General features: G+C 67.2%; 44 protein-coding genes and 1 tRNA gene (1 of these 45 running past the window's edge). 23 read left to right on the top strand and 22 right to left on the bottom strand.

The features are described 5' to 3' along the window. The first annotated feature begins 286 nt into the window (after positions 1 to 286). The gene (locus V6D91_RS04380) at positions 287 to 1,684 is read left to right on the top strand and encodes an MBL fold metallo-hydrolase (RefSeq protein WP_347318076.1); all 1,398 of its coding nucleotides are present in this window, start codon (positions 287 to 289) and stop codon (positions 1,682 to 1,684) included. Then, positions 1,681 to 2,322 carry an endonuclease III domain-containing protein gene (locus V6D91_RS04375; protein WP_347318074.1) on the top strand — a complete coding sequence of 214 codons (642 nt, stop codon included), beginning with the start codon at positions 1,681 to 1,683 and terminating at the stop codon, positions 2,320 to 2,322. Before V6D91_RS04380 ends, V6D91_RS04375 begins: the two co-directional genes overlap by 4 nt. 70 nt (positions 2,323 to 2,392) lie before the next feature. Here V6D91_RS04375 and V6D91_RS04370 read toward each other — a convergent pair whose 3' ends face one another. Both V6D91_RS04370 and V6D91_RS04365 read right to left on the bottom strand, forming a co-directional pair. Then, positions 2,393 to 3,061, bottom strand: a complete 669-nt coding sequence (locus V6D91_RS04370; RefSeq protein WP_347318073.1) for an SDR family NAD(P)-dependent oxidoreductase — start codon at positions 3,059 to 3,061, stop codon at positions 2,393 to 2,395. Beyond that, positions 3,061 to 3,909, bottom strand: coding sequence for a squalene/phytoene synthase family protein (locus V6D91_RS04365; protein WP_347318071.1), 849 nt, complete (start codon positions 3,907 to 3,909; stop codon positions 3,061 to 3,063). The genes V6D91_RS04370 and V6D91_RS04365 overlap by 1 nt, the downstream gene beginning before the upstream one ends. 111 nt (positions 3,910 to 4,020) lie before the next feature. On the opposite strand from V6D91_RS04365, the gene V6D91_RS04360 reads away from it, so the two are divergent. After that, positions 4,021 to 5,565 (top strand): methyl-accepting chemotaxis protein, encoded by a 1,545-nt coding sequence (locus V6D91_RS04360; RefSeq protein ID WP_347318069.1) that lies wholly within the window; start codon positions 4,021 to 4,023, stop codon positions 5,563 to 5,565. A gap of 85 nt (positions 5,566 to 5,650) precedes the next feature. Further along, positions 5,651 to 7,099, top strand: a complete 1,449-nt coding sequence (locus V6D91_RS04355; protein ID WP_347318067.1) for an HDOD domain-containing protein — start codon at positions 5,651 to 5,653, stop codon at positions 7,097 to 7,099. Between the two features lie 4 nt (positions 7,100 to 7,103). Here V6D91_RS04355 and V6D91_RS04350 read toward each other — a convergent pair whose 3' ends face one another. From V6D91_RS04350 to V6D91_RS04320, 7 genes are all read right to left on the bottom strand, one after another. After that, entirely contained in the window at positions 7,104 to 7,778 is a 675-nt protein-coding gene (locus V6D91_RS04350; protein WP_347318066.1) for a squalene/phytoene synthase family protein, read from the bottom strand. After that, positions 7,775 to 9,328, bottom strand: a complete 1,554-nt coding sequence (gene rmuC, locus V6D91_RS04345; RefSeq protein ID WP_347318065.1) for a DNA recombination protein RmuC — start codon at positions 9,326 to 9,328, stop codon at positions 7,775 to 7,777. The genes V6D91_RS04350 and rmuC overlap by 4 nt, the downstream gene beginning before the upstream one ends. A 13-nt stretch (positions 9,329 to 9,341) precedes the next feature. Further along, on the bottom strand, positions 9,342 to 9,998 hold the full coding sequence (gph, locus tag V6D91_RS04340) for a phosphoglycolate phosphatase (protein ID WP_347318063.1): 657 nt from the start codon (positions 9,996 to 9,998) through the stop codon (positions 9,342 to 9,344). A gap of 21 nt (positions 9,999 to 10,019) precedes the next feature. Continuing rightward, on the bottom strand, positions 10,020 to 10,730 hold the full coding sequence (ubiG, locus tag V6D91_RS04335; RefSeq protein WP_347318107.1) for a bifunctional 2-polyprenyl-6-hydroxyphenol methylase/3-demethylubiquinol 3-O-methyltransferase UbiG: 711 nt from the start codon (positions 10,728 to 10,730) through the stop codon (positions 10,020 to 10,022). Beyond that, on the bottom strand, positions 10,712 to 10,975 hold the full coding sequence (locus V6D91_RS04330) for a Txe/YoeB family addiction module toxin (protein WP_347318062.1): 264 nt from the start codon (positions 10,973 to 10,975) through the stop codon (positions 10,712 to 10,714). The genes ubiG and V6D91_RS04330 overlap by 19 nt, the downstream gene beginning before the upstream one ends. Continuing rightward, positions 10,972 to 11,214, bottom strand: coding sequence for a type II toxin-antitoxin system Phd/YefM family antitoxin (locus tag V6D91_RS04325; protein ID WP_347318060.1), 243 nt, complete (start codon positions 11,212 to 11,214; stop codon positions 10,972 to 10,974). The genes V6D91_RS04330 and V6D91_RS04325 overlap by 4 nt, the downstream gene beginning before the upstream one ends. A gap of 72 nt (positions 11,215 to 11,286) precedes the next feature. After that, complete coding sequence (locus V6D91_RS04320) at positions 11,287 to 12,600, bottom strand: TRZ/ATZ family hydrolase (protein ID WP_347318058.1); 1,314 nt, start codon at positions 12,598 to 12,600, stop codon at positions 11,287 to 11,289. Positions 12,601 to 12,686: 86 nt separating this feature from the next. Here V6D91_RS04320 and V6D91_RS04315 point away from each other — a divergent pair, with 86 nt between their 5' ends. From V6D91_RS04315 to V6D91_RS04295, 5 genes are all read left to right on the top strand, one after another. Beyond that, a complete protein-coding gene (locus tag V6D91_RS04315; RefSeq protein WP_347318057.1) occupies positions 12,687 to 13,286 on the top strand; it encodes a 2OG-Fe(II) oxygenase in 600 nt (199 codons plus the stop codon). 118 nt (positions 13,287 to 13,404) lie between these two features. Then, positions 13,405 to 14,448, top strand: a complete 1,044-nt coding sequence (locus tag V6D91_RS04310; protein ID WP_347318055.1) for a hypothetical protein — start codon at positions 13,405 to 13,407, stop codon at positions 14,446 to 14,448. A 42-nt stretch (positions 14,449 to 14,490) separates the two neighbouring features. Then, positions 14,491 to 17,208 (top strand): PD-(D/E)XK nuclease family protein, encoded by a 2,718-nt coding sequence (locus tag V6D91_RS04305; RefSeq protein ID WP_347318054.1) that lies wholly within the window; start codon positions 14,491 to 14,493, stop codon positions 17,206 to 17,208. Then, positions 17,201 to 20,740, top strand: coding sequence for a UvrD-helicase domain-containing protein (locus tag V6D91_RS04300; protein ID WP_347318052.1), 3,540 nt, complete (start codon positions 17,201 to 17,203; stop codon positions 20,738 to 20,740). The genes V6D91_RS04305 and V6D91_RS04300 overlap by 8 nt, the downstream gene beginning before the upstream one ends. 189 nt (positions 20,741 to 20,929) lie before the next feature. Then, entirely contained in the window at positions 20,930 to 22,276 is a 1,347-nt protein-coding gene (locus tag V6D91_RS04295; RefSeq protein ID WP_347318050.1) for a GGDEF domain-containing protein, read from the top strand. 86 nt (positions 22,277 to 22,362) lie between these two features. Here the strand turns inward: V6D91_RS04295 and V6D91_RS04290 are convergent, their stop codons facing one another. The 3 genes from V6D91_RS04290 to V6D91_RS04280 form a co-directional block, all read right to left on the bottom strand. After that, positions 22,363 to 25,503, bottom strand: a complete 3,141-nt coding sequence (locus V6D91_RS04290) for a multidrug efflux RND transporter permease subunit (protein WP_347318048.1) — start codon at positions 25,501 to 25,503, stop codon at positions 22,363 to 22,365. Positions 25,504 to 25,526: 23 nt separating this feature from the next. Continuing rightward, positions 25,527 to 26,729 carry an efflux RND transporter periplasmic adaptor subunit gene (locus V6D91_RS04285; protein WP_347318046.1) on the bottom strand — a complete coding sequence of 401 codons (1,203 nt, stop codon included), beginning with the start codon at positions 26,727 to 26,729 and terminating at the stop codon, positions 25,527 to 25,529. A gap of 98 nt (positions 26,730 to 26,827) precedes the next feature. Continuing rightward, entirely contained in the window at positions 26,828 to 27,229 is a 402-nt protein-coding gene (locus V6D91_RS04280) for an RNA-binding S4 domain-containing protein (protein ID WP_347318045.1), read from the bottom strand. Positions 27,230 to 27,268: 39 nt separating this feature from the next. Between V6D91_RS04280 and V6D91_RS04275 the strand changes: the two genes are divergently transcribed. Next, complete coding sequence (locus tag V6D91_RS04275) at positions 27,269 to 27,931, top strand: glutathione S-transferase family protein (protein ID WP_347318043.1); 663 nt, start codon at positions 27,269 to 27,271, stop codon at positions 27,929 to 27,931. Here the strand turns inward: V6D91_RS04275 and V6D91_RS04270 are convergent. The 6 genes from V6D91_RS04270 to zapD form a co-directional block, all read right to left on the bottom strand. Beyond that, positions 27,919 to 28,341, bottom strand: a complete 423-nt coding sequence (locus V6D91_RS04270; RefSeq protein WP_347318042.1) for a DUF6691 family protein — start codon at positions 28,339 to 28,341, stop codon at positions 27,919 to 27,921. The two genes, V6D91_RS04275 and V6D91_RS04270, sit on opposite strands and share 13 nt — an antisense overlap. Position 28,342: 1 nt before the next feature. Then, positions 28,343 to 28,843 carry a YeeE/YedE thiosulfate transporter family protein gene (locus V6D91_RS04265; RefSeq protein ID WP_347318041.1) on the bottom strand — a complete coding sequence of 167 codons (501 nt, stop codon included), beginning with the start codon at positions 28,841 to 28,843 and terminating at the stop codon, positions 28,343 to 28,345. Between the two features lie 208 nt (positions 28,844 to 29,051). Next, positions 29,052 to 29,318, bottom strand: coding sequence for a cell division topological specificity factor MinE (gene minE / locus V6D91_RS04260; protein WP_347318039.1), 267 nt, complete (start codon positions 29,316 to 29,318; stop codon positions 29,052 to 29,054). A 3-nt stretch (positions 29,319 to 29,321) separates the two neighbouring features. Then, positions 29,322 to 30,134, bottom strand: a complete 813-nt coding sequence (gene minD / locus V6D91_RS04255; RefSeq protein WP_347318037.1) for a septum site-determining protein MinD — start codon at positions 30,132 to 30,134, stop codon at positions 29,322 to 29,324. Positions 30,135 to 30,167: 33 nt separating this feature from the next. Next, complete coding sequence (minC, locus tag V6D91_RS04250) at positions 30,168 to 30,905, bottom strand: septum site-determining protein MinC (RefSeq protein ID WP_347318035.1); 738 nt, start codon at positions 30,903 to 30,905, stop codon at positions 30,168 to 30,170. 13 nt (positions 30,906 to 30,918) lie between these two features. Further along, positions 30,919 to 31,689, bottom strand: coding sequence for a cell division protein ZapD (gene zapD, locus V6D91_RS04245; RefSeq protein WP_347318033.1), 771 nt, complete (start codon positions 31,687 to 31,689; stop codon positions 30,919 to 30,921). A 211-nt stretch (positions 31,690 to 31,900) separates the two neighbouring features. Between zapD and V6D91_RS04240 the strand changes: the two genes are divergently transcribed. From V6D91_RS04240 to hemG, 10 genes are all read left to right on the top strand, one after another. Continuing rightward, positions 31,901 to 31,976 (top strand) — tRNA-Glu (locus V6D91_RS04240). A 198-nt stretch (positions 31,977 to 32,174) separates the two neighbouring features. After that, positions 32,175 to 33,605 (top strand): DEAD/DEAH box helicase, encoded by a 1,431-nt coding sequence (locus tag V6D91_RS04235; RefSeq protein WP_347318031.1) that lies wholly within the window; start codon positions 32,175 to 32,177, stop codon positions 33,603 to 33,605. 222 nt (positions 33,606 to 33,827) lie between these two features. Then, on the top strand, positions 33,828 to 33,980 hold the full coding sequence (locus V6D91_RS04230; protein WP_347318029.1) for a DUF1902 domain-containing protein: 153 nt from the start codon (positions 33,828 to 33,830) through the stop codon (positions 33,978 to 33,980). 2 nt (positions 33,981 to 33,982) lie between these two features. Continuing rightward, positions 33,983 to 34,180 (top strand): type II toxin-antitoxin system HicA family toxin, encoded by a 198-nt coding sequence (locus V6D91_RS04225; protein ID WP_347318028.1) that lies wholly within the window; start codon positions 33,983 to 33,985, stop codon positions 34,178 to 34,180. A gap of 316 nt (positions 34,181 to 34,496) precedes the next feature. After that, positions 34,497 to 35,561 (top strand): porin, encoded by a 1,065-nt coding sequence (locus V6D91_RS04220; RefSeq protein ID WP_347318026.1) that lies wholly within the window; start codon positions 34,497 to 34,499, stop codon positions 35,559 to 35,561. A 323-nt stretch (positions 35,562 to 35,884) separates the two neighbouring features. After that, positions 35,885 to 36,157: a coiled-coil domain-containing protein gene (locus V6D91_RS04215; protein WP_347318024.1), complete on the top strand. Its 273-nt coding sequence runs from the start codon at positions 35,885 to 35,887 to the stop codon at positions 36,155 to 36,157. A 404-nt stretch (positions 36,158 to 36,561) separates the two neighbouring features. After that, positions 36,562 to 37,038 (top strand): host attachment protein, encoded by a 477-nt coding sequence (locus V6D91_RS04210; RefSeq protein ID WP_347318022.1) that lies wholly within the window; start codon positions 36,562 to 36,564, stop codon positions 37,036 to 37,038. Between the two features lie 130 nt (positions 37,039 to 37,168). Further along, positions 37,169 to 38,533, top strand: coding sequence for an NAD-dependent succinate-semialdehyde dehydrogenase (locus V6D91_RS04205; RefSeq protein WP_347318020.1), 1,365 nt, complete (start codon positions 37,169 to 37,171; stop codon positions 38,531 to 38,533). Between the two features lie 186 nt (positions 38,534 to 38,719). Beyond that, complete coding sequence (locus tag V6D91_RS04200) at positions 38,720 to 39,613, top strand: DMT family transporter (RefSeq protein ID WP_347318018.1); 894 nt, start codon at positions 38,720 to 38,722, stop codon at positions 39,611 to 39,613. Further along, the gene (gene hemG, locus V6D91_RS04195; protein WP_347318016.1) at positions 39,586 to 40,938 is read left to right on the top strand and encodes a protoporphyrinogen oxidase; all 1,353 of its coding nucleotides are present in this window, start codon (positions 39,586 to 39,588) and stop codon (positions 40,936 to 40,938) included. The genes V6D91_RS04200 and hemG overlap by 28 nt, the downstream gene beginning before the upstream one ends. A gap of 107 nt (positions 40,939 to 41,045) precedes the next feature. On the opposite strand, the gene moaA is transcribed toward hemG, so the two are convergent. The 4 genes from moaA to moaE all read right to left on the bottom strand — a co-directional run bounded on the left by moaA (position 41,046) and on the right by moaE (position 44,460). Continuing rightward, positions 41,046 to 42,068, bottom strand: coding sequence for a GTP 3',8-cyclase MoaA (gene moaA, locus V6D91_RS04190; protein ID WP_347318015.1), 1,023 nt, complete (start codon positions 42,066 to 42,068; stop codon positions 41,046 to 41,048). A gap of 224 nt (positions 42,069 to 42,292) precedes the next feature. Beyond that, positions 42,293 to 42,814, bottom strand: a complete 522-nt coding sequence (gene moaC / locus V6D91_RS04185; protein WP_347318013.1) for a cyclic pyranopterin monophosphate synthase MoaC — start codon at positions 42,812 to 42,814, stop codon at positions 42,293 to 42,295. After that, positions 42,811 to 44,007 (bottom strand): gephyrin-like molybdotransferase Glp, encoded by a 1,197-nt coding sequence (glp, locus tag V6D91_RS04180; protein ID WP_347318012.1) that lies wholly within the window; start codon positions 44,005 to 44,007, stop codon positions 42,811 to 42,813. The genes moaC and glp overlap by 4 nt, the downstream gene beginning before the upstream one ends. After that, entirely contained in the window at positions 44,008 to 44,460 is a 453-nt protein-coding gene (gene moaE / locus V6D91_RS04175) for a molybdopterin synthase catalytic subunit MoaE (RefSeq protein WP_347318011.1), read from the bottom strand. 352 nt (positions 44,461 to 44,812) lie between these two features. On the opposite strand from moaE, the gene soxC reads away from it, so the two are divergent. The 3 genes from soxC to V6D91_RS04160 all read left to right on the top strand — a co-directional run. Next, positions 44,813 to 46,171, top strand: a complete 1,359-nt coding sequence (gene soxC / locus V6D91_RS04170; RefSeq protein WP_347318009.1) for a sulfite dehydrogenase — start codon at positions 44,813 to 44,815, stop codon at positions 46,169 to 46,171. After that, positions 46,149 to 46,820 carry a c-type cytochrome gene (locus V6D91_RS04165; RefSeq protein ID WP_347318007.1) on the top strand — a complete coding sequence of 224 codons (672 nt, stop codon included), beginning with the start codon at positions 46,149 to 46,151 and terminating at the stop codon, positions 46,818 to 46,820. Before soxC ends, V6D91_RS04165 begins: the two co-directional genes overlap by 23 nt. 166 nt (positions 46,821 to 46,986) lie before the next feature. Then, on the top strand, positions 46,987 to 48,002 hold the 5' portion of the coding sequence (locus V6D91_RS04160; protein ID WP_347318005.1) for a 4Fe-4S dicluster domain-containing protein. 88 nt of this gene lie beyond the right edge of the window; only the first 1,016 of its 1,104 coding nucleotides appear in the window; its start codon is at positions 46,987 to 46,989; the stop codon falls past the right edge of the window.

Genomic DNA, 48,002 nt, shown 5'->3' with positions numbered 1-48,002 from the left:
GCCGGCCCTTCGGGCAAACCCTGGCCTGACCTGCTCCAGCCGGGCCGCCCTGACGCGACCTCCTGTCGCGGCAGGGCTGAATGGGCCTTCCTTGGCCCATTCACCCGGCTTCCACAGGCCAGCCCAGGGCGGCCCCGAGGGGGATTTGCCCTCACCCCCTGCCCCCTCTCCCGCCTGCGGGAGAGGGGTGTTAGGAAAACCTTGGTTTTCCGATCCCTCTCCTTCACCCCGCCAGATGCTAACTTTGTAAAAAGTCCCTGAAACCGTCCGCAACGGAGAGACCGTCATGAACCTCACCTTCCTCGGCGCCGCGCGCGAAGTCACCGGTTCTTGCTACCTGGTCGAGACCGACGGCGTCCGCTTCCTCGTCGACTGTGGCATGTTCCAGGGCGGACGCACGGCGGACTCCAGCAACCGCGAGGCGCCGGGATTCGACCCCGAGGACATCGACTTCATCCTTCTCACCCATGCGCACATCGACCATTCCGGTCTGCTGCCCCGGCTGGTGGCGATGGGCTTCAAAGGGCCGGTCTACTGCACCGAGCCGACGCGCGATCTCTTGGGGGTGATGCTACCGGACTCGGCCCACCTGCAAGAGAAAGAGGCCGAATGGGAGACGCGACACCGGCGCCGGGCGAAGACCGGCCGCAGGCAGGACGTCGCCCCCCTCTACACCGTGGCCCAGGCCCATGCGAGTCTGAAGCGCCTGTACGGTTATGCCTACGATACGCCCCTGCATCCCCATCCGCAGGTAAGGGTCCAGTTCCGCGACGCCGGTCACATCCTCGGCTCGGCCATCCTCGAAGTGTGGGTGAATGAGGCGGGGGCGACCACCAAGCTGGTGTTCTCGGGCGACCTCGGCCAGCCCGGTCGCCCGCTGATGCACGACCCGACCCCGATCGAGGAGGCCGACATCCTGCTGGTCGAGTCCACCTATGGCAACCGGCTGCACAAGCCGCTCGATTCCACCCGCGAAGAACTCGCGCACGCGATCAACGACACCCTGTTCAAGAAGCGCGGCAATGTGGTCATGCCAGCCTTTGCCGTCGGCCGCACCCAGGAGGTGATCTACATGCTGCACGAGCTGGCCGAGGATGGCCGCATTCCGCAGGATCTTGAGGTGTACGTCGATTCGCCGATGGCGACGGAGGCCACGCGCCTCACCCTCAAGTATCACCAATGGCTGGATGAGGATGCGCAGAAGGCCCTGCGGACCCGGGGTCAGGGCATCCGCGTGCGCTTCACCGAGAGCGTCGAGGAGTCGATGGCGCTCAACCGGGTCAAGCACGGCGCGATCATCATCGCGGCCTCGGGCATGTGCGAGGGGGGGCGCATCCGTCACCACCTGCGCCACAACCTCACCTCCCACGCCAACACCATCCTCATCACCGGCTTCCAGGCGGCGGGCACGCTCGGCCGCCGGCTGGTGGATGGCGCGAAGGAGGTCACCCTGTTCGGTGAGCGTATCCCGGTGCATGCCGAGCTCTACACCGTGGGCGGCCTGTCCGCCCATGCGGACCGCGATGCCCTGCTGGGCTGGCTGGGTCATTTCCGCAAGCCGCCGCGCCAGACCTTTATCGTGCATGGCGAGTCCGAGACCGCGCAGGGATTTGGTCTGCTGGTGCACAAACAGCTCGGCTGGAGGGTGGAGGTACCCAAGAAGGGGGCCAGTTACGCCCTATGACCTTGCTGGAGGCCTACCGCAGGCTGGATGACGCCTGGGGCCCCCAGCATTGGTGGCCGGGGGAGTCGAGGCTTGAGATCATGGTCGGCGCGGTGCTGACCCAGAACACCGCCTGGAGCAACGTCGAGCGGGCGATCGCCAACCTCAAGGCCGCGGGGGCGCTATCCATCGAGGCGCTGCTGGCCCTGTCCTTGGACGAGCTGGCCGCGCTGATCCGCCCGGCGGGCTATTTCAATGTCAAGGCGCGGCGCCTGCGGGCCCTGCTGGAGTGGGTATCGGCGGCGGGCGGTGAGGAGGCCCTGGCTCAATGGTCGGACGATGCGCTGCGGGCGGGCCTGCTCGGCGTGCGCGGCGTCGGGCCGGAAACGGCGGACGACATCCTGCTCTATGCCTTCGGGCGCCCGGTGTTTGTCATCGACGCCTACACCCGCCGTATTTTGGGGCGGCTTGGGCTGGTCGATCCCGGTACGGGTTACGAGCACCTGCGCGCGGTGATCGAGGCTGAGCTTCCGCCCGATGTGCCCCTGTACAACCAGTTCCATGCCCTCCTCGTCGCGCATGGCAAGGAGATATGCCGCTCGCGCCCGCGCTGCGCGGCCTGCGTGCTGCGGGATGGCTGCCCTGCCGCAACGTTGTAGGAGGCCCGCCCTCGGGCCGATAAGGCAAGAGCCACTCGGCCCGAGGGCGGGCCTCCTACACATGGTTGTGCTACACGCCTGCCCCTTCCTGCATGAGGCGGTCGACCAAGGCGCGCGCCACATCCATCACCGGCGTCAGCCCTGCCGCCGGACCTTCACCCGGGAACAGCCGCGCGCGCAGGGGGGTGGGCATGGGCGGTGCAGTGAACAGCTCCACGTGGATGCCGGGTTGCTCCTCCGCCCATTGCGCCGCCTGGCGTGCAAGGCCCGCCTTGGCCACACCGTAGGCGCCAAGATACGCCGCCTCACAGGCATCGCCGATGAATACGACCTTGCCCGCGGAGGACTTGAGTAGCCCCAGGCAGGCGCGGGTGAGCAGGAAGGGGGCGGTCAGGTTGACGCGCAGCAGGCGGTTCCACACCGTGGGATCGACGTGCGCCAGCGGAGCCGGGGCGCCGGCATCCGCCGCGAGGTGGAGCAGGCCGTCCAGCCGGCCGGCGTGGGCCGCGATCAGCTCGGCGAGCTGGGCGTAGTCTTCGGCCTGGGCGCCGGAGAGGTCGATGGCGTGCAGCAGCGGCTCGTGGTGGCCGGCGGCGGCCACCTCGTCGGCGAGCTGCATCAGTGTTTCGGGCTTGCGGCCGAGCAGGATCAGGCGAGCACCGCGTCGCGCGGCCTCCAGACTCGTTGCGCGGCCGAGGCCGCCGGTGGCGCCGGTGAGCAGGAGGGTGGTCGTCGTCATCAGGCTTTCCTCGAGCGAGCCTTGCGGGCGGTGCGCCAGCTGAGCCACAGCAGGCGCAGGGGAGTGAGTTCCGGGCGCGCATCAAGCAGCCGCCAGCCGTCCTGGGCCATCGCCTCAAGCAGGGCGTCGGCTTGGGCCAGGCTGACCAGGGCCATCACCTGTTGCGGCTGCGCCTCGGAGGGGAGCATGGTCCGGGCGTGGCGCAGTTGCCCGCGCACCTGTGCGCCCAGCTTCTCCAGCATCGCGCGGACGGCCTCGGAGGTGCGCGGTTGGAGCAGGTCGGGCACGTCCAGACCGTGCCGGGCGAGGGTTTCGCGCGGGATCAGCACCTGGCCGCGTGCCGCATCCCGCCCCAGCTGGTGCAGCACGCGCACCCAGGCCAGCGCCTGCCCGATAGCGTGGGCGAAGTCGCGCTCCGCACGGCCGGCGCCCCCCTCGGGGTCGGTCAGGATCAGCCAGGGGGCGACTTCATGGCGGAAAGCATGCAGGCCGAAGTCGCGCTCCTGCTCCAGGTAGCCATGGCGCAGGCGGTCCTGCGCGCCGGCCACCATCTCCTCCAGCAGTTCCAGCCGTCCTGGCAGGTGCAGCACATGCTGCATCAGGGCTTGGGCGATGGGGTGCTGGGCGGTGCCGGCAGCGGCGGCCGAAAGTTCCGCGAGCCACCAGTCGAGGCGCGCCTGGGCGACACTAGGCTCGGGGATGCGGGTGCTCGCATCCAAAAGCTCGGCGCGCAGGGCAAGCACCGCCAAGGCGGCGGGTTTTTGCTGCTCGGGCAGGAAGCGGCAGGCATAGTAGGGGGCCGAGCCCGGTGGGGCGGCCTGGTCGCGGCAATAGCTGAGGATGTCCATGCGCGCATGGTACCACTGGCCCCGTCATGGGGGCTGGCCTGCCTCTTGCATGGATCAAGAAAAGTCCGTTTTTTCCGATACAGCGTCAACGACCTTTCAGGAATAGTTGCCATGTGGTCCGAACCCAGTCTGCTGCGTCGCCTCCGGTTCGCCTTCCTCGGCTTTGGGGTGGCGATGGGGGTGATTTTCCCTCTCTATGCCACGTTCTTCGTCGAATACCGGCCGGGCATGAAGTGGTGGTTCGTCGCCGGCTGCCTGGTGGCGGGGGGGATGGTCGGCATCTTCAATTACGTGGTCACGCATGTCGTGCTGCTGCGTAAGCTGGGCCGGATCGCCGAGGTGGCGGGGAGCATCCGCGAGGGCAACCTGACCCACGAGTGCAGCATGCGCAGCGCAGACATGATTGGTCAGATTATTGACGCCTTCAACGGCATGGTGGGTCAGCTGGCCGGCTACATGCGTCAGATTACCCGCCAGAGTGACCGGGTGCGGGCGGGGGCGCGGCAGATGAGCACCATCTCCGAGGAGATCGTGCGCCATGGCGAACTCGAGCGCAGCCGCCAGAGCGAGGTCGCGGCGGTGGCTGCGCTCGTCGGCGATTTGGCGGTGGAAGTGCAGGATTCCGCGGCACGCGCCCAGCTGGCGGCCCAGATGGCGATGGAGCATGTGCGCGCCGGACAGGCGACCCTGCAGGCCAGCCGCCATGCCGTGGAGGAGAGCGTGCGCGAGGTGGAGCTGGCCGCGAGCGGCATCCAGGCCCTGCAGGAGGCCGTGCAGGGCATCCAGCGCATCACCGGGGTCATCAGCGCGATCGCCGAGCAGACCAACCTGCTGGCTCTGAATGCCGCCATCGAGGCCGCGCGGGCGGGGGAGCACGGCCGCGGCTTTGCCGTGGTGGCGGACGAAGTGCGAGGGCTCGCGAGCAAGACCCAGGAGTCGACGCTGGAGATCCGCCGACTGATCGAGCATCTCACCGAGCGGGCCGACGAGGGCGTGACGGTGATGGGCCGGGTGGTGGAGCGGGTGCGCGAGAGCGGGCGCCTGGCCGAAGACATCACCCTGGCGATGAGCGGCATCGACGAGCAGGTGCGCGTGACCGAGGCTGCGAACCAGAACATCGCCGGCCAGACCCAGGAACAGTCCAGCCGTGTCGAGGGGCTGCGGCGCGAGCTCGAACACCTGTTCCAGGTGCTCGATGACAACGCCGAGCGGATGCGGGCCACCCAGGTGGTGGTCGGCACGCTGGACGAGGCCGCCGACCGTCTCAACGAGATCCTCGGCCATTTCACCTTCGGCGAGGGAGAACGGGAAACCCGGCTCTTCGAGCAGCGCCAGGGGGCGCGCCACACCTGCTTCCTGCGGGCCAAGGCCAAGGATGGCGCGGGGCGCGAGCTTCCGGGGGTGGCGATGGATCTGAGCAGCACGGGTGCGCTGCTGCACGTCGGTGAGGACGTCAGTATGGGGAGCGACATCCAGCTGGAGATCCGGCCGCTGCACGCCTCCACCTGGACGGGGCGCGTCCTGCTGCCGGGACGCATCGTCCGCAAGGAGAAGGTCGAGGGAGGCTACGATATCGGTGTCCGCTTCGATGCCCTGGACAGCCTCGGCCAGGCGGCACTGGAGGCCCTGATCAGCGAGGCAAGGCAGCGCTCATGAGGCGCCCTCCCCAGGCGGAGACCCATGGATACGCCCTGGGGCGGCCGCTACAATCGCGCGTTTGCCTCGCCTACCGGGTTCGCTGATGCTGGAAATCCTGCTCAACAAGATTCAAGCGGCGCCGGACTTCCCAGCCTTCTCGCGCACTGTCCAAGAGGTCGGCGCCCTCATCGCCGACGAGGATCAGCGCTCGATCAACGAGCTGTGCTCCCTCATCCTGCGCGATGTGGCCCTGACCAGGAAAGTCCTCGCGGTGGCGAACACCTTCAGCGTGCGCGAGGCGCGGGGCACGGTGCACACCGTCTCAAGGGCTGTGATGCTGCTCGGTTTCGAGGAGGTGAAGGAGATCGCCCTCACCCTCATGCTGTTCGAGCATCTCCAGGGGCAGGACCATGCCGGCCGGCTACGGGGCAGGATGCTGCAGGCCCTGTTCGGCGCCCTGCTGGCCCAGGCCTTGTCCCGCCCGATGGTGGGGCGGGGTGGGGAGCCGGTCTTTCTCGCAGCCCTGTTCCAGAACCTGGGTCCCATGCTGGTCTATCGTCACCTTCCCGAGGCGCCGCCGGAGATTGAGCGGCTGTGCCAGGAGGAAGGGTTGGACGAGCGGGCCGCCATCCTGCGTGCGACCGGGATCGTCGCCGATCATCTCGGGCGCGAGGTGGCGGCGCGCTGGGGCCTGCCCGACAGTCTGCGGGCGGACATGCGTCCCGTGCCGCTCACGGCCCGCCTGGGTACCGTACCGCCCGTGCAGCAGGCCGCGTGGGTGGCCTCGTTCGCCAATGCCGGTACGGCCATCCTGCTGACCGCGACTTCGTCCGCGAAGGCCGACGCCGCCTTGGAGGAGTTGGCGCGGCGGGGAGGCATCGAGCCGGAGGCCGTGCACCAGGCGCTGGCGGAGGCGCGTGAGCGCATGGGGATCTACGTCGGCCTGTTCGAGGCGACGGATGGCACCCACGGCCTGCTCGCCCGCTTGGGCGGGCAGCTGCCGGAGGCGGTGGTCTTGCCCGAGGCGCCGGCGGCCTCCGCACCGACGAGTGGGTCGGAGCGCCTGCTGCGCGGCATCGAGGACGTCACCGCATCGCTGCTCGAGGACTATGCCCTGCCGGAACTGCTGTCGAGCATCCTGGAAACCTTGTACCAGGGGCTGGACCTCGCCCTCGCCGTTTTCTTCGTGCACGACGCGCGCAGCCGGGCACTGCGTCCCAGCATGGCCTTTGGCGAACACAGCGCGCAGATCCTCAAGGCGGGGATGCTTTCGCTGGATTCGGGCAACCCGATCGTCACCAGCCTGCAGGGCGGCGAGGACCGTCTGATCCACAGGCGGGATGTCCCGGCAGCACGCATGGAGCCCTGGCAGTGGGGGGCTGCCGAGTCGGACACGGCCCTGATCTATCCCGTCTACGTCAACCGCCGCCCGGTGGCACTGTTCTACGCCGAGGGGCGCGGTGCCAACATGCCTCCCGAGGCGCTCAAGGTGGTCAAAACCCTGCGCAACCAGGCTGCCCTGGCGGTGATGAACAAGTCCGCCCGGGCCTGAGGGGTCAGCCGCTGCAGCCGCCGCCCTTGTTCTTCCCTCGTGAATCGGGGGACAGGGCGCGGCCAAGCAGGCGCAGGAACTCGCGCGGCGGCAGCCTCGGGTGGATGAAGGGCGCGTCCGGATCGCGGCGCATGGCCTCTAGCAGGAAGCCGGTGTAGAGCATGGCCCAGCGCAGGCGCAGGCGCAGCAGGAGGGGGGCGGAGAGCCCGAGCGGCGCGCTGCCCTGCAGGATCTTGATCGCCTGCTCCGCCAGGTGGCCGGCCAGGCGGCGCAGGGCGAAATCGTGGCGCCCCTCATGGATCTGGCTCTCTTCGACCATGAAACGCCGCATCGCATCGCGGGGGGGAAGGATGCGTCCGCCGGCGGCATCCTCACGCAGGAACAGAAGCATTTCCGCAAGCCACAGCGCCACCCCGAGGCCCTTCGCCAGCGCGAGGTCATGCGCCCCGGCCTCCGGCCATAGGTGCTGAAGTTGCTGCTGCGCCAGCTCCCCGCCCAGGCTGCGCGCCGAGTGCATCAGCGCGGCGATGTCCTCATGACCTGCGGTCAGTGCGGCTTCGGCCGCGTTCCAGTTGGCATCCAGACCACGCGCCGCGCGCTCGAGGGGCGAGCCGGACGGCAGCGGCAGGGCGAGGGTCAACAGGGGGTGGCGCTTGCGGAAGGCGGATAGTGGGCTCATGCGGGATCATCCTCCTCGTCGCTCTCCTGCGCACCTTGCACCAGGGCTTCCGGCAGCGTCTTGGTGGGCTGCACGCCGAGTTTGTGCAGGCGCTGGGCGCGGCCGATGAGGTTGCCGCGCCCGCTCTGGAGCTTGTTGAACGCGGCATCGTAGCTCTTGTGGGCCTGGTCTAGGCGCTCGCCGAGCTTCTGCATGTCGTCCACGAAGCCGACCAGCTTGTCGTACAGGTCGCCGGCCTGGCGGGCGATCTCCTGCGCATTGCGGTTCTGCTGTTCCTGCCGCCAGAGGTGGGCGATGGTGCGCAGTACGGCCAGCAGGGTGGTGGGTGAGACCAGGACGATGTTGCGCTTGAGGGCGTCCTGGAACAGCGCCGGTTCGTGCTCCATCGCCAGCATCAGGGCGGGCTCGATCGGCACGAACAACAGGACGAAGTCCAGCGTGCGCAGGTCGGGCAGGTTCTCGTAGGCCTTGGCCGACAGCCCGGCCACGTGGTTGCGCAGGGCGGCGATGTGCTCCTTCAGGTGGCGCGCGCGCTCGGTCGCATCCATGCTGTTGACGTGGCGCTCGTAGGCGGACAGGGACACCTTGGCGTCGACGATCACCACCCGGTTCTCCGGCAGATGGATCAATGCATCGGGGAGGACGCGGCCGTGGGCGCCCGCAAGGCTCACCTGGGTCTCGTACTCATGCCCCTTGCGCAGGCCGGAACTCTCCAGCACGGTCTCGAGGATCATCTCACCCCACAGGCCCTGGGTCTTACGCTCCCCCTTGAGCGCGCGGGTCAGGTTGTGGGCCTCCTCGCCCAGGCGGGTGTTCATCTCCGCCAGGCGCTTGAGCTCCTCGCGTAGCAGCAGGCGCTCGCGCGCCTCCTGGCCGTAACTGTCCTCGACCTTCTTCTGGAACTCGCCCAGCCGCTCGCGCAGGGGGTCGAGCAACTGGCCGAGCTGGGACTGATTCTGCTCGGTGAAGCGGCGGCTCTTCTCCTCGAGGATCTCGGCGGCCAGGAGCTTGAACTGCTCGGCGAGCTGCTCCTTGGCCGCAAGCAAGAGGGCGAGCTTCTCCTGCGCCTGCTGGCGCTCGGCGGCAAGCTGGGTCTGAGTCTGGGCGAGGGTGGCGCGCAGCTGCTCGCGCTCCTGGGTGGTCTCATGCAGGGTCTGCTCGAGGGCCGCCAGGCGGGCGCGCAGCGGCCCCAGCTCCGCGGCCAGGCTGGCCGCACGCTCGCCCAGTCCCCGGCGCTCCTCTTCCAGACGCTCCAGCTGGATGCGCAGCCCGCCAGCCTCCTGCTCGAGGAGGGGGACGCGGCTGGCGCGCTCGTGCAGGGCGGCGCGCTCCTCGCCCGCGCGTTGCAGGCCCTCGCGCAACTGCTGGTTCTCGCTCTCGACCTGTTGGCGAGCCAGCTGCTGTTCCTGCGCATGGGCCTCGGCGGCATGCAGGCGCTCGCTCAAGGTGGCCTCGAGGGCCTTGCGGCTGGCGCGCAGGATGAGCCAGGTCAGCAGCGCGCCGAACAGCAGGCCGCCGAGGGCGGTCAGGAGGGGCAGTTGTCCGGGCATGGGCAATCCCAGGTCAAATCCAGGTCAGGAGTTCGGAGGCCGCATCCACCACCGCATCCGCGCCCCAGGTATGTGGGTCGTCATCCTCCAGCACATAGCCGAAGGCGGCGGCGATGGACGGGCAGCCGGCGGAACGGGCGGCGGCGATGTCGCGCTCGGCATCGCCCACCATCACGCAGCCCGCCTCCGGCAGGCCGAGCAGGGCGCAGGCGTGGCGTACGGGGGCAGGGTCAGGCTTGCGGGTCGGCAGGGTGTCACCGCTGACGATGCAGCCGGCGCGGCGGGTCAGCCCCAGCCCATCGAGCAGCGGTTCGGTCAGGAAGGCCGGCTTGTTGGTCACCACGCCCCAGGCACGCCCCTTGGCCTCGAGTCGGGCCAGCACCTCCGCCATGCCGGGGAAGAGGGTGCTCTCGACGCACAGGGCCGCGGCGTAGAGTTCAAGGTAACGCAGGCGCAGGGCCTCCATGCGCTCGGCCTCAAGCTCCTGGCCAAAGCCGAGCCGCACCAGTGCCCCCGCGCCGTGCGACACCCAAGGGCGGATGGTGGCATAGGGCAGGGCCGGCAGGTCGTACTCGGCACGCAGCCGGTTCAGCGCCCCGGCCATGTCGGGGGCGGTGTCGATCAGGGTGCCGTCGAGGTCGAAGAGGAAGGCGCGGGGGGTCGGAGGCATGGACATCGGGGAAGGCATGGCTCAGGAGGGCTTGCGGGCGGCCACGAGGTAGTTCACCTCCACCCCGGGGCTGAGGTGGAACTGGCGGGTGAGCGGGTTGTAGTGCAACCCCTGCTGGTGGGTGATCTCCATCCCGGCCGCACGCAGCCAGCGGGCAAGCTCCGCCGGGCGGATGAACTTGCGGAAGTCGTGCGTGCCGCGCGGGATCATGCGGGTGAGGTATTCCGCGCCGACGATGGCAAGCGCGAAGGCCTTGGGCGTGCGGTTGAGGGTGGAGAGGAACATCCAGCCGCCGGGCTTCACCAGGGCGGCACAGGCCTGCACCACGGCGGCGGGGTCGGGCACGTGTTCCAGCATCTCCATGCAGGTGACCACGTCGAAGCTCGCAGGCTCTGCCGCGGCCAGGTCCTCCACCGGCGTCAGGCGGTACTGGATGTCCAGCCCTTGGGCCTCGGCATGCAGGCGTGCGGTGGCCAGGCTTCCGGCGGCAAGATCGATGCCGGTGACCGCGGCCCCCTCGCGCGCCAGGGCCTCGGTCAGGATGCCGCCGCCGCAGCCCACGTCCAGCACCTTGAGGCCCGCGAGCGGGGTATGGGTACGGATGAACTCCATCCGCAGCGGATTGATGGCGTGCAGGGTCCACAGCGGGCCATGGGGGTCCCACCACTGGTTGGCGAGGGCGTCGAACTGGGCGATCTCGGCGGCGTCCTGGTTCATTCGTAATGTGTCCAGAGTCGGAGGACCTTGATGATGCGCTCGTCTTCGATGACCTGATAGACGAGGCGATGCTGGATATTGATGCGGCGGGAGTAGGCGCCCTTCAGGTCGCCCACCAGTTTTTCATACGGAGGAGGGTTCTTCCAGGGATCCGTCCGCAAGAGTTCGAGCAGGGCCAGAGCCTTCGGCTTCAGGCCTGCGGCGGCGAGCTTTTTCGCATCAATCTGGGCTTGTTTGGTAAAGACGAGGAGCCATGTCACCAGTGAAGCTCCGTCGAGCAGGCATCCAGCGGGGTTTGCATGCCTTCCCGGATGGACTCGCGCATGCCAGGCACGGACAAGAGGAACAGGGTTTCCTGGATGGATGCCCAGTCCTGCTCGGAGAGCAGGACGGCATTGTTGCGCTTTCCGGTGATGAGGATGGGCTCGTGGGCTTCGGCGGCGGCATCCAGCAGTCGGTACAGCTGGGCGCGCGCCTCACTTGCGGTGATGGTGGTCATGGAAAAATCTCCCCAAGGCTGAGACTGAGCGTACTGTAATGCGTACGATCAGCAAAGCCAGTCTTGGGTTCCTCATGCCGCCGGCGTGGTGAGGTGTTGCTGCCACATCGCCGCATTCCCCAGCAACTCGTCCTCGTCCAGCGTGAGCAGGCGGCGCTCGTTCATCAGCATGCGCCCGGCCACCCAGCTGTGGGTGACCTGGTGGCGGCCGGCGGCGTAGACGATCTGGGCGATGGGGTCGTACAGCGGCTGGGTCTCGAGCAGGCCGAGGTCGATGGCGATCAGGTCGGCGGCCTTGCCCACCTCCAGCGAGCCGATGCGCTCCTCCAGTCCCAGGGCGCGCGCCCCGCCGAGGGTGGCCATGTACAGTGCCTCGGCCGCGGGCACGGCGGCGGCGTCGCCGGAGATCCCCTTGGCCAGCAGTGCGGCGGTGCGGGTCTCACCCAGAAGGTCGAGGTCGTTGTTGCTGGCCGCGCCGTCGGTGCCGATGGCGACGTTCACGCCGAACTCTTTGAGGCGGGCGATGGGGGCGATGCCGGAGGCAAGCTTGAGGTTGGACTCCGGGCAGTGGGCGATGTGCACACCGCGCTCGGCGATGAGCGCCATCTCCAGCTCGGTGAGCTGGGTCATGTGCACGGCGAGGAACTGCTCATTCAAAAGGCCCAGGCGGTCGAGCCGTGCCAGCGGGCGCTCGCCGGTGAGCCGCTCGGCCTCGTTGACCTCGAAGGCGGTCTCGTGCACGTGCATGTGCACGCCGAGGCCGAGCTGATCGGCCAGCACGCGGATGCGGCCGAGCGGCTCGTCGCCCACGGTGTAGGGCGCGTGCGGGGCGAGCATGAAGCTGACCGTGGGCGTATCGCGCCACTCGTCGCGCAGGCGGATGCCTTTGCTCAGGTATTCGTCCGGGCCGGCGCCCCAGGGAGTGGGGAAATCGATCACCGGCAGGCCGATGGAGGCGCGCAGTCCGGCGTCCTGCGCGGCGCGGATCGTCGCCTCCGGGAAGAAGTACATGTCGTTGAAGCAGGTGACCCCGCCGCGGATCAGCTCGGCCATCGCAAGACGTGAGCCGTCGTGCACGAAGTCGTCGGCCAGGAAGCGACCTTCGAGCGGCCAGATGTGCTCGGACAGCCAGGTCATCAGCGGCAGGTCGTCCGCCACACCGCGCAGGAGGTTCATGGCCACGTGGGTGTGGGCGTTGATGAGGCCGGGTAGGAGGGCGTGCCGGGGCAGCTCGATGCCGCGTGCATCCAGGCCGCGGGCCTGTGCGGTGGGCAGGATGGCCTGGATCAGACCGTCGCGGATGACCAGGCTGTGGCCTTCGAGCACCTGGGCATGGGGCTTGATGGGGATGATCCAGCGGGGATGGAGGACGGTGTCGGCGTGCATGGCATGGCGGTTCCGAAAGATCGCGTCAATATACCCGCTTGGGCGTGCGCGTTGCACAATGACCGTGCTGCAAGAGGAGGTGATGAATGGACAGCGAGGCACTCTGGAATACCGTGATCGAGGGCTTGGCCGGGCCAGGCTACGCCGTGGTGCCCAAGGCCTTCCCGCCCGACGTGGTCGAGGCGGTGCGCGCCGAGGCCCTGGCGCGGCGCGAACGCTTCCGCCCGGCGGGCATCGGCAATCAGGCCATGCGTGTTTCGGCGGTGCGCGGCGATGCCATCGACTGGCTGGAGTGGGGGGAAGGCGGCGTGGCGATGCAGCCCTTCTGGCAGGCCATGGAGGCGATGCGCGAGGCGCTCAATCGCGCGCTTTATCTCGGCCTGCGCGAGCTGGAGTGCCATTTCGCCCTCTACCCGCCGGGGGGCGGCTACCAGCGCCACTACGACAACCCGCAGGGGCGCTCCGCGCGCACCGTCACCGTGCTGCTCTACCTCAACCCCGGCTGGCGTCCCGAGCATGGCGGGATGCTGCGCATCTTCGACCCGCAGGATGAGAGCCGCGTGCTGTGCGAGGTGCCACCTGAGGCCGGCACCTTCGTCGCCTTCCTCTCCGAACGCTTCCCGCACGAGGTCCTGCCCGCACATCGCGAGCGCCTGAGCCTGACCGGCTGGTGGCGGCGGGGGTGAGCAGATGGTCGCACAACCCTGTGAAGTCACCTGTGATCGCAGGTAACTGGCTGTAGGCTCAAGATTTTTCTCCTCCGGCCGATAGCCTGGGGCCACTCCACCTCCACGGAGCTTCCCCATGCGCATCCAGTCCGCCGCCCTCGATATGAGGGCCCAGCATCAGTTCGCCAGCGCGCGCCACGACGAGGTGCGGGAGAGGGTCACCCCTCTGCCGCGGTCCACCGTGGCCCCCCTCCCAACCGCGCCGACCGCCCAGCCCACGGTCATGGCGACGACGCAGTCACCCGCACCTTCCGACCCGCCCAAAGCCGAGCCCGATGACCCACTGGCCCATGTCGAGGGACGTCTGCGGGTGCTCGCCGCCCTCATCGAGCGCATCACCGGTCAGGCGCTGCGCCTCGCAAAAGCGCCGGTCAGCCCCGAGGAGAGTGTGGGGGGCGAGGCGCCGCCCGCAGCCTCCACGCCGCCCACCCGCCCGGGTGAGGCCGCCCAGGATGGCCCGGTGCGGATCGACCGCTCGGCGCTGAGCCTGCGTATGGAATACGAGGCGGTCACCTTCCAGGCCCAAGGCATGGTGCAGACGGCGGACGGGCGCTCCATCCGCTTTGAGCTTGGCTTCACCCTCGAGCGCAGCTTCTTCGAGATGACCGCGGTGAGTAGCAGCGAGGTGCGCGAGCGGCTCAAGGACCCGCTGGTGATCAGCCTGAACGGCCCGGCCGCCTTCGGGGAGGGGCGCTTTGCCTTCGACCTGGATGCCGATGGTCAGGCCGAAAATCTCCCCCGTCTGGCGGCGGGTCAGGGCTTTCTGGCCTTCGATCGCAATGGCAACGGGCGCATCGACGATGGCCGCGAATTGTTTGGTGCACTCAGCGGTGATGGCTTTGCCGAGCTCTCCAGCCTGGATGGCGATGGCAATGGCTGGATCGACGAGGGCGATGCCATTTTCAACCGCCTGAAGGTCTGGCTGGATGCGGGAGCGGGCGGCCGGCTCGTGAGCCTGCGGGAGCTGGGGATTGGAGCGCTGTCGCTGACCGCCCTGTCCACCCCCTTCGAGCAGCGCGACGCCGACCAGACCCTGCAGGCCAAGCTCCGCCAGAGCGGGGTGTGGCTTGGGGAGGATGGCCGGGCGGGGGTGATTCAGCAGCTCGATCTCGCCGTCTGACCGGTTGATATGGGATCATGCCCGTCCGTTCTCCAGACGGGCATGAACATGCAAACCACGGACGATGCCTTGCAGCCCCTCCTAGGCGCCCTGCGTGAGGGCGCCACCCTCGTCACCGTCAACAACCGCCTGGCGCGCCATTGGCGCACGACGTTCACCCGGCACGCCGCAGCGTCCCGGAGCGTCTGGCCCGCACCGGACATCCTGCCCTGGGGCGGCTGGCTGCGTCGCCTGTGGGCGGAGGCGAGCTGGCTGGATGGGGACGCCCCGCTGCTGCTCGACGCGCAGCAGGCCGCGCAGGTCTGGCAGGACATCATTCAGGAGGATGCGCCTGCCCTGTTGCAGGTCGCGGGCTCGGCAAGGCTGGCCCAGGAGGCCTGGGGACTGGTGCAGGGCTGGCGCTTGTCGCTGCCCTTCGACCCGCTCGAATGCAACGACGACGTGCTCCATTTCCAGCGCTGGGCGGAGCGGTTCGCGCGCGAATGCGACAAGCAGGGCTGGCTGGATGAGGCCAGTCTGCCCGCCCGCCTCATCGAAGCGCTCGACGCGGGTCGCATCACCCCGCCCGCGCACATCCTGCTGCTCGGTTTCGAGGACTGGACGCCGGTGCAGGAGGCCCTGCTGGAGGCTCTGGTGCAGCGTGGCACGCGGGTGGAGCGCCTCGCAGGGCTCTCCATGGAAGGGGGGGTAAACCCCAGCCCCAAGGCTGCGGCAGCCGCCCAGCTCCCGCTCATGCTGGAGGAGACCCCGCGCCAGGGCCGCATCAGCTTCCCCGATGCCGCCCGCGAGGATGAGGCCGCCGCCCGCTGGGCGCGGGCGTGGCTGGAGCGAAACCCTTCCGCCCGCCTGGCCATCATCGCCCCCGACCTGGGTGAACGCCGGGCGCGTCTCTCGCGCCTGCTCGACGCCCAGCTCGCCCCTCAGGCCCTGCTGCCGGGCATGAGTGACACGCCCCGGCCATGGAACATCTCGCTCGGCACGCCGCTGATCGAACATGGCATGGTGCGTGCCGCCTTCCTGGTCTTCGCCCTCGGCGATGCCCGCCTTGAGCTCGACACCCTCGGCCAGGCCCTGCGCAGCCCGTTCCTGGGCGGCTTTGAGCAGGAGCGCGACGCCCGCGCCCTGCTGGACGCCCGCCTGCGCCAACAGGGCGAGCGAAGGGTGTCGCGCGAGCATGTGCGCCGGCAGGCTGCGGAGGGCGGTTGCCCGCTGTTTGGGCGGGTGCTCGCCCGTCTGCATGAGCATCAGCAGGGGCAGCCGCGGCAGCAGTCCCCCGCGGCCTGGGCGACGACCCTGCGTGAGGCGCTGAGGCTGGCCGGCTGGCCCGGCGATGCGGCGCTCGACAGCCCGTCCTTCCAGCTCCGTCAGGCCTGGTTCGAGGCGCTGGCCAAGCTGGCGCGGCTGGAGATCGTGCGGCCGCGCATGACGCGCGGCGAGGCCCTGGCCCAGCTGCGCACACTGGCCGTCGAGACCCTGTTCCAGCCAGAGGCCGCACAGGATGCGAGGGTGCAGGTGCTCGGCCCGCTGGAGGCCGTGGGCCTTGCCTTCGATGCCGTCTGGCTGCTCGGCATGCACCACGAGCAATGGCCGCCGGATGCACGCCCCAACCCCTTCCTGCCCATGCGCCTGCAGGCCCGCCTCGGTCTGCCGCATGCCTCTCCCAAGCGTGAGCTCGACTACCTGCGCCGCATCAGCGCGCGCCTGCTCATGCTCGCGCCCGAGGTGATCGTCAGCCATCCGCAGCAGGACGGAGGGCGCGAACTGGAGCCGAGCCCGCTGTTCGACCACCTGCCGGAGATGGATGGGTTGCCCGAGCCGTCGGGTCTGCCCCTGCCCGAACAGTGGGGGGAGGGCGTGGCGCTCGAAAGCCTGACCGATCCCCAGGCGCCCCCCTTGGCCCAGGGGGAGGTGGCGCCCGGTGGGGCGCGCATGCTGGAGCTGCAGTCCGCCTGCCCGTTCCGCGCCTTCGCCGAGCTGCGTCTTCGCGCCCAGCCGCTGGAGGAGCCCGACCTCGGCCCGGATGCCCGGGTGCGCGGCGTGCTGCTGCACGCCCTGCTCGAACGGGTGTGGGGCGAGCTTCATGATCAGGCCACGCTGCTCGCGTTGGAGGAGGCGGCCCTGACCGCGCGGGTGCAGCGCCACGCCGGCGAGGTGGTGGCCGAGGAGGCCCGCAAACGGCGCAACCTGTGGCCGGAGCGGCTGCAGCGCCTGGAGATCGAGCGCCTGACTGCCCTTGCGCTCGAGTGGCTGGCCCTCGAGCGGGAGCGTTCGCCCTTTACCGTCGAGGACCGCGAGGCGGTGCGCGGCATCGAGATCGCCGGCCTTCGGCTCAAGGTCAAGCTCGATCGGGTGGATCGCCTGGCGGACGGCGGGCGGATGATCATCGACTACAAGACTGGCCGCGCCGCGCTGGCGGACTGGGCCGGCGAGCGCCCGGCCGCGCCCCAGCTGCCGCTCTATGCGGTGAGTCAGGAGAACATCCGTGCCATGGCCTTCGCCCAGGTGCGTCCGGGGGAGATGCGGCTTTTGGGGCAGGGCGATGGCGTCGAGGGGCTGAAGCCCGCCGAGCCCGACTGGACGGCCCAGCTGGCCGCCTGGCAGGAGGTGCTCACCCGGCTGGCGGGGGACTTCCGCGCCGGGCAGGCGGTGGTCGATCCGCGCGCCCCGAACGTCTGCACCACCTGCCCGCTCGGTATGCTCTGCCGCATCCACGAGCTGGCGGGGGGGGGCCATGCGCTGCAGGAGGAAGGCGATGACTAAGGCCGCCCCGCCGGATGCCACCCTCCGCGAGCAGGCGCTGGATGCGCGCCTGTGCTGCATCGTCCAGGCCCCGGCCGGTTCGGGCAAGACCGAGCTTCTGATCCAGCGCATGCTGGTGCTGCTGGCCGAGGTCGAGCGGCCGGAGGAGATCCTCGCCATTACCTTCACCCGCAAGGCGGCGGGGGAGATGCAGAGCCGCATCCTGCACGCCCTGCGCGAGGCGGATTCGCCCCTGCCTCTGGATGCCCCCGAACACCTGGTGCGCCAGCGCGAGCGGGCCCGGGCCGCGCTCGCGCGCGACCGCCTGCTCGGCTGGAACCTGCTCCAACAGCCGGCGCGCCTGCGTATCCAGACCATCGACGCCTTCAGTCACGGCCTGGCCGCCCGCCTGCCGCTGACCGCCCGCTTCGGTGCTGCGGCGGTGATCAGCGACGATGCGCAGGCGCTCTACCGCGAGGCCGCGGACCGGGTCGTCGAGCGCATCGAGGCGCGCATGGACACGGAGGGGCAGGAGGATGCCGACGTCGCCGCGCTGGAAACCCTGCTGCGCCATCTCGGCAACGACCTCGCCCGGGTGCGTGACCTTCTGGCCGCCATGCTCGGCAAACGCGACCAGTGGGGGCGCCATGTCTTTGGCGCCGAGGCCACGTCCCAGGCACGGCGCGCGGCGCTGGAGGCGGCCATCCGGCGCATGGTCGAGGACGAGCTGGACAGCCTGCATGCCCTGTTTCCCGCCGCCCTGCGTGAGGAGACCGCCTGTGTGGCGGCCTTGCTGTGCGCCCATCTGGCCGCGGCGGGGGTGGCGGACGACGACCGTCGCCTGCAGTGGGATGTCCCCGGTTGGCCGCAGGCGGGGGTGGATGGGCTGTCGCGCTGGCAGGGGCTGGCCGACCTGCTCCTGACCAAAGAGGGGGAATGGCGCAAGACCCTCAGGGCCAACGACGGGGTGCCCGCGCCGAGCGAGAAAGGCATCGACAAGGATACCAAGGCCGAACGTACAGCCTTCAAGGAGCGCGTGGTGGCCCTGCTCGACGCCCTGCGTGAGCACCCCGACCTCGCGCCGGCCCTGCATGCCACCCGTGCCATGCCAAGGCCCGCCTATGCCGATGCCGACTGGGCGGTGCTCGAGGCCCTGCTGCAGCTGCTCCGGCTGGCCTTGGGCGAGCTGTGGCTGATCTTCGCCGCGCGCGGCGAGGTCGATTTCGTCGAGACCGCGCAGGGTGCGTTGCGTGCCCTGGGTGAGGCGGACGCGCCGAGCGACCTCCTGCTGGCCTTCGACTACCGCCTGCGTCACATCCTGCTGGATGAGTTCCAGGACACCTCGCACAGCCAGTTCGCCCTGCTCGAACGGCTGCTCAGCGGCTGGCAGCCGGGGGCGGCGCCGTTCACCGAACAGGAGGGGCGCAGCCTGTTCCTGGTCGGCGACCCGATGCAGTCGATCTACCGCTTCCGCGAGGCCGAGGTCGGCCTGTTCCTGCGCGCCCAGCGCGAGGGGATCCGCTGCGGGGATGGCGTGCTGCGCTTGGCCCCCCTGACCCTCACCACCAACTTCCGCTCGCAGGCGGGGGTGGTCGACTGGGTGAACGCCGTCTTCCCCCGCGTGCTGGCTGAGCGCGAGAACATTGCCGAGGGTGCGGTGCCCTACACCCCCTCCAGCGCGCACCATCCCAAGGCCGAAGGGGAGGCGGTGCGCCTTTGTCTGTTCCCCAAGCCCGGCAAGGACGATGGCCAGCCCGGGAGGCTTGAGGCCGACGAGGTGGTGCGCCTCACCCGCGAGGCCCTGGCCCGGCTTGAGCGGGATGGCGAGGTGAAGCCCGCTGACCGGAGCATCGCCATCCTGGTCCGTTCGCGCGGGCATCTCGCCCGCATCCTACCCGCCCTGCGCGCGGCCGGCATTCCCTTCCAGGCGGTGGAAATCGAGCAGCTGGCCGACCAGCCGATGGTGCAGGACCTGCTGGCCCTGACCCGTGCCCTGCTGCACCCGGCTGATCGCATCGCCTGGCTTGCCGTGCTGCGCGCGCCGTGGTGCGGCCTTCCGCTTGCCGACCTGCACGCGCTGGCCGGGGAGAGCGAGCCGACCACCCTCTGGCAGGCCATGCACGATGAGGCCCGGCTTGCCGCGCTCAGCGAGGAGGGCCGCGCTCGCCTGCTGCGCCTGCGTAAGGTTTTGGCAACCAGCCTGCACGACACCGGGCGTGTGCCCTTGCGCCGCCAGGTCGAAGGGGCCTGGCTGGCCCTGGGGGGGCCGGCCTGCGCCAGGAGCGCGCGGGAGCTCGAGGAGGCGCGCATCGTCCTCGACCTGCTCGATACCCTGGGAGATGAGCTTGGCGTGGATACGCTCGAGCGCGAGCTGAAGGAGCTGTTCGCTCCGCCCGAGAGTGGCGCGAGCGTCCAGGTCATGACCATCCACAAATCCAAGGGACTGCAATTCCACACCGTGATCGTTCCGGGGCTGGCCCGGGTGCCGCGGGGGAGCGACAGCCAACTCCTGCTGTGGCTCGAGCGCGAGGCCAATCACCTCGGCCGCAGCGAGGCCGACCTGCTGCTCGCCCCCATCAAGGGCGTGGGCGAGCAGGACAGTCCGCTCTACACCTGGCTTGGGCGCATCCAGGAGGCCCGCGGCAGCTACGAGGATGGCCGGCTCCTGTACGTCGCCGCGACCCGTGCGATCCAGCGCCTGCATCTTGTGGCCGAGGTGCCGCTCGACAGGGATGGCGGCTGGAGGCCTCCGGCCCGTTCTCTGCTCGCACGCCTCTGGCCGGGGATCGAGCATGCGGTGGAGCCGCCGTCGGTACCTGCCGCGACCAGCCCCACGCCATCCCTCCCGGAGCCTTCAGGTTCTCAGCCTGCGCACCTGGCCCTTCGGCGTCTGCCGCTGGACTGGTGCCCGCCCGACCCACCGCCGGGCATCCCTGTCGGTCCGGCCACGGCCCAGCCCCTCAGCCGGCGCGCCACCTGGGAAGGGGGGGAGGTGGCGGATGAGGGCGAGGGGGATGACACCCCGCGCCATGTGGGCACCCTGGTGCACCGCCTGTTTGAGCGCATCGCCCTGGAGGGGGCGGAGGCGTGGCCGGTGGCGCGCCTGCGCCAAGTGGCGCCGGCCCTGCGCCGGAACCTGCAGGAGCTTGGGGTGGTGGAGCACAGGCTGGAGGATGCCCTGGCGCGCGTCCTGCACGCCGTGGAAGGCACGCTGGCCGATCCGCGCGGCCGCTGGATTCTGACGGCGCACGAGGATGCGCGCTGTGAATGGGCGCTCGGCGGGGTGATGGGGGGCGCGCCTGTCAGCGCGGTGATCGACCGCAGCTTCATCGACCAAGGGGTGCGCTGGATCATCGACTACAAGACCGCCGAGCCCGCGTGCGGGGAGACGCTGGCGGATTTCCTTGCGCGCCAGCAGGCGCACTATCGTCCGCAACTGGAGGGTTATGCCGCCTTGCTGGCGGCGCTCGATCCCGATCGTTCCGTGCGCCTTGGCCTGTATTTCCCCCTCCTGGGCGGCTGGTGCGAGTGGTCCGCGCCCGGCGCGGGCTGAGGGCCGTCCAGAAAAGCCTCGCTTTTGTCCGTACCTGCCGAGCCAAGGCCTTAACGATAGAAAGGGATGGGCTCGGCATGAAAAGCCTTGATTACCGCTCCCATCAGAAGGGCACTACGCTCAAACGTTATTAATTTCTGATGAACGCCGCCCGTCGGGGCTCGGCTGGGCGGTCAAGGAGGATGAGCGATGCGTCTCACGCGCAAGGTTTTCACGGATCTCGCCATCTGGATGGTGGCCTTCGGCCTCGGGGTGGGGCTGCTCTTCCCCCTGTTCCTGGTCGTGCTGGGCGTGCCCGCCGCCCATGTCCTCACCCCCGGTTTCTTCGCCGCCTGCCTGACGGCCGGGGCCGTCGCCGGAACCGTCAACCAGGCCCTCGCGCGGCTGGTAGTCGGCTCCCGTCTGCGGCTCTTGGCGGAGCGCATGGAGTTCGTTGCTGCCAACCTGCGCGACAGCGAATCCTTCGATCACACCCGCTGCGGTCCGGACCAGTGCCGCATCCCGGAGGACTCCGACGACGTGATCGGTACCAGCGCGCGTGCCTTCAACGGCCTGGTGCATGCCCTGGCTGAGTCCTACCGCACCGAGCAGGCAGTGCAGAGTTTCTCCGACCTGATGGTCAGCCGCATCGAGCTCGGTCCGCTGGCCGAGGAGGCCCTCCAGCACCTGATGCACGACACGGGCGCGGCGGGCGGGGCCCTGCTGCTGGAGGAGGAGGGCGAGATGCGCGTGTGTGCCCGCCAGGGCCTACGGGAGGACCAGGGCTTTGCCTGCGGCGACCAGCTGCGCCTGGCGATGAAGGGGGGCGACATCCGTCTGCTCCAGATCCCCGAGGGACTGAAGGTCGATGGGGTGGTGATGGAATTCCGTCCGCTCGAGGTGTTCATCGTGCCCATCCTGTACAAGGAGGTCACGCTGGGGGTTGTGGTGCTCGCCAGCGCCACGCCCTTCCCGGAGGGCACCCGCACCCGCCTGGAGATCTTCCGTCGCGCCCTTTCGCTGGCCCTGCGCAATGCCATCGCCCACGACAACCTGCAGCGCCTGGCCGCGCTCGACCCCCTCACCGGGGTATACAACCGCCGCTTCGGCATGCAGCGCCTGAACGAGGAATTCAGCCGTGCGGTCCGCGCCGACCTGCCGTTGGCCGTGCTGATGGTGGACATCGACCACTTCAAGCGCATCAACGATACCTACGGCCATCTGGTGGGCGACCGCGTGCTGGTCAAGGTGGCGCGCCTGGTGCGCTCGCTGCTGCGCGAGGGCGATGTCCTGCTGCGCTACGGCGGCGAGGAGTTCATGGTCATCCTGCCGGGCGCCTCGTGTCACGACGCCAAGACGCTGGCCCAGCGCCTACGTCACGCGGTGGAGGACCTTGTCGTCACCCATGGGGAGCAGAGCTTCCGCGTCACGGTCAGCATTGGCGCGGCCTCGTACCCGGAGATGAACGCCGACACCCAGGAGCAGTTCGTCCACGCGGCGGATGAGCGGCTCTACCGCGCCAAGCAGTCCGGACGCAACTGCGTGGTGGCGGCCTGAGAGTGCGTTTACGGAGCTTCACACCCCTCTCCCGCCCGCGGGAGAGGGGGCGGGGGTGAGGGCATCCCCCCTCAAGGCCGCCGGGATCACGCCAACCGCGCTTGGCGCTTCCCCAGGCCGCGGATCACCAGGTAGAACACGGGCGTCAGCAGCAGGCCGAAGAAGGTCACGCCCAGCATGCCGAAGAACACCGGCGTGCCGATCGCCTGGCGCATCTCCGCCCCTGCGCCACTCGCGAGCATCAGCGGGACGACCCCGGCGATGAAGGCGATCGAGGTCATGATGATGGGCCGAAGACGCAGGCGACAGGCCTCCAGCGCGGCTTCCATGCGGGGCAGGCCCATGTCCTCGCGGATCTTGGCGAATTCCACCAGCAGGATGGCGTTCTTGCTCGCGAGGCCGATCAGCACCAGCAGGGCGACCTGGGTGAGGATATTGTTGTCGCCGCCCATGAACTTCACCCCGAGCATGGCGAACAAGAGCACCATCGGCATGATCAGGATGATGGCGAGTGGCAGGGTCCAGCTCTCATACAGGGCGGCCAGCACCAGGAACACCACCAGCACCGAGATGGCGAACACCTGCAGGGTGGTGTTGCCGGCGATGATCTGCAGGTAGGTCAGCTCCGTCCATTCGAACCCCATGCTTGGCGGCAGGGTCTGCCCCAAGAGGTGCTCCATGATGGCGATGGCCTGGCCCGAGCTCGTCCCTGGCGCGGCCGCGCCGTTGATCTCGATCGCGGGGTAGGTGTTGTAGCGCACCACGCGATCCGGCCCGGTGATCTCGGTCACCCGCACGAGATTGGCGAGCGGCACCATGCGGCCATCCGCGGTGCGGGTCTGCAGCTGCTCGATGGCGGAGGGGCTCGAACGGAAGGGGGCGTCCGCCTGGGCAATCACCTGGTAGGTGCGGCCGAACAGGTTGAAGTCATTGACGTACAGCGAGCCAAGGTTCACCTGCAGGGTGTCGTACAGGTTGCGCAGCGGCACGCCTCCGGTCAGGGCGCGCTCGGTGTCGATCTCGGCGTGCAGCTGCGGCACGTTGTTCTGGAAACTGGTGAACAGGCCGGTCACGCCCGGCGTCTGGTTGCCTTGGGCGATGACCTGGCGGGTCACCTCATCCAGCGCATCCAGTCCCGCGCCACCGCGGTCCTGGATCTGCAGCTTGAAGCCTCCGAGCGAGCCCAAGCCCCGGATCGGTGGTGGCGGGAACACCGCGACGAAGGCCTCCTCGATGCCCCCCAGTTTCTTGCGCAACTCGCCGGCGATGGCGTTCGCGGACAGACCCTGCGGCACGCGTTCGCTGAACGGCCGCAGCGGCACGAAGATGGTCGCGGCGTTGGACGAGGGGCCGAAGCTGACGATGGACAGCCCGGGGAAGGCGACGGCATGGCCGACACCGGGGGTCGATTTGATCCGCGCCGAGACCTCCTTCACCACCTCGGTGGTGCGCTCCAGCGAGGCGGCCGGCGGCAGCTGCACCACGGTGATCAGGTAGCCGCGATCGCCCGGGGGGATGAAGCCCGGTGGCACGCTGTAGAGGGTGTAGCCGGAGAACACCAAAAGGCCGCCGAACACGAGCAGGACGATGGCGCTGACGCGCAACAGGCGCTTGACCAGGGCCTGGTAGCCGTGGCTTCCGGCTTCAAAGAAACGGTTGAACAGGCGGAAGAAGCCGCCGAACAGCAGGTTGACCAGACGGGTGGGGGCGTCCGGCTTGGCGTCGTGCGGCTTCAGCAGCATGGCCGCCAGCGCCGGACTCAAGGTCAGCGAGTTGAAGGCCGAGATCAACGTCGCCGCGGCGATGGTCAGGCCAAACTGGCGGTAGAACTGTCCATTGATGCCGGAGATGAAGGCCGCCGGAATGAACACCGCCGCCAACACCAGCGAGATGGCGATGATCGGCCCGGTCACCTCCTGCATCGCCATGTGCGCCGCCGCCTTGGGCGTCAGGCCCTCGCTGATGTGGCGCTCGACGTTCTCGACCACCACGATCGCGTCGTCCACCACGATGCCGATGGCCAGCACCAGGCCGAGCAGGGTCAGGGTGTTGATCGAGAAACCGAGGGCGTTGAGCAGGGCGAAGGTGCCGACGATGGACACCGGCACCGCCACCAGCGGGATGATGGCCGCGCGCCAGGTCTGCAAGAACAGCATCACCACCACCACGACCAGGACGAGCGCCTCAAAGAAGGTGGTGATCACCGCGTCGATGGACTGCTGCACGAACACCGTGGTGTCGTAGACGATGCGGTAGTCCATTCCCGCGGGGAAGCGCTCCTTCAGGCGGGCCATGGTCCGCTTGACCTCGGCCGCCGTGTCCAGGGCATTGGCGCCGGGGCGCAGGAAGACGGGGAGGGCGACCGCGCTCTCGCCATCGAGCATGGCGCGCAAGGCATAGCTGGCCGCGCCGAGCTCCAGGCGTGCGACCTCGCCGAGACGCACGACCTGCCCGTCCGTGCCGGCCTTGACCACGATCTGGCGGAAGTCCTCCTCCGAGCGTAGCCGCCCCTGCGAGGTGATGGTCAGCTGGAAGGCGCTGCCGGTGCCAGGCTGCTGGCCGACCGCGCCCGCGGTGACCTGGACGTTCTGCTCGCGGATGGCATTGACCACGTCCGAGGCGGTCAGGCCGCGCGCCACCAGCCGGTCGGGGTCCAGCCAGATGCGCATGGCGTACTCATCCGCGCCGAACACGCGGGTATCGCCCACGCCGTTGATGCGCTTGAGCGCATCGCGGATGTTGAGCACCGCGTAGTTGCCAAGGTAGAGCGAGTCGTAGCTGCGGTCCGGCGAGATCAGGTGGATGGCGAGCAAGAGGTCGGGCGACTGCTTGCGGGTGATGATGCCAAGACGGCGCACCTCCTCCGGCAGGCGCGGCTCGGCGTTGGACACCTTGGCCTGCACCTGCATCTGGGCGATGTCGAGATCGGTGCCGATCTCAAAGGTGAGGGTCAGGGTCATCGCCCCGTCGGCGGTGGACTGCGAAGACATGTAGAGCAGGTGTTCGATGCCGACCAGCTCCTGCTCGATCGGCGCGGCCACCGTCTCGGACAGGGTCTGCGGGCTCGCACCCGGATAGCGCGCCGAGACCTGGATGGTGGGCGGCACCACCTCCGGGTACTGCTCCACCGGCAGGCCCTTGAGCGAGACCCATCCGCCGATCAGGACCAGGGCCGAGAGGACGATGGCGAAGATCGGACGATCGACGAAGAAGCTGGGAAAGCGCATCGGGATATTCCTTCAGGCCTGGATCAGCGCCTGCCCGAGGACAGGCAGTCATCCATGGTTTTCGGCGCGACACCGGGGCTGCTGATGCCGTTCGATGGGCCGCATTCGGCGGCGGACGGGGCCTCCTCCAGCGGCTGCGGTGCGACCTTGCTGCCCGGGCGCGCCTTCTGCATCCCGTCCACGATCACCCGCTCGCCGACGGCAAGCCCGCTCAGCACCGGCCGCCGGCCGCCGATCTCGGGCCCGAGGGTGACCGGTCGATACTCGACGGTGTCGTCCGCCCCCACCACCAGCACGAAGCGGCGACCCTGGTCGGCGCCCACCGCGCGTGAGGGTACGCTGACCGTGTCATAGCGGCGGGCGGTCGTCAGCAGCACGCGGACGAACTGGCCGGGGGCGAAGATGCCCTTGGGATTGTCCAGCACGGCGCGCACCTGGCGTGTGCCGCTGCTCGGGTCATAGCTGTGATCGAGGTAGTCGATGCGGGCCTTGTGCGGAAAATCCTCCTCACCCTCGAGCGCCACGCCCACCATCGCGCCGAGGGGCGCGGCGTCGCCGAAGCCGAGCATGGTGCGTTCGTCCAGCTCGAAATAGACGTGCAGCGGATCAAGCGGCACCAGGGTGGTCAGCAGGGTCGCGCCGTTGCCGCCGGGGCCGGACACCAGATTGCCGGCGGTGATCAGGGTGCGGTTGATGCGCCCGGCGATCGGAGCGCGCACGCGGGTGAAGTCGAGGTCAAGGCGTGCCGCCTCCAGCGCGGCGCGGGCGGCCCGCACATTGGCCTCGGCCACGAGACTCGCCGCATCGCGCTGCTCGATGGCCTCGCGCGCGAGGGCCTGGCTCGCTGCGAGGCTGCGGCCGCGCGCCGCCTCCGCACGGGCCAGGTTGAGCTGGGCCTCGGCCTGGGCCAGGGCGGCCTCGGCGCGCGCCACCTGGGCAGCGTAGGGGCGCGGGTCGATCTCGTAGAGCACCTGGCCCTTCTCCACCCGTGCGCCGTCCTTGAACAGCACCCGCTCGATCATCCCACCCACGCGCGGCCGGACCTCCACCTGCTCCACTGCCCGCAGGCGGGCCGGATAGACGGCGGTCTCGACGAGGGCGCTCTTCTTCACCTCGATGACCTTGACCGGCGCGGGCGGCATGCCACCCCCCTGCGGCGCGGCGAGGGCCGCCGAGAGCGGGAGCAGGAGCATCAGGGACATCAGCAGGGGGCGGACGGTATTCATGCTGTGCATCCGTGGAATGAGGTCAGGTGGTCAAGAATAACCGACCGCGTATATAAGGAAAGGGTGTTTTTCATGGGGAGGGGCTTGTCGGGGGGCCGTCAGGCCTTGCCGCGCAGCCGGCGCAGGGCCTCGCGGGCATGGCTGTCCGGTTTGCGTGACGGGGCGGGCGCCCCTCCTGCCAGGCGGCGCAGCTCGCGTTCGCGTTCCCGCCGGGCCAGGCTCTCGGCGGACTCCGCGTACAGCCCCTGCGCCTCGCTGGCCGGCCGGCGCTGCTCGTTGAGCGCCACCACCCGCACCTGCATGTGCTCGCCCGCCCGGCTAACATCCAACTCATCGCCTGGGCGGACCTTCGCGGCGGGCTTCGCCGGGTGGCCGTTGAGGCGCACCTTGCCCCCCTCGATCGCCTCCTTGGCCAGCGAGCGGGTCTTGTAGAAACGCGCGGCCCACAGCCAGGTATCCAGGCGCTGGGTGTCCGCGGCAGGCGGCGATGCTTGGTGCATACTAGGCTCTGTTCCAATTCAAGGTTGAGGGAAGCGAGCATGAAACTCGAACTGGTTGGCTTCAAGATCTGTCCCTTCGTGCAGCGGGTCAACATCCTGATCCAGCACAAGGGCATCCCCTGCACGGTGACCTACCTCAATCCGAAAGAGCCGCCGGAGTGGCTGGCCGTGCTCTCTCCGCGCGGCAAGGTGCCCTTGCTCAAGGTGGACGATACCGTGCTGTTCGAGTCGCAGGTGATCAACGAATTCCTCGACGAGACCCATCCGCCGTCCCTGTTGCCGGCCGATCCGCTGGCCCGTGCGCGTGCGCGGGGATTTGTCGCCCTTGCGGATGATCTGTTCGGCGGCCTGTGGCATTGGATGACCGCGAAGGACGCGGACAAGGCCATGGAGGCGTGCGCTGGCCTGCGTCACTTGCTCAACGTGCTGGAGACGAGCCTGCACGAGGGTGGGCCTTACTTCTCTGGTGAGACCTTTGGCCTTCTGGACTGCGCCTTTGCCCCCTTCTTCATGCGCCTGGATCTGTTGGAGGCGAATGGCGCCGAGGTACTGGCGGGGGCGGACCTGCCGCGCGTGGCGGCCTACCGCAAGGCGCTGGCCGAGGTGCCGGCGGTCAAGCGCTCGGTGGTGCCCGAGTTCGCCCAGCTCTATCTTGGCTTCGTCAAGGGTCAGGGCGGGGCGCTGGGCGATCAGCTGGATTGATGGGAACGGCTGCTCCACAGCCCGAACAGCCAGGTCCCGGTCAAGAGGCCGGCGATGATGGGCAGGACATAGAGCTTGCCCTCGCCCAGCATGGCCATGACGGTGCCCGGGCAGCCGCCGGTCAGGCCCCAGCCGGCGCCGAACACGAGGCTGCCGAGCATCAGGGTGCGCACGTAGGGTTTGGACTCGAAGCGGATGGGCTCGCTTTTTCCCACCGCCCGCAGGCCGGTCCTGCGCATCAAGGCGACACCCACGGCGCCGACGGCGACGGCGCTGGCGATCACCCACAACAGGTGCAGGTTCTCGAACAGGAACAGGCGGGCGACCAGCTCCGGCTCGGTCGCCCCTGCGCGGCTGAGGAGGAAACCGAACAACGCGCCCAGGGCCAGGAACAGCAGCTTCTGGCCCATTTCAGCTTGCCCCCGTCAGCCGCCAGAGGGTCTGCACCATGGCCAGTCCGCCGACGAAGAACAGGATGGAGGCGAGCACGCTGGGCGGGTTGAGCAGGGCCACCCCGACGATGGTGTGGCCGCTGGTGCAGCCGCCCGCCAGACGTGCGCCGAGGCCCATCAGCACCCCGCCCGCGAACAGCACGAGCGCCTTCAGCCATGGGGTCTCCGGGAGCATGGCCTCGTAGGCCGTCCCCATGTCCAGCACCCAACCGACTTGGCCGGCACTCAGCGCGGCGGCGAAGCCCCCGAGCGGCAGACCAGCGATGAACCACAGCCGCCACTGTTCGCTGGCAGCGAACTCGCGCCCCTGGAAGAAGGGCAGGCGCGACACCATGGCGCAGGCCTGGCCGAGCGGTGAGGAACAACCCAGCGGGCGGCCGGTCAGCCAGTACTGCAGCAGCACGTACAGGCCGATGGCTATGCCTGCGAGGTGGGCGTTCCAGAGAAGGGCAGCGGTCATGGCATGGCAGCGGTGGCAATCATGCCGTGAAGTTTAGGGAAAAGGTCGGGTAAGGCGGAAAGCAAAAATGCCGATGGCCGCATAAGGCAGCCATCGCAGGGGAATAGGCATGGTGGGAGCGGCGTGTCGCCGCGATCCATTCGGATCGGCCCGGGGCGGGCCTCCTACATTTTTGCTGTAGGAGCAACGCCCCCGTCGCGAGAGAGGCTCAGTCCTTGGCCTCGGAGTCCGGCAGGATGATGTTCAGCTCCAGTACCTCGACGCCGTCCTCGCGGTCGAGCTTGACCTTGACGGCATCCTCGCTCACCGCGACATAGCGGCGGATGACCTCCAGCAGTTCCTTCTCAAGCATAGGCAGGAAATCATGTCCGCCGCGGGTCTGCGCCCGCTCGTGGGCGATGATGATCTGCAGCCGCTCCTTGGCCAGTTTGGCGGACGAAGGCTTTTTGCTGCGAAAGAAATCGAGCAGGCTCATGGCTTATTTCCCGAACAGGCGGCTGAAAAGGCCCTTTTTCTCGGCAGTGATGAAGCGCAGCGGACGCTCCTCGCCGAGCAGGCGTGCCACGGCATCCTCGTAGGCCTGGCCGGCATCCGAGGTCTTGTCCATGATCACCGGCTGGCCGGCGTTGGAGGCATTGAGCACGGAGGGGGATTCGGGGATCACCCCCAAAAGCGGCACGGCCAGGATCTCCAGCATGTCGTCCACGCTCATCATCTCGCCGGCCTCGGCGCGGTTGGGTGCGTAGCGGGTGACCAGGAGGTGCTGCCTGATCGGCTCCAGCTTGTTGACCGCACGGTAGGACTTGCTCGCCAAAAGGCCGAGCATGCGGTCGGAGTCGCGCACCGAGGAAACCTCCGGGTTGGACACCACGATGGCTTCATCGGCGAAATACATCGCGAGCTGCGCCCCCTTCTCGATCCCGGCAGGCGAGTCGCAGACGATGTAGTCGAACCCGTCGGCCTTCAGATCGTCCAGCACCTTCTTCACGCCTTCCTCGGTCAGTGCATCCTTGTCCTTGGTCTGCGAGGCGGCCAGGACGTACAGACCCTCGACCCGCTTATCCTTGATCAGCGCCTGGTTCAGGCTGGCTTCACCGTTCACCACATTGACGAAGTCATACACCACGCGGCGCTCGACGCCCATGATCAGGTCGAGGTTGCGCAGGCCGACGTCGAAGTCGATCACGGCCGTCTTGTGGCCGCGCAGGGCCAGGCCCGTGGCGATTGAGGCGCTGGTGGTGGTCTTGCCCACGCCGCCCTTGCCGGAAGTCACGACGAGAATCTTCGTCACAGGATGTTTCCTCTATGGATGGTGGACGAGCCTTCAGCCGAAGGCGCGGATGATCATTTTTTCGTTCAGGATCTCGATGACCGCAGGCTTGCCGAGCAGGGCGGGCTCGATGTCCTCGCGCGTGCGGTAGATGCCGTTGATCGACACCAGCTCGGCCTCCAGGCTCTGGCACCAGATGCGCGCATCGCCGCGGCCGCGCGCGCCCGCCAGGGCCCGGCCGCGCAGTGCACCATAGATGTGGATGTCGCCATCCGCCACCACCTCGGCCCCCTCGTTGACCGAGGACTCGACGATCAGATCACCACCGCGCGCGTAGACCTGCTGGCCGGCACGTACCGGCAGGCGGATCACCAGATCGCTGGCCGCCGGTGCGGGGAGAGCCTCTTCGGCGGTTGCAGCCTCCTCTGCCTTGTCCGCTGCCGCCTTGGGGGGCTCACTCACCGCCCGCCCCGGGCTGTCCGGGAACAGGGCCAGACGGGCGCGGGCGGCCGCGGTGCGTTGCTGCTCGTTGCCCCCTATTACGCCCACTACGGTTAGGCCGTGATTGTCCAGAAGGCTCACCAGGGCGGGGAAGTCCACCACCTTGAAGCCGTCCTGCAGCGGCGAGAGGTCCACCACCAGCGGGGTGTTCTTGAACAGGTTGGGGGCCTGGGCCATGTGCTCCTTGAGCGCCATCGCCAGTTGCACGATGTTGGGGTTGTGCAGCTCGAACACCATCAGGGTGAGCATGCGTCCCTTGAGAACGAAGGCGGTATCCGTCGGGTCAGCCATGATTGGGTTGCGTTTACAGAGCGCAGCAGGCGAGGCCGAAGGGGATGTCCTCCGTGCTCTGGCTGGTGCGTCCATCATCGAGGTTAAGTTCAAGGAAGCGGATGGTGAAGCGCTGTTTGCCCGCGCTTACCTCCGGGAAACAGGTCGCGTCATCAGGCAAGGTGACCCGGATCAGCTGAAACGGGAGCGAGGGATCCAGGGCCTGCTGGTAGAAACCACCCTCGGCGATCGCAGCCGAAGGGGCCGCGCTCTTGCGCACAAGGTCCAGGATCAGCTCGATGCCTTCCTGCACCACGGCAAAGGGCATCAGCCAGGCGTGCAGGACATCCCGCCGGTCTTCGAGCGGCTGGCGCAGCCAGTGGTGGAACATCGGCAGGTCGAACTCGCACAGTCCTCCGGGGATTCGGGCGCGCTGCTGGATGGCGGAAAGGAACTCGTTGGTCTTGATGGCCGCGCCGATCGGGCCGCTCTGCGCATGCAGGCGCTGGATCAGCGCCTTTTGTTGATCTAGAACTTGGGTGAGCTTGCGGGTGTCGACGTCCGGCGTCTCAGCCAGGCGGGTCAGATTGGCGCTCTGCCGCTCCAGCTCCTTCATCAGCTCGCGCTTGATATCCACCCGGCCGGTGAGTTCGGAAAGCTCAAGCAGGGTGAGTATGGCGCACTGGGAATCCTGCTCGGAGGCGCCGGCCAGGAAGTGTTGCGCGCGGGCGAACAGCCCGCTCAGGCGCAGGAAGGCACGCATGCGCTCGTTGAGGGGGTGCTCGAAGACGTTCTGAGCCGTCATTGCGCCGTGATTGCCGTTGGGTCAAAAGAATCTTCTCATTTTGCGCCCAAAGGTTGCGGCGCACAAATGCCATCTCTATATCAAGGTCATGAAAAGAGGCGGGGATGCTTGCGGTGCAGACCTTGGCAAAGAAAAGTTCACAAAGGTGTTGACAGCGGATTCGACCTCTCTATAATGCGCATCCGTCAGCAACGCTGACTGCCTCTGCAGCGTCCCCATCGTCTAGAGGCCTAGGACATCGCCCTTTCACGGCGGTAACCGGGGTTCGAATCCCCGTGGGGACGCCACTCATTACTCTCTCGGTCCGGAATGATCCGGGCGTCATCGAATCAAACCCTCCTGTCCTGGTCCCCGCGCCATCCCGGTGCGTAAAGACTTGATGTGACTTTCGTTGGTTGGCTTCGATGCCTGAAGTTGTTGCCAACGCGTAGCAAGCCAAGCCGCTTTGCCGAGAGTCCATTTGTCTTTGCCCACAGGAACATCCCTTGACGCAGACCACTTTTGCCGACCTCGGCATCCCAAGCCAAATCGTTGCCAACCTGACCGAACTGGGGCTGAGCCAGCCGACGCCCATCCAGGCGCAGGGCATTCCCATGCTGCTGGAAGGCCATGACCTCATTGCCAAGGCCCCCACCGGCACGGGCAAGACCGCGGCCTTCCTGCTGCCGGCCCTGACTCGCCTGGCCGAACCCTCCGCCAAGGAAGGTCGCGGCCCGCGCATCCTCGTGCTGGCGCCGACCCGCGAGCTTGCGCAGCAGGTCACCAAGGCCGCCATCCAGTTTGCCCGCGGCCTGCGCCACGCCCGCGTCGTCTGCATCACCGGCGGCGAGCCGTACCCCGTGCAGAACCGCGAACTGTCCAAGCCCTATGACATCCTCGTCGCCACCCCGGGCCGCCTGCTCGACCAGATGAACAGCGGCCGCGTGCGCTTCGACCGCCTCGAGATGCTGGTGCTGGACGAGGCCGACCGCATGCTCGACCTCGGTTTTGCCGATGACATGCGCGCCATCGCTGCCGCCATGCCGGATGAGCGCCAGAGCGTGTGCTTCACCGCCACCCTCTCGCCCAGCGTCGTCAAGCTCGCGGGGGATCTGCTCGATCAGCCCGAGCACCTCGAAGTGGCCCCGCTGGAAGCTCGTCGCGACGCCATCGACCAGCAGGTCATCTACGTCGATCACGTCGACCACAAGCGCGAGCTGCTCAATCACCTGCTCGCTGATGCGTCCGTGAATCAGGCCATCGTCTTCACCGCCACCAAGCGCGACGCCGACCAGCTCGCCGCCGAACTGGAGCAGGCCGGCCAGGCTGCCGCCGCCCTGCACGGTGACCTGAACCAGCGCCAGCGCACCCGCATGCTCGACCACCTGCGCAAGGGCCGCTGCCGCATCCTGGTCGCCACCGACGTGGCCGCACGCGGCATCGATGTTGCCGGCATCACCCACGTCTTCAACTTCGACCTGCCGCGCCAGGCCGAGGACTACGTCCACCGCATCGGCCGCACCGGTCGTGCCGGGGCCACCGGCACCGCCGTCTCCTTCGTCAGCCGCCGTGATCTTGGCATCCTGCGCAACATCGAACACTACGTGGGCGAAAAGGTGCGCGTGACCGAGGTGGAAGGCATGGAAGCCCGCTTTAAGCCGCAGGAAGGCGACCGCGGTGGCATGGGTACGCGCGGCCGTGGCCGTCCGGCAGGTGGGGGCTACCGAGGCGGCAACGGCTATCGCGCCAGCCGCGACGGCACCAGCCCGCGCGCGGGCGAAGGCAAGCCCTACGGCCGCCGCGGTGGTCAGGACGCCCACGCCGGCCATGGCAATCATGGCCATGAGCACCACGGCGAACGCCGCGGCCACCGCTTCGGCGACAAGCCCGCCGGCCGTCCCGGCCAGGGCGCTCCGCGTCGCAAGTTCTACGACTAAGCCACGGCTCGCCTTTCCGGCTCAAGCCGGGCCCTGCCCCCAAGCCCCTCGCCCTGTCGAGGGGCTTTTCATTACAGGGTGGGAGTCTGGATGCTTGGTCGTATACTCAAGACAACGATTCGCCCCAACGGAAGATCATCATGCAGAAAATCCTTTTCGTTCGTGCCGAATGGGATGATGAGGCCCGTGTATGGGGGGGCGACCTCGGACGACGTTCCCGGCTTGGCGACCGAAGCCGATACCCTCGAAGCCCTCGCCGTCAAGCTCGGAACCATGACTCCTGAGTTGCTCGACGCCAATGAGGGGGGCGAGAGGGGTGATGTGCCCTTCGAACTTCTGGCCCGCAGGTTCGCCGTTGCCCAGCGCGCAGCTTGACGATGGGTAGCAGCCTGACTCCGGAGCTCATCAAGCTGCTGCGGGCAGCGGGTTGCCGTTTTGAGCGGCATGGAAAGGGTGACCACGACATTGGGTATTCCCCGATCACAGGGGGTCGCTTTCCCGTGGACCACACTATCAAGTCGCGCCATACGGCCAACGCCGTGCTCAAGCAGGCCGGGCTCCCCAAGCAATTTTGAGATCTTGCTGCTTGCTGCGTTGGGGATGATGGAGATTCGCTGTAAGGGGGGGGCAGACAGGTATGGGCTCCTCCGTAGGAGCGCCGCCCCCGGCGCGAAAGGGCAAGGCTTCATCGGCCCGGGTCGGGCCTCCTACACCTTCCCGGCCGTAGGAGCGGCGCCCTCGCCGCGAACAGATGCGCAAAAACAACGCCTCCCGTTACGCTTTGTTGCACTGCAGCAACGCACGCATTGCACCACAATGAAGCCTTCGGTAAAAAGCATCCGTGGCCCCGGAGACACCGGGATGTCCTTATAACCCTCCAAGGAGCAATCCATGAAGAAGCACCTGATCGCTGTTGCCGTAGCCGCCGCTGTGGCCGCTCCGGCTGCCATGGCCGACACCACTCTGTACGGCCTGGCTCACGTTTCTATCGATGCCGTCAAGTCCGATCAAGCTGCTGGTCAGGATGACAGCAATGTCAACGTTTCCAGCAACTCCTCCCGCCTGGGTGTAAAAGGCACTGAGAAGATCAGCTCCAATCTGAGCGCCATCTATCAGTTCGAAACGCTGGTCAACGTTTCTAGCAATGCAGGCACCTCTTCTGGCCTGTTCGGCGAAGCCCGTAACACCTTCGTGGGCCTGACCGGTGGTTGGGGTACTGCCCTCGTGGGTAAGCACGATACCCCGATGAAGCTGGTTGGTCGCAAGTATGACCTGTTCGGCGACCAGATCGGCGATTCCCGTAACCTGATCGGTGTCGGTGGTGCTGGTTGGGATCTGCGCCCGAATAACGTCGTAGCCTATGTCACCCCGGCTATGGCTGGCATCCAAGCTACCCTGGCTTATGTTACCGATCATGATATCGCCGGTAACACCCCGAACTACGATAACAACAAGTTCGATGCCTACAGCCTGAGCGCAACTTACACCCACAAGATCTTTGACCTTGGGGCTGCGTATGAGCGTCACAACATCGATGCAGCAGGTCAGAACAATGAGTCTGCCTACCGCCTCGGTGCCGGCGTAAACTTCGCCGGTGTACGTGTCAATGCCCTGTATCAGAAGGCGTCTGACCTTGGCTTCACCGCAGGCAAGGATCAGTCCGTCTGGGGTGCTGGCGCTTCCTACACCTTCGGCAACAACGTCGTTAAGGCCCAGTACTACAAGGCCAACGACATCTCCGGCACCACCGATACTGGCGCCAACATGTTCGCTGTCGGTTATGACTACAAGCTGAGCAAGCAGACCACCCTGTACGCTGCTTATGCCAAGACCGACAACGACGCAGCTACCACAGCCTACAACGTTTCGAAGGCTGGTCACGGCGACTACATGTCCGTGGGTGTAGCAGGCGGCAATGCCTCTGCCTTCTCTGTAGGCGTAATGCACAAGTTCTAATCTCTCCTGAGATTGAACCCCACAAGGGCGGCCTTCGGGCCGCCTTTTTTGCGTCTGGGTTCTGGCTTTAATGTGTCTTTATGGCTCAGAGCGCCGATGTAGGCGATGTAGGAGCGGCGCCCCCGCCGCGATAGCCAGCGTGGCCCGTATGCAGGCCGAAGGCCGGAATGCGGAAGTCCCCGGATTTCGTTGTACTTCATGCGGGCTACGGTCATTCGCAACGGTTTTTCGATGTGCTCTTGAGGAGGCCAGTCCACCTTGTTCAGCCGTGTGTTTGCTGCTAGGTTCTGACAACCGTTCTTCTTCGAGTGTGGGCTGATCCCATGGCAACCATTGCCTTTGACACACACAAGTTTGTTCGCAAGCTTGAGGCTGCAGGCTTCACTCCTCAGCAGGCTGAAGCGGTTGCCGAGGCGCTCAAAGATGCCTCCATGGAAGCGGAAGTTGCCACGAAGCGGGATGTTGAGCGCTTGGAGGCGAAAATGGATATGCGGTTTGAGCAGATCAACGGGAAGATGACGCTGATGCAATGGATGCTTGGGCTGCTTCTTGGTGGCGTTGTGATGCTGCTTCTCCGATCCTTCTTTCCGGTTTAGCCTGCGTTGCCAGGCTGTTCGTCAAGGATGGCCATTTGGGGCTACCCGGGGTCGCCCGTGTCATCCGGATTCAGGGCGTTCTCATGTGATGCCCCAGAGTGAGTCCTCTACCTCGGCCTGGCTTGTTCAGCCTCGTGTCTGCTTCTACGTTCTGACAACCTGGTACCCCAAGCATGGTGGGCTGCATGGACACGACACCATCTTGATCAGGCTGTTTATGCCTTGATGTCATCGCGGCCTGATTTGACCGGAATCTGAGTCATCGGCTCCGTTCGATCTAGCCTGTGTAGCCCGCCTCCAGTCTGCAGGCCGAAATCCGGGAAAGGGCTATCGGATCGCGCTTCGCTCTATCCGTCCTTCTGCGCTATGCTGGAATGGCCCAACAAGAGAAGGGGAACGAGAGAATGAAGACTTGGGTCGTAGTAGCCGATGCGGCGCGTGCACGCTTCTTCCGCGTTGAAGAAGGGGTTTCCGCGCATGGAGGTTCCCAGTACGCGCCTTCGGGTGAGGTGCTGGTCGGTGCCCTGGTCGAGATCAAGGATCTGAGCCATCCGGAATCTCTGCGGAAGGCGAGCGAGATGGCCTCGGATGCACCGGGGATGAGCAGCGTGCCGGGGATGCACAGCAAGTTTGGGATGGATGAGAAGGTCTCCCCCAAGGAGGAGGAGGCCATCCGCTTCGCCAAGGAGGTGGCCGAAACCCTGCATGCTGACGCGGCTGAGTACGATCGCCTCTATGTGGTGGCGCCGCCGCATTTTCTGGGGCTGTTGCGCGACGCGACCGACAAGGCTGTTCATGCCAAGCTGGCAGGCGAGTTCCACAAGGAGCTCACGCACTTCCCGGCTGAGCAGATTCGCGAGCACTTGCCCGCCAAGCTGTGAATCATTGAATTCGTGTCAGCCAAAGCCAAGGCCGGGGTTCCCGGCCTTGTTTCTTGGACGGCTCGAGTTTTTACGGTAGATGCGGGGCCCGCCATCTACATGTTCTTCGTAAATGGCTTTTTGAGGACGTATGGCATTCCTCTCGATCAATCCCTACACCGGTGGATGTCTCGCCCGCCTCCCAGCGCATGATGAGGGCCGCATCGAACGGGCCTTGCAGCGGGCTGCTGCCATCTCGCGCATTTGGCGCGAGGGTGGTTTTGCCCCCCGTGCCGTCATGCTTCAGGCGGTGGCCCGCCTGCTGCGTGAGCGCCAGGGGGCTTATGCCGCGCTGATGGCGCAGGAGATGGGCAAGCCGGTGCGCGAAGGGCGGGCGGAAGTGCTCAAGTGCGCCTGGGCCTGTGAGTTTTATGCCGAGCATGCCGAGGGCTGGCTTGCGGATGAGCCGGTGGCGACGGATGCAGCCAAAAGTGCCGTGGTGTACGAGCCGCTCGGAACCATCCTCGGCATCATGCCGTGGAACTTCCCGTTCTGGCAGGTGATCCGCGCGGCCGCGCCCATCCTCATGGCGGGCAACACCTTCTTGCTCAAGCACGCCTCGAACGTGCCTCAGTGTGCCCTGGCGCTGGAGGCCCTGTTCCGCGACGCCGGTGCGCCGGAGGGGGCATTTCAGACGCTTTTGGTGAGGGCGGAGCGCATCCCCGCGCTGATCGAGGATCATCGCGTGCATGGGGTGACGCTGACTGGCAGCGAGGCGGCAGGGCGCAAGGTGGCAGCGGTGGCCGGGGCGGCCTTGAAGCCGTGTGTGATGGAGCTGGGTGGTTCGGATGCCTTCCTCGTGCTGGAGGATGCGGACCTCGATGTCACCCTGGATCAGGCGGTGCGGGCGCGTTTCCAGAATGGGGGACAAAGCTGCATTGCCGCCAAGCGCTTTATCGTGCATTCATCCTTGGCGGAGGCGTTCATTGAGGGGCTGGTCGAGCGCATCGCCACCCTGCGCTACGGTGACCCCCTGCATGAGGACACCGACCTCGGACCGCTGGCGCGCGCGGACCTGCGCGATGAGGTGCTCGGTCAGGTGCAGGCCAGCCTGCGCGAGGGGGCCAGCCTGCGTCTTGGGGGAACCATCATCCAGGGAACGCACGCGGGCATGCACGCCACGCTGCTGACCGATGTCACACCGGGTGTGACGGCCTTCGAGCAGGAGATCTTTGGCCCGGTGGCCAGCGTGACGGTCGCGCACGATGACATGCATGCCCTGGAGCTCGCCAATGCCAGCCGTTTTGGCCTGGGCGGTAGCGTGTGGACGCGCGACGTGACACGTGGCGAGGGGGTGGCGCGGGCCCTGGAGTGTGGAGCGGCCTTCGTCAACGGGATGGTCAAGAGTGATCCGCGCCTGCCGTTCGGCGGCATCAAGGCCTCGGGCCTTGGGCGTGAGTTGGGCGTGCAGGGGCTGCGGGCCTTTACCAATGTAAAGACCCTGTGGGTGGGGTGAAGAACATGCCCAAAACCCCGGAACGTGGCTTGTCCATTCCCCCTCGCTGGGTAAGAGGGGGGCGCTGCATTTGCAATGGGTGATCACCCTCTCCCCCAGCCCCTCCCCCGTCAAGGGGGAGGGGAGGGTCCTCTGTCCAACGTTTCCATAACCGTCTTGCCCGCCTCACCTTCCCGCAGCCGCTTGATGCTGGCCTATGTCGCCGTGGTCTTCATCTGGGCCACCACGCCGCTTGGCATCCAGTGGAGCGGTATGGAGGCCGGCTTCCTGTTCGGCGTGATGGCGCGCATGGTGCTCGGCGCACTGGTCGCGATCCCGGTGCTGCGTCTGCTTGGGCTGCGCATGGTCTACACCCCGCGCGCGCTTTTGGCCTATGCGGCGGGGAGCCTCGCCATCTTCGGCGGCATGCTTTCCACCTACTGGGCCGCGCAGTATCTGCCGAGCGGCATGATCTCGGTGCTGTTCGGCACTGCGCCCATCTTTACCAGCCTGCTCGCGGCCTGGTGGCTTGGGGAGCGCCTGACCTGGTATGGCGTGGTCGGGATGCTGGTGGCCTTTGGCGGGCTGGCGCTGATCTTCCACGACCGGATTTCGCTCGAGAGCGTCGGTGGGCTGGCCGTGCTGGCCATGCTGTCCAGTGCCTTGATGCATGCCGCAAGCACGGTGCTGGTGAAGAAGGTGCACGCCCCCATCTCCGGTGGTGTGATCAGCGTCGGTGCACTGTGGCTCTCGGCGTTGCTGTATGTCGTCGTCTGGTGGATCTTCGACGGGCAATGGCCCGAGCATGCGGGGCTGCGCACCTGGGGTTCGATCATCTACCTTGCGGTCTTTGGTTCGGTGTTCGGTTTCATGTTGTTTTTTTATGCCCTGCAACACCTGCCAGCGTCGCTGATGGGGCTGATCACCCTGATGGCCCCGGTGTTGGCATTATGGCTCGGTTGGGTGGTGCAGGATGAGGTGCTCCCGCCGCAGGCGATGCTTGGCACGGCACTGGTGCTGGGCGGGTTGCTGCTGGCCCAGGGGCGCGATATTCAACTTGGGAGGATAGGGGCATGGGTCGGGATGTTGAGACGCTGGTGATCGGGGCCGGGATTTCCGGTCTCTCGACGGCCTTTTTCCTGCGCCAGCGGGGCGTGGATGTCGCGGTGATCGAGGCGGCGCCGCGGGCGGGGGGCAATGTGATGACGCATGCCCTCGATGGGTATCTGCTCGAGGCGGGGCCGAACACCCTGCTCGACAACGCCCCGGCCATCCGCCAGCTCATCGACGGGCTTGGCCTGCGCGAGGTTGCGCGTGAGGCCAACCGCGAGGCGAAGCGGCGCTATGTGGTGCGCGATGGCCGGGCGGTGCCGCTGCCTGGCTCGCCGCCGGCGTTTCTGACCACCCGCTTGTTCTCCCTCAAGGGCAAGCTGCGGCTTCTTGCGGAGCCCTTCATCAAGCCTGCCGACCAGGAGGAGAGTGTGGCCGCCTTCGTCCGCCGCAGGCTGGGGCAGGAATTCCTCGACTGGGCGATCGACCCGTTTGTGTCCGGGGTGTACGCGGGTGATCCCGAGCGGCTTTCGGTGCGCGCAGCGACGGCCAGGGTCTATGCCCTGGAGCACGAGCACGGTTCGCTGCTCAGAGGGGCGTTGAAGAAGGCCTGGGCCGCGCGCAAGGCCGAGGTGCAGACGGGGCCGGTTGGCCAGATGCTGTCGTTCGAGCGGGGTTTGGGCCAGCTGACCGAGGCCCTGGCCGCGGTTTTAAGTGAGCGCCTTTTTCTCTCAACCCCCGCCACGGGCCTGCGGCCGGTGGAGGGCGGCTGGCAGGTGGAGACGCCCCATGGGATGTTCACGGCCAGGCACGTGGTCCTCGCCCTGCCCGCGGCCGCCGTGGCGGACCTGCTGGAGCCGCATCTTGGCGAGGCGGTGAATGCCCTGCGCGAGATTCCCTATCCGCCGGTGGCCTCGGTCGCGCTTGGCTTCCGCCGGGAGGACGTCGCCCACCCCCTGGATGGCTTCGGCGTGCTGATCCCGTCCAAGGAGCGCCGCACCACCCTCGGAGCGCTGTTTTCCAGCACCCTGTTCGAGGGGCGGGCACCGGAAGGGCAGGTCGTGCTCACCGCCTTCATCGGTGGACGCCGTCATGAGGAGGTCGGCGACTGGGGTGATGCGCGGGTGATCGAGCGCGTGTTGGATGACCTCGGCCCCATCCTCGGCTTCCGTGCCCCGCCCGTGATGACGCACATCAGCCGCTGGCCGCGTGCCATCCCGCAATACGAGCTGGGGCATCTCGAGCGCCTTGCCGCGCTGGATACGGCGCTCTCTGGCCTGCCGGGGCTGTGGACGCGGGCGAACTGGCGGGATGGGGTGGCGGTTTCGGATTGCATCCGCAACGGTTGGGCGCTGGCGGAGCGGATGGTTGGGTAGGGGTAGCGTCGAGGATGGGCGTCCTGCCTTGGTGGCTGTCCCCGATCGTTTGATCGCGGCGGGGCGCCGCTCCTACCGGGTAGGAGGCCCGCCCCCGGGCCGATGAATCAACCGCCGGTCATGGACATAAAGCGCACGATCTTGGTCGGCTGCTCACGGAACTCATGCCGCTCCGGCTTGAGGGCGATGGCGGCGATCAGGGCCTCTTTGAGCTCGTCGTCCGGGATGCCACGGCGCAGCAGGTCGCGCAGCGGGTAGTTGTGTTCCTGCCCAAGGCACATGTAGAGGGTGCCATCGACCGACAGGCGGACCCGGTTGCAGGTCTCGCAGAAGTGCTGGGAGATGGGCGTGATGAAGCCGATGTGGGTCTGGGTGCCGGCCACACGCATGTAGCGCGCCGGGCCGCCGCCGTAGATGAGTCCACCGTCGATCGAGCCGTCGAGGGTGGGGAGGAGCTCGAAGCGTTCGGCCAGCTGCTTCTTCACCGCCTGCAGGTCGAGGTAGTGGTCGGTGGCCGAGCGTCCGGTGTCGCCCATCGGCATGGTCTCGATCAGGCGCAGGGTGAAGCCGTGCTCGACGCAGAATTCGAGCATGTCGCCGATCTCGTCGTCGTTCACGCCCTTCATCGCCACCATGTTGATCTTGATCGGTGCAAAGCCCTCGGCCTTGGCGGTGAGGATGCCGTCCATGACCTTGTCCAGGCGCCCCTGGGTGATGTCCTTGAAGCGCTCAGGACGCAGGGTGTCGAGGCTGATGTTGAGGCGGTCGACACCGCCTTCGCGCAGGGCGCGGGCGTGCCTGGCAAGGCGGGTGGCATTGGTGGAGAGGGAGAGGTCCGCGATGCCCGCGCCTTGTTTGAGGCGGCGGGCAAGCTGATCGACATCCTTGCGCACCAGCGGCTCTCCACCGGTGATGCGGACGCGCGCAAGGCCCATCTCCTGCATGACACCGACGACACGCTCGATTTCGTCGAAGGTCAGCCAGTGGGCCGGCTCCTCGAAGTCCTTGAAGCCCTCTGGCATGCAGTAGAAGCAGCGCAGGTCGCAGCGATCCGTGACCGACAGACGCAGGTATTCGATTTTGCGACCAAAGGGGTCGATCAAGCTTGTCACGAAGCCATATCTCGCCATGTTCGAGTGAACATAACGGTAGGGGAAGAGCAGGTATATTGTAAAAGTCTAATTTACGATGCTCGATTAGTTCCCTTTATGGCTTGTATGGCCTGGCCTTGAGGGCAGCCATGAACCATCCAAGGGATGGGTGTGCATTCCACGGCTGCGTGCAGGAGCGTTATTCCCAATGGGATATAACGCTATCCGAAAAAAATGCTGGATGCAACTCTTGCGGTGCGTGGCTAGTCGCCGATCCGGGCCAGCCCTTGCTCGGGCAGCATCTGCCAGTGGCCGCTCTTGCCGCCCTTCTTCTCCAGGATGCCGATACGGTCGATGACCATGCCGCGGTCGACCGCCTTGCACATGTCGTAGATGGTCAGCGCGGCCACGCTTGCAGCGGTGAGGGCCTCCATCTCCACCCCGGTCTGGCCCTTGAGGGCGCAGGTGGCGGTGATGTAGATGCTGCTCTCCTCCGTCATCGGTTCGAGCGTGACCTCGACCTTGGTCAAAAGCAGCGGGTGGCAGAGCGGGATCAGGTCCGGCGTGCGCTTGGCGGCCATGATCCCGGCAATGCGCGCCACGGCCAGCACGTCGCCTTTCTTGTGCTTGCCCTCGACGATCAGGGCGAGGGTTTCGGGCTTCATGCGCACGATCGCCTGGGCGGTGGCCTCGCGGCGGGTCTCAAGCTTGTCACCCACGTCCACCATGCGCGCGGCGCCGGTTTCGTCGATGTGGGTCAGGGTGCTGGATACCGGTTCACTCATGCGAGCAGCTCCGCGAGCAGGTGGACATGGACAAGGTCGCCATGGGCGATGGTGACGTGTTCGGGGATTTCGGCCAAGGCATCCGCCCAGGTGAGCGAGCTGAGGATGCCGGAGCCCTGGTTGACGTACAGTGCGACGCGCTGGTCGGCCGTGATCCGTGCGCGGGCGAATTCGCGCCGGTCGGAGGCGACGGGGCGGGCAAAGGCGGCGGGCAGCTGGAGCGGGCGCAAGGGTGGCACGCGGGCACCCATGCGGGCGAGCAGGAAGGGCTTGGCGAACAGCAGGAAGGTGGCGAAGCCGGAGACCGGGTTGCCGGGCAGGCCGATGAACGGCGTGCCGGCCACCTGCCCGAAGGCGAGCGGCTTGCCCGGCTTCATGCGCACCTTCCACAGGTCGATGCGGCCGAGCGATTCGACCGCGGCCTTGATGTGGTCCTCCTCACCGACCGACACCCCGCCGGAGGTGAGGATGACGTCGCATTCGCCGGCCAGGCGCTCGAGGGCCGTACGGGTGGCGGCAAAGTCGTCCGGCAGGTGCAGGGCATGGCTGATGGTGCAGCCGAGCTGTTCGAGCAGCCCCCGGAGCATCGGGGCGTTGGCATTGTAGATGTGGCCGGGGGCGAGGGGCTGGACGGGAGGGGTGACCTCGTCGCCGCTGGTCAGCAGGGCCACCCGCAGCCGGTCGTGGACCTCAAGCTCGGCGATGCCGCCCGATGCGGCAAGCCCGAGGTGGGTGGGGCCCAGGCGGGTCCCCGCAGGCACCAGCACCTCGCCCGCGCGAAAGTCGGCGCCCTGCCGGCGCACGTCCTCGAACGGGGCCGGGCGATGCTTGAAAATGACGTCTCCGTCCTCGCACCTGGCCGATTCCTGGGCAACGATGGCGTCCGCTCCCGGAGGCAGGGCGGCGCCGGTGAAGATGCGAGCGGCGGAACCGGGGCTCAGCGGCGCCCCGGTCTGGCCTGCGGCGATCCGCTGGGTGATGCGCAGGCGCGTCTCGCCTTTGAGCGAGAGGTCGCGCGTGGCGATGGCATAGCCATCAAGGGTGCTGACATCCGCCGGCGGAGAGTCGCTCAGGGCGCGCGCATCGGCAGCCAGGGTGCGGCCGAGGCAGGCCTCGATCGGCAGCGTTGCGCGGCGCTCGATCGGCTGCGCCGCCTGGATCAACAGGGTGCGAGCGCTGGCGAAGTCCAGCATTCAGGCGTCCCCCCAGCGTGCGGCGGCGTCGAAGTCGCTCTCGCGCGCATCGACCCAGCGGGGGCCCTCCGGAGTGTCCTCCTTTTTCCAGAAGGGCGCGCGGGTCTTGAGGTAGTCCATGATGTACTCACAGGCCTCGAAGGCGGCGTGGCGATGCCTGCTCGTGACCGCGACCAGCACGATCTGGTCCTCCGGCTGGAGTGGGCCGACGCGGTGGATGATCAGCACGCCGTTGAGCGGCCAGCGCGCGCGTGCCTTCGTCTCGATGTCTTCCAGCGCACGTTCGGTCATGCCTGGATAGTGCTCGAGTTCGAGGGTGCTGATTCGGTTGTCGTTGTTGATGTCACGCACTGTGCCGAGGAAGGCAGCCACCGCGCCGACATCCCGCTGCCCGGCCCGCAGGCGGGCGATCTCCGTGCCGAGTTCGAAGTCCTCAACTTGCACGCGCACCATGGTTTGATCTCTCCAATCCGGTGGGTGTGCATGATGCCGCATGCCCGCCCCGGGACGAAATTGCCCGATAAATCCGGGGCCGAGGGTATTAAAAGATTAGTGATTGCTGATATTTTAGCGAAAAGTTAAAGTTCGTGGCCATTGAGTCAGTGCTTGTCAGTGTGCGTCCTTATGCTGAATAAGCTGAGTCAATTTGCCCATGACTTCCGTCGCGGGCCAAACTATTAGGCTGTGGGTGTCCTTGTGTTGGCGCCTCAAGTCAGGCACTGCGTGCCCGGAAGTGTGCATCCGGGGTGCAGACGGGAGCGGGATCACCCGCCTCCACAGAATTGCTAACGTGCAGGAGTGAGCAATGTCCGAAGAAAAGATCACCATGCCGGTGAGCGGTGACGAGCAGGCCGTGGCCTCCGAGGCTCGCCGCTCGTTCCTCCGCAAAAGCGTAGCCGTTGCAGGCGGCGCGCTTGCGGCAGGCGCTGTAGCCGGTCGCGCCGTGGCCAGCGATGTCGTCAAGGATCCGCTGCCCATCCCCCCGACCAACAAGATGCTGGGTCGTGGCGTGGTCAGCGTGCCGTACGGCATGCCGTCCAAGTTCGAAGCCCACGTGGTACGTCGTAACGTCGAGTGGCTGACCCCCGACACCATCGCGTCCATCAGCTTCACCCCGCTGCAGGACCTCGAGGGCATCATCACCCCGGCGGGTCTGCACTTCGAGCGTTACCACGCGGGTGCCGTAGACATCGATCCGTCCACCCATCGCCTGGTGATCCACGGCATGGTCGAGAAGCCGATGATCTTCACCATCGAGGACCTGAAGCGTCTGCCGCAGAAGTCCGGCGTGTGGTTCATGGAGTGCCCGGCGAACGGTGGTATGGAATGGCGCGGCGTCCAGATGGACTCCCTGCAGTTCACCCACGGCATGATCTCCTGCTCCGAGTGGGTGGGCGTGAGCCTGCTCGACCTGATGAAGCTGGTTGGCGTCAAGAAGGAAGCCACCTGGTTCTACGGCGAAGGCGCCGATGGTTCCGCGCTGCAGCGCTCCATCCCGCTGCCGGGGGCCAAGGATCAGTTCGGCAAGCCGATTCCCGATGCCGACAAGATCTACAAGGACATCATCGTGGCCTACGCGCAGAACGGCGAGGCCCTGCGTCCGGAGAACGGCTACCCGATCCGTCTGGTGGTGCCGGGCTGCGAAGCCAACCTGTCCATCAAGCACCTGCGTCGCATCAAGTTCAGCAACAAGCCGCTGGTCACCTATCAGGAAACCCGTCACTACACCGACGGCATGCCGGACGGCCGCTTCCGCCAGTTCACCCTGGTCAACGAAGCCAACTCCGTCGTGACTTTCCCGTGCCCGGACAAGAAGCTCCCCGGCAAGGGTGCCTACGAGGTGCGTGGTCTGGCCTGGTCCGGCCGTGGCAAGGTCAAGGCCGTGGACGTTTCCGTCGATGGCGGCAAGACCTGGAAAGAAGCCAAGCTGGTTGAGCCGGTGTTCTCCAAGTGCCTGACCCGTTTCACCATGCCGTGGGAATGGGATGGCAAGGAAACCCTGATCATGAGCCGCGTGACCGACGAAACTGGTTACACCCAGCCGACCCTGCGTCAGCTGCGCAAGGAACGTGGCACCAACAGCATCTACCACAAGAACTCGATCCAGACCTGGAAGATCGAGGCGAACGGAGAAGTGAAGAATGTTCAAATCGAAAACCTCTAAGTCTGCCCTGGTGGCAGCGCTGTTCGCTGCTTCTTCCATGGCCTTCGCCGGTCCCTATGACGGCATCGGCAAGCAGATCACCGACGAGGCCATCAAGCCGTGGGATATCTCCGTCTTCTTCGATGGCGAGAACCTGCCGGCGGGCAAGGGTTCCGTCGCTGACGGCGAGAAGATCTACCAGGCCAAGTGCGCCATGTGCCACGGCGAGTTCGGCGAGGGTGCCAAGGGCTACCCGAAGATGCTGGGCGACAAGCTGGAAATCCTGCAGAAGCACGCCAAGTCTGACGAGGACACCGTCGGCGCCCGCGGCATCAACAACCTGTGGGGCCACGCACCGACCCTGTACGACTACATCCGTCGTGCGATGCCGTTCTTCGCGCCGCAGTCCCTGAGCAACGACGAGGCTTACGCCACCACGTGCTACGTCCTGTACATCGCTGAAGTCATCGGTGACGACAAGGCCGTGTGCGACGCGGACTTCCTCAAGAAGACCAAGATGCCGGCTCAGGACAACTACTACACCGACCCGCGTCCGGACGTGAAGAATCCTCGCTGCATGAAAGACTGCATGAAGGAAGCGCCCATCGTTAAAGGCAAGGCCGTGGTCGGCGACGTTTCTGTCGGCGCCGTGAAGAAGGTCGGCGAGTAACGCTCGCAACCAAGGCAGGGCCCGGTCGTTGATCGGTGCCCACCGTGCTGAAAAGCCCGTCGAGTCCGCAAGACTCGGCGGGCTTTTTGTTTTTCTGCACGCATGGTCGCAGTGAGCTACTCTGGAACCTCGAGTTCAGTTCAATACGCCACTCGCTTTGCTGCTGATGGAACACGCCACCTATCTTCCGCGCCATGCCATGCAGTCCCTGATTGATGCCCTTCGCGACGAGGGCTATCGCGTGGTCGGTCCGCGGGCGAGCGAGGGCGCCATCCTGTACGCCGACCTGGACGATGTTGCCGAACTGCCGCAGGGCTGGCGGGGTGTGCAGCAGCCAGGGCATTACCGCCTTGAGAAGGGGGGCGGTGCGCGCTGTTTTGCTTGGGCCAACGGCCCCCAGGCGCTCAAGCCCTTCCTGTTCTCCTCGTGTGAAACCCTCTGGCGGGTGAGGCGTGCTGACGATGGAGGGATGTCATTTTGCGAAACGATGCCCCGGGAGCCGCCGCTGGCCGTGATTGGCGCACGCGCCTGTGACCTCGCGGCCCTCGAATTGCAGGATCAGCACTTCCTCGGCGCCATCCGCGATCCCTACTATGCGGCGCGCAGGGAGGGTCTGTTCATCGTCGCCGTGCATTGCACCCACCCCGCCGAGACCTGTTTCTGCGCCTCGACCGGCGATGGTCCGCGCGCCGAGCGGGGGTTTGACCTGGCCCTGAGTGAGATGGATGACGGCTACCTGGTTGAGATTGGCAGTGCGCGTGGTGCGGCGGTAGCGGCCAGGCTCCCGCTCGAGGCCGCCAGCACGGGGCAGCGCGAGCGTGCCGCGGTCGAGATCGCAGAGGCCGCCGCACGGCAGACACGCCGCCTGCCACCGGGCAACCTCCAGTCCGCCCTGTTCGCCCGCCTCGACCATGCCCGCTGGCAAGCGGTGGCCGAGCGCTGCCTGTCTTGCGGCAACTGCACCAGCGTCTGCCCCACCTGCTTCTGCCACGCCGAGCACGATGCCCCCTCGCTCGACGGCAGCACGAGTGAGCATGTGCGGGTGTGGGACTCCTGCTTCACCGAGGGGCACTCGTCCATCCACGGCATCGTCATCCGCGCCGAGACCGCGCCGCGCTATCGCCAGTGGCTGACCCACAAGCTCGGCAGCTGGCACGCGCAGTATGGGCGCAGCGGGTGCGT

This window comes from Thiofaba sp. EF100, assembly GCF_039822285.1.
Lineage (GTDB): Bacteria > Pseudomonadota > Gammaproteobacteria > Halothiobacillales > Halothiobacillaceae > Thiofaba.
Note: the sequence above shows the minus strand (reverse complement) of the source record. Positions and strands in the feature narration are given on the sequence as shown.

Bases quoted from the DNA above. Each gene is read 5' to 3' on its own strand.
- moaC (WP_347318013.1), bottom strand. From the start codon at position 42,814: ATGAGTGAACCGGTATCCAGCACCCTGACCCACATCGACGAAACCGGC.
- moaA (WP_347318015.1), bottom strand. From the start codon at position 42,068: ATGGCGAGATATGGCTTCGTGACAAGCTTGATCGACCCCTTTGGTCGC.
- V6D91_RS04165 (WP_347318007.1), top strand. From the start codon at position 46,149: ATGTTCAAATCGAAAACCTCTAAGTCTGCCCTGGTGGCAGCGCTGTTC.
- V6D91_RS04225 (WP_347318028.1), top strand. From the start codon at position 33,983: ATGGGTAGCAGCCTGACTCCGGAGCTCATCAAGCTGCTGCGGGCAGCG.
- V6D91_RS04370 (WP_347318073.1), bottom strand. From the start codon at position 3,061: ATGACGACGACCACCCTCCTGCTCACCGGCGCCACCGGCGGCCTCGGC.
- V6D91_RS04375 (WP_347318074.1), top strand. From the start codon at position 1,681: ATGACCTTGCTGGAGGCCTACCGCAGGCTGGATGACGCCTGGGGCCCC.
- V6D91_RS04350 (WP_347318066.1), bottom strand. From the start codon at position 7,778: ATGAGCCCACTATCCGCCTTCCGCAAGCGCCACCCCCTGTTGACCCTC.
- hemG (WP_347318016.1), top strand. From the start codon at position 39,586: ATGGGTCGGGATGTTGAGACGCTGGTGATCGGGGCCGGGATTTCCGGT.
- V6D91_RS04215 (WP_347318024.1), top strand. From the start codon at position 35,885: ATGGCAACCATTGCCTTTGACACACACAAGTTTGTTCGCAAGCTTGAG.
- V6D91_RS04355 (WP_347318067.1), top strand. From the start codon at position 5,651: ATGCTGGAAATCCTGCTCAACAAGATTCAAGCGGCGCCGGACTTCCCA.
- V6D91_RS04305 (WP_347318054.1), top strand. From the start codon at position 14,491: ATGAACATGCAAACCACGGACGATGCCTTGCAGCCCCTCCTAGGCGCC.
- moaE (WP_347318011.1), bottom strand. From the start codon at position 44,460: ATGGTGCGCGTGCAAGTTGAGGACTTCGAACTCGGCACGGAGATCGCC.
- V6D91_RS04280 (WP_347318045.1), bottom strand. From the start codon at position 27,229: ATGCACCAAGCATCGCCGCCTGCCGCGGACACCCAGCGCCTGGATACC.
- V6D91_RS04365 (WP_347318071.1), bottom strand. From the start codon at position 3,909: ATGGACATCCTCAGCTATTGCCGCGACCAGGCCGCCCCACCGGGCTCG.
- V6D91_RS04295 (WP_347318050.1), top strand. From the start codon at position 20,930: ATGCGTCTCACGCGCAAGGTTTTCACGGATCTCGCCATCTGGATGGTG.
- V6D91_RS04290 (WP_347318048.1), bottom strand. From the start codon at position 25,503: ATGCGCTTTCCCAGCTTCTTCGTCGATCGTCCGATCTTCGCCATCGTC.
- V6D91_RS04325 (WP_347318060.1), bottom strand. From the start codon at position 11,214: ATGACCACCATCACCGCAAGTGAGGCGCGCGCCCAGCTGTACCGACTG.
- glp (WP_347318012.1), bottom strand. From the start codon at position 44,007: ATGCTGGACTTCGCCAGCGCTCGCACCCTGTTGATCCAGGCGGCGCAG.
- minE (WP_347318039.1), bottom strand. From the start codon at position 29,318: ATGAGCCTGCTCGATTTCTTTCGCAGCAAAAAGCCTTCGTCCGCCAAA.
- soxC (WP_347318009.1), top strand. From the start codon at position 44,813: ATGTCCGAAGAAAAGATCACCATGCCGGTGAGCGGTGACGAGCAGGCC.
- V6D91_RS04200 (WP_347318018.1), top strand. From the start codon at position 38,720: ATGCTGGCCTATGTCGCCGTGGTCTTCATCTGGGCCACCACGCCGCTT.
- V6D91_RS04220 (WP_347318026.1), top strand. From the start codon at position 34,497: ATGAAGAAGCACCTGATCGCTGTTGCCGTAGCCGCCGCTGTGGCCGCT.
- V6D91_RS04320 (WP_347318058.1), bottom strand. From the start codon at position 12,600: ATGCACGCCGACACCGTCCTCCATCCCCGCTGGATCATCCCCATCAAG.
- V6D91_RS04300 (WP_347318052.1), top strand. From the start codon at position 17,201: ATGACTAAGGCCGCCCCGCCGGATGCCACCCTCCGCGAGCAGGCGCTG.
- V6D91_RS04310 (WP_347318055.1), top strand. From the start codon at position 13,405: ATGCGCATCCAGTCCGCCGCCCTCGATATGAGGGCCCAGCATCAGTTC.
- gph (WP_347318063.1), bottom strand. From the start codon at position 9,998: ATGCCTCCGACCCCCCGCGCCTTCCTCTTCGACCTCGACGGCACCCTG.
- V6D91_RS04270 (WP_347318042.1), bottom strand. From the start codon at position 28,341: ATGGGCCAGAAGCTGCTGTTCCTGGCCCTGGGCGCGTTGTTCGGTTTC.
- V6D91_RS04210 (WP_347318022.1), top strand. From the start codon at position 36,562: ATGAAGACTTGGGTCGTAGTAGCCGATGCGGCGCGTGCACGCTTCTTC.
- V6D91_RS04205 (WP_347318020.1), top strand. From the start codon at position 37,169: ATGGCATTCCTCTCGATCAATCCCTACACCGGTGGATGTCTCGCCCGC.
- V6D91_RS04360 (WP_347318069.1), top strand. From the start codon at position 4,021: ATGTGGTCCGAACCCAGTCTGCTGCGTCGCCTCCGGTTCGCCTTCCTC.
- minC (WP_347318035.1), bottom strand. From the start codon at position 30,905: ATGGCTGACCCGACGGATACCGCCTTCGTTCTCAAGGGACGCATGCTC.
- V6D91_RS04275 (WP_347318043.1), top strand. From the start codon at position 27,269: ATGAAACTCGAACTGGTTGGCTTCAAGATCTGTCCCTTCGTGCAGCGG.
- V6D91_RS04315 (WP_347318057.1), top strand. From the start codon at position 12,687: ATGGACAGCGAGGCACTCTGGAATACCGTGATCGAGGGCTTGGCCGGG.
- rmuC (WP_347318065.1), bottom strand. From the start codon at position 9,328: ATGCCCGGACAACTGCCCCTCCTGACCGCCCTCGGCGGCCTGCTGTTC.
- V6D91_RS04285 (WP_347318046.1), bottom strand. From the start codon at position 26,729: ATGAATACCGTCCGCCCCCTGCTGATGTCCCTGATGCTCCTGCTCCCG.
- zapD (WP_347318033.1), bottom strand. From the start codon at position 31,689: ATGACGGCTCAGAACGTCTTCGAGCACCCCCTCAACGAGCGCATGCGT.
- V6D91_RS04265 (WP_347318041.1), bottom strand. From the start codon at position 28,843: ATGACCGCTGCCCTTCTCTGGAACGCCCACCTCGCAGGCATAGCCATC.
- V6D91_RS04380 (WP_347318076.1), top strand. From the start codon at position 287: ATGAACCTCACCTTCCTCGGCGCCGCGCGCGAAGTCACCGGTTCTTGC.